The organism is Streptomyces sp. NPDC051133 (assembly GCF_040682635.1).
Taxonomy (GTDB): domain Bacteria; phylum Actinomycetota; class Actinomycetes; order Streptomycetales; family Streptomycetaceae; genus Streptomyces.
Genome location: NZ_JBFBBK010000028.1, coordinates 55,779 through 112,181 on the forward strand (window position 1 = coordinate 55,779; position 56,403 = coordinate 112,181).

53 protein-coding genes (2 of these 53 running past the window's edge) are annotated in these 56,403 nt (G+C 72.3%); 24 read left to right on the forward strand and 29 right to left on the reverse strand.

Features of this window, described 5'->3' with window-relative positions:
- The 8 genes from AB0N17_RS27045 to hemL all read right to left on the reverse strand — a co-directional run.
- Positions 1-368 carry the 5' portion of a hypothetical protein gene (locus tag AB0N17_RS27045; RefSeq protein WP_366014099.1) on the reverse strand. Its footprint begins 121 nt before the window's first position, so only the first 368 of its 489 coding nucleotides appear in the window; the start codon lies at positions 366-368; the stop codon falls past the left edge of the window.
- Positions 369-393: 25 nt separating this feature from the next.
- Positions 394-1,476, reverse strand: coding sequence for a c-type cytochrome biogenesis protein CcsB (ccsB, locus tag AB0N17_RS27050; RefSeq protein WP_366014100.1), 1,083 nt, complete (start codon positions 1,474-1,476; stop codon positions 394-396).
- The gene (locus AB0N17_RS27055) at positions 1,473-3,170 is read right to left on the reverse strand and encodes a cytochrome c biogenesis protein ResB (RefSeq protein ID WP_366014101.1); all 1,698 of its coding nucleotides are present in this window, start codon (positions 3,168-3,170) and stop codon (positions 1,473-1,475) included. The genes ccsB and AB0N17_RS27055 overlap by 4 nt, the downstream gene beginning before the upstream one ends.
- A gap of 3 nt (positions 3,171-3,173) precedes the next feature.
- Positions 3,174-3,941, reverse strand: coding sequence for a cytochrome c biogenesis protein CcdA (locus AB0N17_RS27060; RefSeq protein WP_366014102.1), 768 nt, complete (start codon positions 3,939-3,941; stop codon positions 3,174-3,176).
- A 1-nt stretch (position 3,942) separates the two neighbouring features.
- A complete protein-coding gene (locus tag AB0N17_RS27065) occupies positions 3,943-4,533 on the reverse strand; it encodes a TlpA disulfide reductase family protein (RefSeq protein ID WP_366014103.1) in 591 nt (196 codons plus the stop codon).
- Positions 4,534-4,648: 115 nt separating this feature from the next.
- A complete protein-coding gene (locus AB0N17_RS27070) occupies positions 4,649-5,935 on the reverse strand; it encodes a hypothetical protein (protein WP_366014104.1) in 1,287 nt (428 codons plus the stop codon).
- A gap of 185 nt (positions 5,936-6,120) precedes the next feature.
- Positions 6,121-6,780, reverse strand: a complete 660-nt coding sequence (locus AB0N17_RS27075) for a histidine phosphatase family protein (protein WP_366014172.1) — start codon at positions 6,778-6,780, stop codon at positions 6,121-6,123.
- Positions 6,781-6,839: 59 nt separating this feature from the next.
- The gene (gene hemL / locus AB0N17_RS27080; protein WP_366014105.1) at positions 6,840-8,165 is read right to left on the reverse strand and encodes a glutamate-1-semialdehyde 2,1-aminomutase; all 1,326 of its coding nucleotides are present in this window, start codon (positions 8,163-8,165) and stop codon (positions 6,840-6,842) included.
- 297 nt (positions 8,166-8,462) lie between these two features.
- Here hemL and AB0N17_RS27085 point away from each other — a divergent pair, with 297 nt between their 5' ends.
- Both AB0N17_RS27085 and AB0N17_RS27090 read left to right on the forward strand, forming a co-directional pair.
- On the forward strand, positions 8,463-9,077 hold the full coding sequence (locus AB0N17_RS27085; RefSeq protein ID WP_366014106.1) for a hypothetical protein: 615 nt from the start codon (positions 8,463-8,465) through the stop codon (positions 9,075-9,077).
- A gap of 157 nt (positions 9,078-9,234) precedes the next feature.
- Entirely contained in the window at positions 9,235-10,371 is a 1,137-nt protein-coding gene (locus tag AB0N17_RS27090) for an MFS transporter (RefSeq protein WP_366014173.1), read from the forward strand.
- A 39-nt stretch (positions 10,372-10,410) separates the two neighbouring features.
- Here the strand turns inward: AB0N17_RS27090 and AB0N17_RS27095 are convergent, their stop codons facing one another.
- From AB0N17_RS27095 to AB0N17_RS27105, 3 genes are read right to left on the reverse strand one after another with little or no spacing between them, the layout of a single operon-like run.
- Complete coding sequence (locus AB0N17_RS27095) at positions 10,411-11,265, reverse strand: phosphatase PAP2 family protein (protein WP_366014107.1); 855 nt, start codon at positions 11,263-11,265, stop codon at positions 10,411-10,413.
- Positions 11,262-12,080 carry a polyphosphate polymerase domain-containing protein gene (locus AB0N17_RS27100; protein WP_366014108.1) on the reverse strand — a complete coding sequence of 273 codons (819 nt, stop codon included), beginning with the start codon at positions 12,078-12,080 and terminating at the stop codon, positions 11,262-11,264. The genes AB0N17_RS27095 and AB0N17_RS27100 overlap by 4 nt, the downstream gene beginning before the upstream one ends.
- Positions 12,077-12,730, reverse strand: coding sequence for a DUF4956 domain-containing protein (locus AB0N17_RS27105; protein ID WP_366014109.1), 654 nt, complete (start codon positions 12,728-12,730; stop codon positions 12,077-12,079). Before AB0N17_RS27105 ends, AB0N17_RS27100 begins: the two co-directional genes overlap by 4 nt.
- Positions 12,731-12,883: 153 nt before the next feature.
- Here AB0N17_RS27105 and AB0N17_RS27110 point away from each other — a divergent pair, with 153 nt between their 5' ends.
- From AB0N17_RS27110 to AB0N17_RS27120, 3 genes are all read left to right on the forward strand, one after another.
- Complete coding sequence (locus AB0N17_RS27110; RefSeq protein WP_366014110.1) at positions 12,884-13,555, forward strand: response regulator transcription factor; 672 nt, start codon at positions 12,884-12,886, stop codon at positions 13,553-13,555.
- A complete protein-coding gene (locus tag AB0N17_RS27115) occupies positions 13,552-14,925 on the forward strand; it encodes an ATP-binding protein (protein ID WP_366014111.1) in 1,374 nt (457 codons plus the stop codon). Before AB0N17_RS27110 ends, AB0N17_RS27115 begins: the two co-directional genes overlap by 4 nt.
- A gap of 280 nt (positions 14,926-15,205) precedes the next feature.
- On the forward strand, positions 15,206-15,784 hold the full coding sequence (locus AB0N17_RS27120) for a fasciclin domain-containing protein (protein WP_366014112.1): 579 nt from the start codon (positions 15,206-15,208) through the stop codon (positions 15,782-15,784).
- A gap of 34 nt (positions 15,785-15,818) precedes the next feature.
- Here the strand turns inward: AB0N17_RS27120 and AB0N17_RS27125 are convergent, their stop codons facing one another.
- A complete protein-coding gene (locus AB0N17_RS27125; protein ID WP_366014113.1) occupies positions 15,819-16,058 on the reverse strand; it encodes a hypothetical protein in 240 nt (79 codons plus the stop codon).
- Between the two features lie 322 nt (positions 16,059-16,380).
- Here AB0N17_RS27125 and AB0N17_RS27130 point away from each other — a divergent pair, with 322 nt between their 5' ends.
- The 4 genes from AB0N17_RS27130 to fxsT are packed head-to-tail and all read left to right on the forward strand — an operon-like array spanning position 16,381 to position 24,937.
- On the forward strand, positions 16,381-17,385 hold the full coding sequence (locus AB0N17_RS27130; protein ID WP_366014114.1) for a trypsin-like peptidase domain-containing protein: 1,005 nt from the start codon (positions 16,381-16,383) through the stop codon (positions 17,383-17,385).
- Positions 17,382-18,962, forward strand: coding sequence for a hypothetical protein (locus AB0N17_RS27135; RefSeq protein WP_366014115.1), 1,581 nt, complete (start codon positions 17,382-17,384; stop codon positions 18,960-18,962). Before AB0N17_RS27130 ends, AB0N17_RS27135 begins: the two co-directional genes overlap by 4 nt.
- 6 nt (positions 18,963-18,968) lie before the next feature.
- Complete coding sequence (locus AB0N17_RS27140) at positions 18,969-20,240, forward strand: AAA family ATPase (protein WP_366014116.1); 1,272 nt, start codon at positions 18,969-18,971, stop codon at positions 20,238-20,240.
- Positions 20,237-24,937, forward strand: coding sequence for an FxSxx-COOH system tetratricopeptide repeat protein (gene fxsT / locus AB0N17_RS27145; protein WP_366014117.1), 4,701 nt, complete (start codon positions 20,237-20,239; stop codon positions 24,935-24,937). Before AB0N17_RS27140 ends, fxsT begins: the two co-directional genes overlap by 4 nt.
- Positions 24,938-24,952: 15 nt before the next feature.
- Here the strand turns inward: fxsT and AB0N17_RS27150 are convergent, their stop codons facing one another.
- Entirely contained in the window at positions 24,953-26,839 is a 1,887-nt protein-coding gene (locus AB0N17_RS27150; protein ID WP_366014118.1) for an HEXXH motif-containing putative peptide modification protein, read from the reverse strand.
- The gene (locus AB0N17_RS27155; RefSeq protein WP_366014119.1) at positions 26,836-27,051 is read right to left on the reverse strand and encodes a hypothetical protein; all 216 of its coding nucleotides are present in this window, start codon (positions 27,049-27,051) and stop codon (positions 26,836-26,838) included. Before AB0N17_RS27155 ends, AB0N17_RS27150 begins: the two co-directional genes overlap by 4 nt.
- 156 nt (positions 27,052-27,207) lie before the next feature.
- Between AB0N17_RS27155 and AB0N17_RS27160 the strand changes: the two genes are divergently transcribed.
- The gene (locus tag AB0N17_RS27160; protein WP_366014120.1) at positions 27,208-27,537 is read left to right on the forward strand and encodes a CU044_2847 family protein; all 330 of its coding nucleotides are present in this window, start codon (positions 27,208-27,210) and stop codon (positions 27,535-27,537) included.
- Positions 27,538-27,926: 389 nt separating this feature from the next.
- Here the strand turns inward: AB0N17_RS27160 and AB0N17_RS27165 are convergent, their stop codons facing one another.
- On the reverse strand, positions 27,927-28,709 hold the full coding sequence (locus tag AB0N17_RS27165) for an MBL fold metallo-hydrolase (RefSeq protein ID WP_366014121.1): 783 nt from the start codon (positions 28,707-28,709) through the stop codon (positions 27,927-27,929).
- 81 nt (positions 28,710-28,790) lie between these two features.
- Between AB0N17_RS27165 and AB0N17_RS27170 the strand changes: the two genes are divergently transcribed.
- From AB0N17_RS27170 to AB0N17_RS27180, 3 genes are all read left to right on the forward strand, one after another.
- Positions 28,791-29,441 carry an ABATE domain-containing protein gene (locus tag AB0N17_RS27170; protein ID WP_366014122.1) on the forward strand — a complete coding sequence of 217 codons (651 nt, stop codon included), beginning with the start codon at positions 28,791-28,793 and terminating at the stop codon, positions 29,439-29,441.
- Between the two features lie 200 nt (positions 29,442-29,641).
- Positions 29,642-29,923, forward strand: coding sequence for a hypothetical protein (locus tag AB0N17_RS27175; protein ID WP_366014124.1), 282 nt, complete (start codon positions 29,642-29,644; stop codon positions 29,921-29,923).
- A gap of 100 nt (positions 29,924-30,023) precedes the next feature.
- On the forward strand, positions 30,024-31,802 hold the full coding sequence (locus AB0N17_RS27180) for a phosphatidylglycerol lysyltransferase domain-containing protein (protein WP_366014125.1): 1,779 nt from the start codon (positions 30,024-30,026) through the stop codon (positions 31,800-31,802).
- Here the strand turns inward: AB0N17_RS27180 and AB0N17_RS27185 are convergent, their stop codons facing one another.
- The 5 genes from AB0N17_RS27185 to AB0N17_RS27205 form a co-directional block, all read right to left on the reverse strand.
- The gene (locus tag AB0N17_RS27185; protein ID WP_366014126.1) at positions 31,803-33,248 is read right to left on the reverse strand and encodes an ATP-binding protein; all 1,446 of its coding nucleotides are present in this window, start codon (positions 33,246-33,248) and stop codon (positions 31,803-31,805) included.
- Positions 33,249-33,959, reverse strand: coding sequence for a response regulator transcription factor (locus AB0N17_RS27190; RefSeq protein ID WP_366014174.1), 711 nt, complete (start codon positions 33,957-33,959; stop codon positions 33,249-33,251). It abuts the gene before it with no gap.
- Between the two features lie 129 nt (positions 33,960-34,088).
- Complete coding sequence (locus AB0N17_RS27195) at positions 34,089-34,685, reverse strand: FMN reductase (RefSeq protein ID WP_366014127.1); 597 nt, start codon at positions 34,683-34,685, stop codon at positions 34,089-34,091.
- On the reverse strand, positions 34,682-35,764 hold the full coding sequence (locus AB0N17_RS27200; protein ID WP_366014128.1) for an LLM class flavin-dependent oxidoreductase: 1,083 nt from the start codon (positions 35,762-35,764) through the stop codon (positions 34,682-34,684). Before AB0N17_RS27200 ends, AB0N17_RS27195 begins: the two co-directional genes overlap by 4 nt.
- Before the next feature lie 74 nt (positions 35,765-35,838).
- Positions 35,839-36,729, reverse strand: coding sequence for an NADP-dependent oxidoreductase (locus AB0N17_RS27205; protein WP_366014130.1), 891 nt, complete (start codon positions 36,727-36,729; stop codon positions 35,839-35,841).
- Between the two features lie 134 nt (positions 36,730-36,863).
- Between AB0N17_RS27205 and AB0N17_RS27210 the strand changes: the two genes are divergently transcribed.
- The 4 genes from AB0N17_RS27210 (at position 36,864) to AB0N17_RS27225 (ending at position 38,702) form a co-directional block, all read left to right on the forward strand.
- Positions 36,864-37,301: a helix-turn-helix domain-containing protein gene (locus AB0N17_RS27210; RefSeq protein WP_366014132.1), complete on the forward strand. Its 438-nt coding sequence runs from the start codon at positions 36,864-36,866 to the stop codon at positions 37,299-37,301.
- Positions 37,302-37,381: 80 nt separating this feature from the next.
- Positions 37,382-37,720, forward strand: coding sequence for a YnfA family protein (locus AB0N17_RS27215; protein WP_366014134.1), 339 nt, complete (start codon positions 37,382-37,384; stop codon positions 37,718-37,720).
- A 50-nt stretch (positions 37,721-37,770) separates the two neighbouring features.
- A complete protein-coding gene (locus AB0N17_RS27220) occupies positions 37,771-38,547 on the forward strand; it encodes an SDR family NAD(P)-dependent oxidoreductase (protein ID WP_366014135.1) in 777 nt (258 codons plus the stop codon).
- On the forward strand, positions 38,547-38,702 hold the full coding sequence (locus tag AB0N17_RS27225) for a hypothetical protein (protein WP_366014136.1): 156 nt from the start codon (positions 38,547-38,549) through the stop codon (positions 38,700-38,702). Before AB0N17_RS27220 ends, AB0N17_RS27225 begins: the two co-directional genes overlap by 1 nt.
- On the opposite strand, the gene AB0N17_RS27230 is transcribed toward AB0N17_RS27225, so the two are convergent.
- From AB0N17_RS27230 to AB0N17_RS27240, 3 genes are all read right to left on the reverse strand, one after another.
- Entirely contained in the window at positions 38,703-39,005 is a 303-nt protein-coding gene (locus tag AB0N17_RS27230; RefSeq protein WP_366014137.1) for a hypothetical protein, read from the reverse strand.
- Entirely contained in the window at positions 38,993-39,280 is a 288-nt protein-coding gene (locus AB0N17_RS27235; protein WP_366014138.1) for a hypothetical protein, read from the reverse strand. Before AB0N17_RS27235 ends, AB0N17_RS27230 begins: the two co-directional genes overlap by 13 nt.
- An 85-nt stretch (positions 39,281-39,365) precedes the next feature.
- Positions 39,366-40,559 (reverse strand): RtcB family protein, encoded by a 1,194-nt coding sequence (locus AB0N17_RS27240; RefSeq protein WP_366014139.1) that lies wholly within the window; start codon positions 40,557-40,559, stop codon positions 39,366-39,368.
- Between the two features lie 204 nt (positions 40,560-40,763).
- On the opposite strand from AB0N17_RS27240, the gene AB0N17_RS27245 reads away from it, so the two are divergent.
- The 3 genes from AB0N17_RS27245 (at position 40,764) to AB0N17_RS27255 (ending at position 44,237) form a co-directional block, all read left to right on the forward strand.
- Positions 40,764-41,630, forward strand: a complete 867-nt coding sequence (locus AB0N17_RS27245; RefSeq protein ID WP_366014140.1) for a DUF3558 domain-containing protein — start codon at positions 40,764-40,766, stop codon at positions 41,628-41,630.
- A 126-nt stretch (positions 41,631-41,756) separates the two neighbouring features.
- Positions 41,757-42,680: a DUF3558 domain-containing protein gene (locus AB0N17_RS27250; protein WP_366014141.1), complete on the forward strand. Its 924-nt coding sequence runs from the start codon at positions 41,757-41,759 to the stop codon at positions 42,678-42,680.
- 321 nt (positions 42,681-43,001) lie between these two features.
- Positions 43,002-44,237 (forward strand): DUF2637 domain-containing protein, encoded by a 1,236-nt coding sequence (locus AB0N17_RS27255; protein WP_366014142.1) that lies wholly within the window; start codon positions 43,002-43,004, stop codon positions 44,235-44,237.
- A 71-nt stretch (positions 44,238-44,308) separates the two neighbouring features.
- On the opposite strand, the gene lysS is transcribed toward AB0N17_RS27255, so the two are convergent.
- Positions 44,309-46,048, reverse strand: coding sequence for a lysine--tRNA ligase (gene lysS, locus AB0N17_RS27260; protein WP_366014144.1), 1,740 nt, complete (start codon positions 46,046-46,048; stop codon positions 44,309-44,311).
- Between the two features lie 128 nt (positions 46,049-46,176).
- Between lysS and argS the strand changes: the two genes are divergently transcribed.
- Positions 46,177-47,961 (forward strand): arginine--tRNA ligase, encoded by a 1,785-nt coding sequence (gene argS, locus AB0N17_RS27265; RefSeq protein WP_366014145.1) that lies wholly within the window; start codon positions 46,177-46,179, stop codon positions 47,959-47,961.
- 60 nt (positions 47,962-48,021) lie between these two features.
- Here argS and AB0N17_RS27270 read toward each other — a convergent pair whose 3' ends face one another.
- Positions 48,022-48,981, reverse strand: coding sequence for a YafY family protein (locus tag AB0N17_RS27270; protein ID WP_366014146.1), 960 nt, complete (start codon positions 48,979-48,981; stop codon positions 48,022-48,024).
- Positions 48,982-49,053: 72 nt separating this feature from the next.
- Between AB0N17_RS27270 and AB0N17_RS27275 the strand changes: the two genes are divergently transcribed.
- Positions 49,054-49,467, forward strand: coding sequence for a VOC family protein (locus tag AB0N17_RS27275; RefSeq protein ID WP_366014147.1), 414 nt, complete (start codon positions 49,054-49,056; stop codon positions 49,465-49,467).
- A 108-nt stretch (positions 49,468-49,575) separates the two neighbouring features.
- Here AB0N17_RS27275 and AB0N17_RS27280 read toward each other — a convergent pair whose 3' ends face one another.
- Positions 49,576-50,697, reverse strand: coding sequence for a hypothetical protein (locus tag AB0N17_RS27280; RefSeq protein ID WP_366014148.1), 1,122 nt, complete (start codon positions 50,695-50,697; stop codon positions 49,576-49,578).
- Between the two features lie 395 nt (positions 50,698-51,092).
- Here AB0N17_RS27280 and AB0N17_RS27285 point away from each other — a divergent pair, with 395 nt between their 5' ends.
- Positions 51,093-51,911 (forward strand): DUF4253 domain-containing protein, encoded by an 819-nt coding sequence (locus AB0N17_RS27285; RefSeq protein WP_366014149.1) that lies wholly within the window; start codon positions 51,093-51,095, stop codon positions 51,909-51,911.
- Positions 51,912-51,993: 82 nt separating this feature from the next.
- On the opposite strand, the gene AB0N17_RS27290 is transcribed toward AB0N17_RS27285, so the two are convergent.
- Together AB0N17_RS27290 and AB0N17_RS27295 are read right to left on the reverse strand one after the other, a co-directional pair.
- Entirely contained in the window at positions 51,994-53,196 is a 1,203-nt protein-coding gene (locus tag AB0N17_RS27290) for a PLP-dependent aminotransferase family protein (RefSeq protein WP_366014151.1), read from the reverse strand.
- An 83-nt stretch (positions 53,197-53,279) separates the two neighbouring features.
- Positions 53,280-54,614: a helix-turn-helix domain-containing protein gene (locus tag AB0N17_RS27295; RefSeq protein WP_366014152.1), complete on the reverse strand. Its 1,335-nt coding sequence runs from the start codon at positions 54,612-54,614 to the stop codon at positions 53,280-53,282.
- A gap of 184 nt (positions 54,615-54,798) precedes the next feature.
- Between AB0N17_RS27295 and AB0N17_RS27300 the strand changes: the two genes are divergently transcribed.
- Positions 54,799-55,518, forward strand: coding sequence for a DUF4232 domain-containing protein (locus AB0N17_RS27300; protein ID WP_366014154.1), 720 nt, complete (start codon positions 54,799-54,801; stop codon positions 55,516-55,518).
- Positions 55,519-55,540: 22 nt separating this feature from the next.
- Here AB0N17_RS27300 and hemB read toward each other — a convergent pair whose 3' ends face one another.
- Positions 55,541-56,403: the 3' portion of a porphobilinogen synthase gene (hemB, locus tag AB0N17_RS27305; RefSeq protein WP_366014155.1), read on the reverse strand. The gene runs 139 nt beyond the window's last position; the window shows 863 of its 1,002 coding nt (coding positions 140-1,002); its start codon lies off the right edge, out of view; it ends in the stop codon at positions 55,541-55,543.

Consider the following 56,403-nt stretch of genomic DNA (forward strand, 5'->3'; position numbering starts at 1 on the left):
AACCTGGTGCGCCAGCCCTGCTCCGACTCCGCCTCGCCCTGGAACTCGTGCGTGAACCGCAGCACGCTGCCGTCCTCGCCGTCCCGCTCCAGGTGGAACCGGATCCGGCCGCCGCCTTCGACCGTGTACTCCGCGACCCGGTCCACGTCCCACGCGGTGACCTGGCCGCTGCCCAGGTCACCGAGGGCGACCGCGCCGCCGAGCCGGGGCTCCAGTACGCCGACGGCGGTGCACCACACCCCGAGACCCTCGGGGGTGGCCACCGCCGGCCAGACGTCCTCCATGTGCCTCGGGACCCGCACCACGAAGTGGAGGATGTGCGTGTTCCCGTGGGTCTGACTGATGCCCTGTGCGATGGAACCGCTCATGACACCAGTGTGGGCGACCCCCGGCTCAGACGCCCGCGTAGGAGTGCTTGCCGGTGACGAAGATGTTGACGCCGTAGTAGTTGAACAGCCAGCAGCCGAACGCGATCATCGCCAGGTAGGCGGCCTTGCGGCCCTTCCAGCCGGCCGTCGCGCGCGCGTGCAGGTAGCAGGCGTAGGCGACCCAGGTGATGAAGGACCAGGTCTCCTTCGGGTCCCAGTTCCAGTAGCGGCCCCAGGCGTCGCCCGCCCAGATCGCGCCCGCGATGATCGTGAACGTCCACAGCGGGAAGACGGCCGCGTTGACCCGGTAGGCGAACTTGTCCAGGGAGGCCGAGGCGGGCAGCCGCTCCAGCACCGAGGTCGCGAAGGCACCGGGCTTGCCGCCGGTCTGCAGCTTGTTCTCGTACGAGTCCTTGAACAGGTACAGGATCGTGGCGACCGCGCCGACGTAGAACACCGCGCCGCAGAAGATCGCGGTGGAGACGTGGATGTACAGCCAGTACGAGTGCAGCGCGGGAACCAGCTGGTCGCTCGCGGTGTACAGGACGGTGACGGCGAGACCCAGGTCGAGGAGGACCGTGGTGATCAGGAACAGCCCGAGCCAGCGCACGTTCTTCCTCAGCGCCAGCAGCCCGAGGTACACGCCGACGGCCACCGTGGAGAAGGTGATGTTGAACTCGTACATGTTGCCCCACGGCGCCCGCTGCACGGAGGCCGCGCGGGCCACGACCCCGCACAACTCCACCAGGAAGGCGAGCACGGTGAGCGAGACGGCGATGCGGCCGTAGAGGTCGCCCTGGACGTCACCGCCGTGCGCGCCGGGGCCGTCCGGCACGTCCCGGGCGCCGGACGCCGACCGCACCACGACCTTCGGCCGCTCCAGCACGGCGGTGCCCCCGCCGGCCTGCTTGACGGTGACGGCCGGGCCCTTGGCGGCCCCGGCCTCCGCCGTGAGCGCGGCGGCCGTACGGGCCACCTTGCTGCGGCTGCCGAAGAGCCACTCCGCGATGTAGGCGAAGAAGGCCAGGGTGTAGACGGCCATCGACGAGTAGATCAGCGTGTTGCTGATGCTCGCCAGGTGTTCGTTGGTTGCGGCGGCGAGAGTCACTTCTCAGCCCCTTCGGCAGGTACGACGGGAGATTCGGTGGAGTCGTCGTCGGGTTCGGGTGCCCCCGGCGCCTGGTCGTAGAGGGTTCCGGCGAGCCGGCCCAGTTCCTCGGGCACCTTGGCGGACTCGCTGCGGCCGAGCCCGGCCATCTCGACCACCGTCACGCCGTCGGCACCGCGCACCGCCCGCACCCACACGCGGCGGCGCTGGATGAACAGGGACCCGGCGAGACCGAAGATCGCCGCGACGGCGCCGCCGAGCGCCCAGCCGCTGCCCGGCTCCTGGACGATCTCGAAACCGGCCCATTCCTTGATGTCCTTCTCGAAGGTGATGGACCCGGCGCCGTTCGGCAGCGTCAGGGTGTCGCCCGGCTGGAGCAGCTTCTTCAGCAGCTGGCCCTTGCTGTCCTTGAACGCCTTCATGTGCGTCTTGTCCAGCTGGTACACGTTCTGGCTGCTCGTGTCGACGCCGAGGTCGCCGTGGTAGGCGTTCACCGCGAGCAGCGGGTTCACCAGCGCCGGGAACTGCGAGAGCATCGTGCCGCTCTTCGGGTCGAAGGTCGGCACGAAGAAGGCCTGGAAGCCGAGCTGGTCCTTCTTGCCCTGCCCGTCGCGGTAGCCGTCCATCACCTTGATCACGCCGTTCGACGTCTCGTTGCCGTCGAGCGGGAGCAGCGGCACGGCGTCGTGGTAGACGACCGTGCCCTTGCCGTCGCGCACGGTGATGACGGGGGCGTAGCCGTGGCTGACGAGGTAGACCTTGGCGTCGTCGATCTTCAGCGGCTGGTTGACCTGGACGGTGGCCGCCCGCTGCTTGCCGTACGCGCCCTTGCTGTACTTGATCTTCGCCTCGAAGGTGCGCGGGGTGCCCTTGTTCGGGCCGTTGACCTCGTAGGTGGCCTTGAAGTCCTTGAGGTCGAAGCTGAACGGCACGAGGTCGTCGTTCTGGAACATGCTGCCGGACTTGAAGTCGTCGTACATGAGCAGCGTGTTGGAGAAGCCGTCGCCCTCGACCATCAGCTTGGTGCCGTCCGACTTGTACATCTGGCCGGAGGCGAAGGCGACGAGGAGCACGATCAGCGCGATGTGGAAGGCCAGGTTGCCGACCTCGCGCAGGTAGCCCTTCTCGGCGGCGACGGCGTCACCGGCGACGTGGGCGCGGAAGCGGCGCTTCTTCAGCAGGGCGAGCGCGGCCTCGCGGACCTCCTCCGGGCCGGCCGTGGTGCGCCAGGTGGTGTACGCGGGCAGCCGGGTCAGCCGCTTGGGCGCGCCCGGCGGCCGGCCGCGCAGCTGGCCGACGAACTGCCAGGTGCGCGGGACGATGCAGCCGATGAGGGAGACGAACAGCAGGATGTAGATCGCGGAGAACCACACCGAGCTGTACACGTGGAACAGGCCGAGCTTGTCGTAGACCGGCGCGAGCGTCTTGTGGGCCTTGCGGAACTCGTCGACCTTGTTGAGGTCGGCGCCGGTCTGCGGGATCAGCGAGCCGGGGATCGCGCCGAGCGAGAGCAGCAGGAGCAGCAGCAGCGCGACCCGCATCGAGGTCAGCTGCCGCCAGAACCAGCGGACCCAGCCGATCACGCCGAGGCCGGGGACGGAGGAGACCTCGTCCCGGGGCGCGGTGGACAGCTGGGAGCCGGCCGCGCCGAGATCCTCCTGGTCCTGGCTCTTGTCGGTTTCGGTCTTGCTCATCGGTCAGATCCCCACATCGAAGCCGCCGGACCAGGTCTGCATCTGCTGCACCAGACTGTCCCAGGCGCCGGTCAGCAGCAGCACACCGGTCACGATCATCATCGTCCCGCCGATGCGCATCACCCAGACGTAGTGGCGCTTCACCCAGGCGAAGGCGCCGAGCGCCTTGCGGAAGGCCACGGCGGCGAGCACGAAGGGCAGGCCGAGCCCGATGCAGTAGACGACCATCAGCAGGGCGCCGCGCGCGGCGCTGGACTCGCGCATGGCGAGCAGGTTCACCGACGACAGGGTCGGGCCCAGGCACGGGGTCCAGCCGATCCCGAACAGCGCTCCCACTATCGGTGCGCCCACCAGGCCGGTCGTCGGCCGCTTGTGGAAGCGGAACTCGCGCTGGGTGAACCAGGGCATCAGCCCCATGAAGAAGACACCCATGAGGATCATGAACACGCCGAGCACCTTGGACAGCGTGTCCTTGTATTCCTGCAGGGTCCAGCCGAAGGAGCCGAACAGCGCTCCGGTGGAGATGAACACGGCGCTGAAGCCGAGCACGAACAGGGAGGCCCCGGCCACCATCCGTCCGCGTCTGGCCTCGCCCAGGTCCGTGCCGGCGACCCCGGTGACGTAGGACAGGTAGCCGGGGACGAGCGGCAGGACGCAGGGCGAGAAGAAGGAGACGAGCCCGCCCATGAGGGCGATCGGCGCGGCCACGAGGAGGGCGCCGTGGAGCACGGTCTGGTTCTGGCCGACCGCCAGCGTCAGCATCGCGCTCACGTCACTTCTCCGCGACGACCGGCTTGAGCATCTTCAGCAGGCTGGTGTCGTCGAGCGCCTCCAGGGCCCGCGCGGCGACCTTCCCGTGCTTGTCGATGACGAGCGTGGAGGGGATCAGCTGCGGGTTGAGGGTGCCCTTCTCGAAGCGGAGCATCAGCTTGCCGGTCGGGTCGTACAGGCTCGGGTAGGCGATCCCGTGCTCCTTCTCGAAGGCGAGCGCCGGGGTGGTGCTGGTGTCCCGGGTGTTGATGCCGACGAACTGCACGCCCTTGCCCTGGTACTGCTTCGACACCTTGGAGAAGTACTGCGCCTCCTCGCGGCACGGCCCGCACCACGAGCCCCAGACGTTGACGACGACGACCTGGCCCTTGTAGTCGGCGACGTCCAGGGTCTTGCCGTCGATGGTCCTCCCGGACAGGTCCGGGGCCGCGGCGCGCTCGCCCGCGGGGGCGGTGTCGATGCCGTTGTGGCCGGTGACGAAGTTGGTGTTGCCACCGCCGCCGGAGGTGCCGCCCTTGCCGCACGCGGACAGGGACAGGGCCGCGACAGCGGCCACGGCGCTGAGCAGGACGGCGCGGCTACGGGTACTCATGTGAAAAGTTTCGCATGCCTGTTCCGGCGATCTCGCGCACCCCCCTGCCGGGCGGAAAACCGCATTTCAGGGCGTATTTACACGGGGCATTTCGGGCGATTCACCCCGGGCGGCCTCAGGTGGCGTTCGAGGAGGCGGACTTGGTGCCCCGCAGGAACTCCTTCCAGCCGCCGGCCGGCCGCTGCCCGACCTCCAGCGTGCGCAGCCTGGCGAGCACCTCGGGCTTCTGCACGTCCATCCAGTCCACGAACTGCCGGAAGGAGACGAGCCGCACATCGGCACCCTTCTCCTTCTCGCGCGCGATGTGCTTGAAGGCCTCCTCGACGGAGTCCATGTAGATGCCGCCGTTCCACTGCTCGAAGTGGTTGCCGACGAAGAACGGCGCCCGGTTTGTCTCGTATGCCCGCTGGAAGCCCGCTATGTACGCCTGCGCGGACTGCTTGCGCCAGCCCGGGTAGTTGTACGCGGGCGCCTTGGTGGAGTTCACGGACTGGTTGGCGAGCATGTTGTAGTCCATCGAGAGGACCTCGAAGGAGCGCCCGGGGAACGGTATCTGCTGCAGGGGCAGGTCCCAGATGCCGAGCCGCTTGACCGGCCACACCTGACGGCCGCCCGGCGAGGAGGCGTCGTAGCGCCAGCCCAGCTTCCGGGCGGTGGGCAGCAGCTGGTTCTGGCCGAGCAGACAGGGCGTACGGCCGCCGACCAGCTCCTTGTCGTAGTCGAAGGGCAGCGACGGCAGGTCGGTCCAGCCGGTGTTGGTCCGCCACTCCTTCACGAACTTCTTGGCCTGCTCGATCTCGCTGAGCCACTGCTGCGGCGTCCAGTTGGCCACCGTGCCGTGGCCGGCGCAGAAGTGGCCGTTGAAGTGGGTGCCGATCTCGTGGCCCTCGAGCCAGGCGCGGTGGACGTTGGTGAGCGTCGCCTTGACGTGCTCGTCGGTGAGGTAGCCGATGTCGGAGGCGCCGACGGGGTTGTTCGGCGGGGCGTAGAGCCGCTTCTTGGACTCGGGCAGCAGGTACAGCCCCGAGAGGAAGAAGGTCATGCTCGCGCCGTGCTGCTTGGCGAGGTCCAGGAAGCGCGGGAAGAGACCGTTGCCGACCTCGCCGGCGCCGTCCCAGGAGAAGATGACGAACTGCGGCGGGGTCTGCCCCGGTTCCAGCGGCTCGGGCCGGGCGGGCTGGTGCGGCTGCCTGCCGGTGAAGGAGGTGGAGCCGTCTCCGAGGGGACGGGCCGGCTGCTGCGTGCGGTTCTTGCCGTCCTTGCCGGTGCCGGAACCGTTCGCGTGCCCGGCGCCGTCCGAAGTCGTGTGACTGCCGCAGCCGGCGAGAGTGGCGGCGGCCGCCGCGCCCGCGCCGAGGCCGAGCATTCCCCGGCGGGAAAGGGTCCGGGAGACGGTGCGCATGGAAATCCCCGATTCATCGCGCCTGCTGGTGTCACCCAGTCAGAGGGCGCGACGATCGGGGAGGTTCCTCAGATTTGTATGGTTTTAGTAACGGGTACCGCAAAAGCGCGCTAAGTCACTTCAAACGGACCGTCAGCAACAGCAGGTGCAGGGGCGGTCGGGGACTTCAGGGCCCCTCGGGCCGTTCAGGCCCCGAACGCCTTCCCCTGGGCCGTGCCCTTGCCCTTCTGGGGCTTGGCACCGGCACGCAGGTGAGCCGGGACGAGATCGATGGCGGGCTCGCCGTATCCCACGGAGACGATCTTGTCACCCTGGTAGGTGAAGGTCGTCAGGGAGGCGAGGGTGCACTGCCGCTTGCGCGGGTCGTGCCACAGCCGCCGCCGCTCGACGTACGACCGCACGATCCAGATCGGCAGCTGATGGCTGACCAGCACCGCCTCGTGCCCGCGCGCCCGGTCCCTGGCCGCGTTCAGCGCGCCCATCATCCGCACGACCTGGTCGATGTACGGCTCGCCCCAGGACGGCTTGAACGGGTTGACGAGGTGCTTCCAGTTCTCGGGCCGCTGCAGCGCGCCGTCGCCGACACCGAAGGTCTTGCCCTGGAAGACGTTGTCGGCTTCGATCAGGCGCCCGTCGGTGTCCAGGTCCAGGCCGTGCGCCTTGGCGATCGGGGTGGCCGTCTCCTGCGCCCGCTCCAGCGGTGAGGCGCAGACGTAGGTGACGTCCCGCGAGGCGAGGTGCTCGGCGACCCGGTCGGCCATCTTCCGGCCCAGCTCGGACAGGTGGTAGCCGGGCAGCCGCCCGTACAGGATCCCGTCCGGGTTCTCGACCTCGCCGTGCCGCATGAGGTGGACGACGGTGACGTCGCCGTTCCCGCCGCTGCCGTTGCCCGTGATGTTGTCGCTCACGCGGTGGCCTCCGCAGCCGCCCGGGCCGCCGCCGGAAGGGCGTCGGCGATCGTCTGGATGGCCCGCTCGTCGTGGGCCGTGGACACGAACCAGGACTCGAAGGACGACGGCGGCAGGTAGACGCCGTTCGACAGCAGCGAGTGGAAGAACGCGGTGAAGCGGAAGGACTCCTGCCGCTTGGCGTCCTCGTAGTTCCGCACCTTCCGGTCGGTGAAGAACACGGAGAACATGTTGGAGGCGGTCTGCAGCCGGTGCGCCACGCCCTCCTTGCTCAGCGCCTCCGTGACGAGGGACTGGATCTGCCTCGACACGGCGTCGACGGTGTCGTACGCGGCGTCGTCGAGCAGCCGCAGCTGGGCGAGCCCGGCGGCGGTGGCGACCGGGTTCCCGGAGAGCGTGCCGGCCTGGTAGACGGGCCCGGCGGGAGCCAGGTACGCCATCACGTCGGCGCGCCCGCCGAAGGCCGCGGCGGGGAACCCGCCGCCCATGACCTTGCCGAACGTCATCAGGTCCGGGGTGACCCCGTCGACCCCGAACCATCCGGCTCGGCTGGTGCGGAACCCGGTCATCACCTCGTCGGAGATGTAGAGGGCGCCGTTCTTCCGGCAGGCGTCCTTCAGCCCCTGGTTGAAGCCGGGGTCCGGCGGGACGACGCCCATGTTGCCCGGCGAGGCCTCGGTGATCACGCACGCGATCTCACCGGGGTGCCGGTGGAAGGCCTCCTGCACGGCCTCCAGGTCGTTGTACGGCAGCACGATCGTGTCGCCGGCCTGCGCACCGGTGACCCCGGGCGTGTCGGGCAGCGCGAAGGTGGCGACCCCGGAGCCGGCGGCGGCGAGCAGCGCGTCCACGTGTCCGTGGTAGCAGCCGGCGAACTTGATCACCTTGGACCGCCCGGTGAACCCACGGGCGAGCCGGATCGCGGACATGGTCGCCTCGGTGCCGCTGCTGACGAGCCGCACCTGCTCCACGGGCTCGACGCGGGCGACGATCTCCTCGGCGAGCGCGACCTCGCCCTCACCGGGCGTGCCGAAGGACGTACCGCGCGCGACGGCCTCCTGCACGGCGGCGATGACCTCGGGGTGCGCGTGCCCGAGGATCATCGGACCCCAGGAACACACGAGGTCGACGTACTCCCGCCCGTCGGCGTCCGTGAGGTACGGCCCGCGGCCGGACACCATGAACCGGGGCGTGCCGCCGACGGCGCGGAAGGCGCGCACCGGCGAGTTCACACCACCGGGCGTGACGGCGGAGGCACGGTCGAAGAGCGCCTGGGAGGCGGGCGCGTCGTAGGGATAGGGCGTTTCGCTCAGGGCACTCATGGTGTGCGACTTCTCCGACTTCTCGGACTCCGGTTGCGTGGTGACCTCCTCAGGGTAGGCCGCCCCCCGGCCGGGCAGCGGCCCGCCTCAAGATCAAAGCGTTGTCATCCGCCATCTGCGAGACTGACACCTGATACACACAGCTCGTACGCACGTAATGATCAGGGGCCGGGCTGATCCCCGTGGACTGTTGTTCCACCGCACGTTTCGGCGGGCGGTCGTGGGGGAGGTCACTGACACGATGATCGGGTTGCGCGGCGGGGGCCACGCGTCCTAGAAAAGCAGTCGGGTGGAGATATGCATCGCGGTGGCGGACTGGGCGAGGGGACTGATGACCTGGGTCCTCGACGTGCCCGGCGGGGAAGGCACCGGCGCGACGCGGAGGAAACGACCGAAGCACGTCAGACACACGGTGGACCCGGTGAGTCCGAGCGGCACGACCGCGACCGGGCGGGGAGCAGGAATGGTGGTCGGGTGGGGGTGACATACAAATACTTCGGCGCGCCGGACGGAGCGACCGCGGCCCGCGTCCCCATCTCGATGCGCCCCGAGGAACTCGGCGGCGACGAACTGGGCATGAACGGCATGTTCACCAAGATCAAGCCGGAGACGATGGCGGCCATGGTCCTGACCGGCATCGAAGGCGTCCCCCTGCACAAGGTGCCGCCCCTGGAACTGGTCGTCCTGCACCCCGACTACGCGGTCGTCAAACTCCCCATGACGGTCGTCGACCCCCTGCGCGGCATCGGCGAGGAAGCGGTCGGCGCGGCGGCCTTCATCTGGTCGACGGTCCCGGACCGGGGCGGCCCGCGGGACGCGTTCAACGTGTACCAGCTGCTGCACGAGTGGCAGGACTTCTCGCATCGGCTGCATGAGGCGGGGCATCAGCCGTACTGCCTCGTCTGGCCCTGAGCCGAGGTCGAGGTGCCGGGGACGGGGAACAGTCACCGTAGCCGCCACGGATCCGGCGCCCCGACCTGACCGCGCGACGTGTTCGGCGCCCTGCACCAGGCCCGGAGGCGGAACAGTGAACACGGCACCGACGGAGCAGGCGGCACCGGCCCGCCACATGCGGCCGCTGTACGCCGCCGGGTTCACCACCGCATTCGGTGCACACGGGATCGCCGCCAACCTCGGCGGCCACGCCAAGGGCGCGGTCACCTCACTCCTCGTGCTCGGCGGTCTGCTCGCCCTGTACGACGGTGCCGAAGTACTGCTCAAGCCCGTCTTCGGCACCCTCGCCGACCGCATCGGCGCCCGCCCTGTGCTGCTCGGCGGGCTCGTCGCCTTCGCCGCCGCGTCCGCCCTGTACGCCGTCGCGGACAGCCCCGGCCGGCTGTGGGTGGCGCGGCTGGGTCAGGGCATGGCGGCCTCCGCGTTCTCGCCGTCGGCCTCCGCGCTGGTCGCCCGCCTCAACCCGGCGGCCGCGCACGGTCGGATCTTCGGCAGTTACGGCTTCTACAAGTCGATCGGCTACACCCTGGGCCCGCTGCTGGGCGGGGTGCTGGTGTGGGCCGGGGGCCTGCGGCTGCTGTTCACCGTCCTGGCCGTGCTCGGTGCGGCGGTCGCCGTGTGGGCCGTGGTCGCCGTCCCGGTCGTACCCCCGCTGCCCAAGGCCCGGCAGACGGTGCTGGATCTGGCCCGGCGGCTGGCCGATCCGGCGTTCCTCGCACCGACGTCGGCGCTGGCCGCGGCGGCCGCCGCCCTGTCGGTCGGGATCGGCTTCCTGCCGGTGTCCGGGCGGGCGGCCGGTCTGGGCACCGTGGCCACCGGCGCCGCCGTGTCCGTGCTGGCCGCCTGCGCCGCCGTCGTCCAGCCGAAGGCGGGACGGGCACTGGACCACGGGCGGCTCACGGCTCGTACGGGCATCGCGGCGGGGCTGCTGCTCGCCGCCGCCGGACTGGGGTGCGCCATGCTGCCCGGGCCGGCCGGCGTCGTCGTCGGCGCCGCCCTGATCGGTGCCGGGACCGGTCTGATCACCCCGCTCGGCTTCGCCACCCTGGCCTCGAACACTCCCGCCGAGCGGCTCGGCCAGACCATGGGTGCCGCCGAACTCGGCCGCGAACTCGGCGATGCGGGGGGCCCGCTGCTCGTCGCTGCGGTGGCCTCCCTCACCACCCTCACCCACGGTTACGCCGTCCTCGGCGCCATCCTCGCCCTCGGTCCGTTCCTCACCGTCGTACGGCGCCGTCCCGCCGCAGCATGAGATCCGCACGGCGGACGGCGCCGGGCCGGACGGCGTTCGTCAACGCCCGCTGACCGTGAGTTCGTAGTCGCCGATCAGGTCGCCGAGGAGGGTGCCGGCGGTGATGTCGCTGGTGACGTGACCGGCCATGTAGAGGCGGGAGTAGAGGACCTCGTCCTGCATCCAGTGGTAGTCCTCGGCCCGGTGCGGGGAGAGGGAGCCGAGGTAGGTGACGGCAGCGGCGGCCCGGGCGGCGTGGCTGGAGGGGTAGGAATACGGCCCCTTGGCGCCGGGCTTGACGTGCTTCTCCGGGCGCAGGGCGGGGTCGAGGACGTAGGGGGCCGGCTGCTCGTCCTTGGCGGCGACCTGGTCGCTGACGGCCTTGGCCATCTTCAGGGCGGCTTTGAGCTCCGCCTTCTCGGCCTTGCCCTGCTGAGCGGGGACCAGTTCACGCTGGTCGTGGAGGTAGAGCTTCCAGATGTCCTTCTTGCCGTGGAGTTCCAGCCAGGTGGCGGCCCTCTTCCCGGCCGCCGTGCGCGCCTTGGCGAGCTGCTGGTCCTGACGGAGTTCGGCCGTGCGCCGGGCCGCGGTGGGCGGGGCGGGTACCTGCCGGGCGGCCCAGGCGGCGAACGCCTTGTCGTCGCGGGTGGTGCCGTGCGCCTTCTTCCACTGGGCGAACAGAGCGTCGGCCTTCTTGCGCTCGCCGTCCACCTTCCCGCCGATCGCGGCGATCTCGGCGTCGGAGAAGAGCGTGGGCGGCGGACTCTGCCTGATCCTGTCCGTCGCGCCGGGCTTCTTCTTCGAGGAGGTGCCGGCCGTGACGAATTGCGGTCGCAGGGCGCCGACGGCGACGGCCGCGACGGCGAGCAGCGCGATCAGCGCGTAGGGCCATTTGACGCCGCGCAGGACGTTCATGCGGCTCGGGTCCTTTCGGGGAGCGGTACGGGCTTCGCTTCGGTGGTGAAGTGGGCGCGGGAGAATCGGCGTACGTCGTTGTCGGGCAGCCCCGGCCTGAGAAGGGACTGGCCGACGATGTACTTGCTGAGCGAGACGGGCCGGACGCCCATGCCGAGCAGCATCCGGTCGACGGGGGCGGGCTGGGCACCGCCCTTGGTCTCGATCAGGACGTGCCCGGGATCGAGCGTGGCGGTCCGGCCGTCGTGATGACAGCTGAGGACGCCGTCGAAGGTGATGCGGCTGCCGTGGTCGAGGTCGGCGAGGGCCGCGCGGACGTAGCGGACCTCGGCGGCGGCGGACAGTTCCCCGGCCGTGACGGGGACACGGGCCCGGTCCAGCACCTCGTCGACGAACGCGGCCGCATGTCCGGTCAGTTCGCCGTACTCGGCGGCCGCGACCTTCAGGGCGTGCTTCACCGTGGCGCCGCGGCCGTCCTTGGTCTTGACCTCCACCCGGCACAGACCGTCCTCCGCGTACAGGCGGGTGCGGACCTTCCACCGGCGGCGGCGCTGTTGGACGTGGGCCCGCCAAGCGCCCAGCTGCGCGGTGTCGAAGTAGGTGCTGAGATAGCTCGTCGTACGGCGCCCGCCGAGATCGAGAACATGGTGGCTTCCGGCGAGGCGGCCGATGAGACGGCGAGCCCGCTCGAGCGGAACCAGGTACTTGCGGTCGACCCGGTGCTGGAGCGCCGCGGCCGCGTCCACCTCGGTGAGCGTCGCACCGCGCAGCTCGTCGAGGCCCAGGCCGGCCGCGAGGCAGGAGGCGGGGGTCATGACACCGTCACCGGCTCACGTCGCTCGGCGTCCGCGTCGAGCGCGGGTTCCTGCGGCCCGGCGGGGAAGCGGGCGGAGACCCGGGTGGTCTCGCGGACGTAGTCGACCTCGTCCACGACCACGGACAGCGGCGCCCGGCCGAAGCGGAAGGCCACGTCCTCGGCGATCAGGGTGGGGTCCGGGTAGATCCGGTCGAGGGTGAGCTTCACCGTCCGGGCCGGAGGTTCGTACGCCCGCGGGTCGTCGACCACGAGCACCGCCACCAGGACCACGACGTCCAGCGCGACGACGAGCCACGTCTGGCGCTGCGGCAGGCCCGTGCACAGGGCTATGACGAGGGTGACGAAGGTGTAGGCGACGTCGCGAAGGGTGAAGGCCGCGCTGCGCAGGCGGACCAGGGAGAGGATGCCGAACAGGCCGAACCCGACACCGGCCGGGAACTTGCCGGCGCTGATCGTGCTCATCGCGGCGAACAGACCGATGTTCAGCGCGGCCAGCACCAGCGGCATCGCGGGTGCGCTGGGACGGCGGCGGTAGAGCCCGCCGACGAGGATCAGCAGGGCGATGACGTCGAGACCGCCGCGGGCCGTGAGGTCGGTGACCGCGATGTGGTGGGTGATGCCCTTGGCGGCGAGCATCAGTGCGTGCATGAGCTGTCCTTTCCGTCATGGCGCGTCGGACGGCGGACCGGTCGCGGACCGCGGGGCGCCGCGACCTGAAGGACGGTAGGGATGTCACATGAACAGACCATGAAGGCTTCCCGCCGGGCCGGCCGGGGCGGGCGAGCGGTTAACCTGCCCGGCATGCACTGCCTGGTCGTCGACGACGAGACCCGCCTGACCGATCTGGTCGTCCGCTACCTGACCGAGTCCGGACACACCGCCGAGGGCCGCTACGACGGGCCCTCCGGGCTGGCCGCCGCCCGCGACCCCCGGCTGGACGCCGTACTCCTCGACGTGATGCTGCCCGGCATGAACGGCGTGGAGGTGTGCCGGGCCCTGCGCGGCGAGGGCATCGACGTGCACGTGGTCCTGCTCACCGCACGCGGGGCCGTCAGCGAGCGCGTCGCCGGGCTGGACGCGGGAGCCGACGACTACGTGGTCAAGCCGTTCGCCATGGAGGAGCTGCTGGCCAGGTTGCGCGCGATATCCCGGCGCCGCCCCGACCCGGCCGGCCGGCTCCGGGTCGGGGACCTCGTCCTCGAACCCGAGCAGCAGCGGGCCTGGCGAGCGGACACCGAACTGGAACTGTCGCGGCGGGAGTTCGCCGTGCTGCGGGTGCTGATGGAGAACGCCGGCCGCGTGGTCTCGCGGCTGCGCCTGCTGGAGGAGGTGTGGGACGGCGAGACCGACCTGCGCAGCAACGCCATAGACGTGCATGTCTCCAAGGTGCGCGCCAAGGTCGACCGGGCTTTCGGCCGCACGACGATCACCACCCTGCGGGGGCGCGGCTACCGGCTGGAGACGGCTTCGTGAGCCTGCACGGCCGGCTGCTGCCGCGATTCAGGCGGTTGCCCGTGGTCACGCGACTGGTGCTGGCCGTGGCCCTCACCATGTCCCTGGTCCTCGCGGGAGCGGCGGGCTTCGTCTACTGGCGGGTGAAGACCGCCCTGGACCAGCAGCTCGATGCCGACCTGACCGCCTATCAGCGCGGCCTCGACCACGCCGTACGCCACGGGGCGCAGCTGCCACCCGGCCCCAGCGGGAGTCTGCGGCAGGTCCTCGACGCGCACGGCCGGGTGCTGGACTCCAGCGACGCCATCCGCCACCGGGCGCTGCTCACCGCGGCCGAACGGGACGCCGTCGCGCGGGGCGCCACGGTCCGGCGTGACGTCGGCTCCCTGCTGCCGATCACCCCGGGCACCCTGCGCCTGCAGGCCCATCGCGTCACAGCCGCCGGGCACCGGCGGACCGTGATCGCCGCCGTGCGGCGCGGCCACCGCGACGAAGCACTGCGCGAACTCCTCGCCCAGCTGGTCATCGCCTCCGGACTGACCCTGATCGCCGCCTCCTACGTCGGCTACCGCACCGCCCGCGGCGCCCTGCGCCCCGTCGAGCGCTACCGCGGTGGTGCCGCCACCCTCGCCGACGGCACGCAGAACCTGCGCCTGGACGTGCCGGCCGACCGTGACGACGAGATCACCCGTCTCGGGCACACCCTCAACCACATGCTCGACCGCCTTCAGGCAGCCGCCGAACGCGAGCGCCGGTTCGTCGCGGACGCCAGCCACGAGCTGCGCACCCCGCTCACGCTGATGCGCGCCGAACTCGACGTCGCCCTGCACCGCCCGCGCTCCGCCGGCGAACTCACCGAGACCCTGCGCTCCGTGGACGCCGAGGTCCAGCGCCTGATCGACCTCTCCAACGCGCTACTGGGCCTGGAGGAACTCGGCAGTGCCGGCCAGCTCACCCGGGCGCCCGCGGCCCTCGCGGATCTCCTCGACGCCGCCGTCACCCCTCATCGGCGTGCCGCGGAGCGGGCCGGGCGTGACCTGACCGTCGACACCCCCCACGTGACCGTCGACGTCGACGCGCGATGGCTGCGGCCGGCCGTGAGCAACCTCGTCGACAACGCCCTGCGGCACGGGCTGGGCGCCGTCCGCGTCGCGGCGACCGTGCACGAGGGCGCGCTGAGTGTGTGCGTCACGGACGAAGGTCCGGGCTTCTCACCCGATTTCCTGCCGCGGGCGTTCGACCGCTTCGCCCGCGCCGAGGCCAGCCGCACCAGCGACGGATCCGGACTGGGACTGGCCTTCGTGCACGCGGTGGCCACCGCTCACGGCGGCACCGCCCGAGCCGGCGAGGCGGGGACCGGAGCGGCCGTCACCCTCCGCCTGCCCTGCTGACCTCCAGACCGCCGCGTACGCACTCGGATCGGCCCTTCGCACCACCGGACCGGGCCAGGCCCGATCCCGTGACCGGGAATGCCGCAGGCGCCGCGCACGCGCCCCCGCGGCCCCGCTTCGAGATGCGGTCATCCGCACCTGCTGGATACGCTCGCTGAGTGGCCGGGTGACGATGGCCCGAGGCCGGGCGCAGCAGCCGCCCCACCCCGCCCAGCGGCAACGAAGACTTTCGCACCGCACACCTCTGCAGTGTGCACGCCTCCACGGGAGGAAGATTGCGATGAGGTCCACCCGCATCCGTACAGCAAAGGCCGCCGCGGCGGTTGTGGTCGCCGTCCCGCTCGCGCTGGGCGGTCTGGCGTCCCAGAGCCACGCACAGGACTCGTCTCCCAGCCCCTCGGGGACCTTCGGTTCCGGCTGTTCGGGGCTCGCCCAGAAGGCCGACACGGCCAAGGACAAGGTCGTCGAGGCCGCGTCCGCCTATCCGCAGCTCAGCCAGCTGGTCTCGGCCGTGGTCAGGGCCAGGCTGACCGACACGCTCGACGGGAAGCCCGACATCACCGTCTTCGCCCCCAACCAGCAGGCCTTCCAGAACGTGACCGCGTCGCAGCTCACTTCGCTGCTCGGCGATCAGGGGCAGTTGAAGAAGGTGCTGACCTACCACGTCGTGGACAAGCAGATCACCCCGGACCAGCTCTCCAACGGCTCCTTCACGACGGTGGAAGGCAGCAAGCTGACCACGTCGGGCTCGGGCACCGACTTCAAGGTCAACGGCAAGGCGAACATCGTCTGCGGCAACATCAAGGCCGCGAACGCCACCATCTACGTCGTCGACGCGGTGCTGCAGCCGCCGTCCTGACTCCGAGTCGGGGACGCCCTGGCCCGGCAGAGGGTCAGGGCGTCCCCGCCGTTCCGTCGCCCGGTTCGGCCCCGGGCCGGTCCCGGGTGCGGTCCGTCTCCGCACGCCGCTCGTCCGGTCGCCGGCGGGCCGGCTGGGCGAAAGCCCTGCACTCGGGATTCCGGCACGGCCCGGCGCCCCGTACCGGCACCCACACACCGAGCGTCTTGTGCCGCCGGACCGCCGCCTCCACGGGCTGCCCGCAGACGGGGCAGGCGCCTCGTTCACCGTCCATGCCCTCAGGCTAGGCGCGGCCGGGCATCCGCGCTTCCCGTGCCCGGGACGGCGGTGGCTCGCCGTACGCCCCGCCCCGGAGTCCCCCTCCCGGCGTGCTCCGGGGCGCGCGCCCCCTCGTGTCACCGCGCGCCGGGGGTCGCACCGATGATTCACGCGTGCCGCATCCGGTAAAGCTCCGGGATACGCGCAGCCCGTGCGCCAGGCGCATGCGCTTCGTACGCTGGGTCAACGGTGGAGCCGTCCGTCGACGGATCCATGCGGGGGAAGGGACGTGACAGGTGGGGAACGGGGACACGACGGAGGCGTCGGCATTAGGGAGGGTGCGCGTCCTGTCTGCGGGCGGGGTGCTCCGGGGCGCCGGCATTCTGGTGCGGCCCGGAACGGTGTTGACCTGCGCACACGTCGTGGCGTCGGCCATCGGTGCGGGCGAGGACGATCCGGCCCGGGCCCCGGCGCGGCCCGTTCTGGTGGACGTGCCGGGCCGGCCGGACCTGCCGGCCGGTGAGGCGACCGTCGTACCGGACGGCTGGTTTCCGGGCCCGCTCGCCGGCGGCTCCGGTGGCGACCTCGCCGTCCTGCGCACGGCATGGTCGCCGCCCGACGGGACGGCCGCGGCGCGGCTCGGGCCGTGCGGGGAGCCGGACCGGCGCGAGGTGGCCATGTACGGCCATCCCGCGGGTTCGCCCGACGGGCTGTGGTCCCGCGCACGGCTGGTGGGCCGCGGGGGGCCGCACCCGGACTGGGTCCAGCTGGAGGGGCTCGGCTCCACCGGGGTGCGGGTCAGCCATGGATTCAGCGGGGCCGGCGTGTGGGATCCGGCGGCCCGCCGGGTCGTCGGCATGCTCACCGCCGCGTACTCCGACCAGCAGGCCAAGGTGGCCTGGATGCTTCCCCTGGAGGCCGCGGCACGCATGTGGCCGGATCTGGCCCCCGCGCTGGGGACTTCGGCACACGGACCGGAGCCGGGAGCGCCGGCGGGAGGACCGCCGCAGCCGCCCCCGGCGGAGCCGTGGGCCGCGCTGCCCTCCGATCAGGAGCAGTTCGCCCTGGCCGACGCCCTGCTGAACGTCCCTCAGATCGAGGACGACGGCGCGGCCACGCTGCGCGGCCTGCTGCCGGCCCGCATCCGGCGCACCGTCCGCACCCATCCCCGGCCCCGGCTCCAGCTCTTCTTCGTCGTCCAGGCCTGCGTCGAGCACCCGCACGGCAGGCAGGCCCTGGTCGAGGCGCTGCGGCTGCTGGACGACGAGTCGCGGCCCGCCCGGTCCGCCCTCGAACTCCTCGACAGGCTGTGGCCGGCCGCCCCGGGGGGCGGGTCGTCGTGACGGTCTCCCCGGGGTCCTGGGGGCCGCCCAAAGTGCTGCTCGACGCGCTGGACGCCGTCCCGTGCTTCGAGGAGCCGGCGCTGCTGCACGAGTGCGCCCGCCAGGTGGGCCGGGCGCTCGGCACGCGGATCGCGCTGCCCGAGACCAGCCGCCGGCGGTTCGCGCTGCTGTCCCTGCTGCGCGCCGTCATGCCGTACCCGGAGGGCCTGCGGGTGCTGGGCGGGGTGGTCTCGATGCTGGAGGGGGAGACCCGCGACATGGCGCGGCTGCGCACCGCCATCGCCCTCGCCGAGGTGCCGCTCTTCCCGGCCGGCACCTGGGAGCGGCTGATGACCCTTCTCGGCGGCCTGGAGGTGCTCGACATCGCCGGGGTCTACCGCGAGGCCCTGGGCGACCGCCCCGATCCGATGCCCGCGCACTGCGGGGAGCCCTGGTCGGCGGTGCTGCACGCCGCGACCCTCAACGCCCGCCCCGGCGAGCCGCTGCCCTGCGTCCTGCTGGTCGAGCACCTCGCCCGCTACGCGAAGGGGCAACAGCAGCAGGACCTGCTCGACTGGGCGGGCAAGCAGCGCAGTTGCCCCCAGGCGTACCCGCTCGTCGCCGCCGCCGACAGCGGCACGGCCACCGCCCTGCCCGCGGCCGCCGGGGCGGAGACCGACCCCGCGCCCGGCCGTCCGGTGCAGGACTTCGGCCCGGTGCGCAGCCCCGCGCCGCCGGTGCCGCTGCCGGGCATCGACCGCAGCGGCGTCTGGGCGCCGTCCACCTGGCTGCTGATCCGGCTGCGTCCGCTGTTCTACTCCGAGCACGAGGGCGTACGGCAGTTGACGTACTGGTGCCAGAACGGCGGCGGCCCGGACCCCTACCCGGTGAAGGGCGGGGACCTGGAGGTCGACGTGTCCGAGCTGCCCGAGCGGGTGAAGTCGCTGGTGCAGGACGCCGAGACCGGGTGGGCCTATCTGTGCAAGGACGACCTCGCCCTGGAGTTCGTCCTGCCACGCGACCTGATGGACCTGCCGGTCGAGACGTGGGCGAAGGAGGGCTTCGGGAACGCGGACGCCACCCTCGGCAAGGACCACCCCGTCGTCCTGCGCAGTCTCGAAAGAGTGGAAGGCAGGGCGACGCATGGACGCTGGGCCAGACGCTGGGACGCGCTGAAGCCCGGTTGCCGGGGGCCGGTCCACTTGTTCCCGGACGCGCACGCCGACCGTCTGCTTTCGGAACCGCACCCGGTCATGGTCGTCCTGAGCGAACCGCCCGGCAGCCAGGAGAACGTGAGCTCAGGGGTGGACGAGCTGGATGCGTCGCTGCGGGCGGGCGTGCCGATCGTGATCTGGGACCGTCGTGGGGGCGTGGATCCAGTCTTTCGTAACGAATTGCTGGAACTGGCCTCGAGCAAGGGCATACACCGGTTACCTGACGAAGTCAGGTCGTTGCGCATAGCGGCCGGGGGCGGCGATCCTGACGGGGGTGGCTTCTCTACGCTCGGTCGCCACGCGGCATTGCTCTGGGACGACCCCGACCGCCTTCCGGGCGGACGGGGTGAGGCGGCGGATTCTTCCGCGCAGCGGGAAGGGTAGGACGAGATGCTTCCAGGGGACGGTGCGTCCGGGGGGACGCGTCCGGCCGGAGACTCGCCCGCGGGCGGCCCCACGGCCGCCGCGGACACGCACGGCCTCACGGTCGCCTCGGACCGGGACGGCGCCACGGCCGCCGCGGGCGCGAACGGCTCCGGCGGTGCGGGACGCAGTGCCTCGGACAACCGGTGGTGGATCTACCGGGGCACGGGGCAGCCCCTGTACGACACCAGCCTCGCCGACCTGCTGCCGCCCCCGCCGCCCTGGCGCCGCTTCACCGGTGGCCCGGTCGTGGCCCCGCCCCCCTCGGACGAGGAGGAGATCGAGCGCAGGCTCGGGCGGGTCGGGGTGTCGTCGGGCGGCTCCGAGCAGCTCAGACGAGAGGCCGACATGGTGAACGCGGCCCTGCTGCTGCGCCGGCCGCTGCTCGTCACGGGGCGTCCCGGGACCGGGAAGTCGTCGCTCGCCTACCGCATCAGCCGGGAGCTGAAGCTGGGCCGCGTGCTGCGCTGGCACATCACCAGCCGCACCACGCTGCGCGGAGGGCTGTACGAGTACGACGCGATCGGGCGGGTGCAGGACTCGGCGGCGTTACGCACCCTGCAGCAGACGGACCGTGCCGCAGCGCCCCCGGACGGCGCGGCCGGTGAGGAGCAGCTTCCCGGGGTCGGCGACTACCTCCAACTGGGTCCGCTCGGAACGGCGTTGCTGCCCTACGCGACCCCCAGGGTGCTGCTCGTCGACGAACTCGACAAGAGCGACCAGGATCTGGCGAACGACCTGCTCAGCGTGTTCGAGGAGGGGCAGTACCCGATCGCCGAGCTGGTGCGGGCCCGGCGGCTGCATCCCCGGGTGACCGTGATGACCGACGACCCGGGCGGGACGGCCGAGATCGTCGACGGCGTCGTCACGTGCCGGGCGTTCCCGGTCGTGGTGATCACCTCCAACGGGGAGCGGGAGTTCCCGCCGGCCTTCCTGCGCCGCTGCCTGCGGCTGCAGATGCCGGACCCCGACCGGCCGCTCCTCGTGGACATGGTCATGGCCCACCTGCGGGAGACGGCGGCCGGAGCGCCGGGCGCCGCGTGGGCCGACGGCCTGATCGACCGGTTCCTGCGCAACAGCCGGGAGCGGGGCGGCCTCGCGGTGGACCAGCTGCTCAACGCGGTGTTCCTGGCGACCTCGGGACGCTTCCCCGGTGACGACGAGGAAGCGCTGGAACACCTCGTGGACGCGCTGTGGCACCGGCTCGACGGAGCGGGGACGGAATCGAGGACCGGATGACCGCGGCGTCCTCCGCACCCCCTCCCCCGGCCGACCCGCCGGAGGGAGGGCGCGGCCGTGCCCCGGACCAGGACCTGCCGGCCTGGACGGAGCTGGCGGACGCCCTGTACCTGGCGGCGTACCAGGACGCCGCCGTACCCCTGTTCGACGTCCCGGGGCGGGCCGCCCTGCAGCGCGGCGAACGGCCCCGGCGGGCCGGACGCCGGCCCGAGGCGCGGCCACGGCCCACGGGACAGGACAGCGGCCGGCCGGAGGACCCGACGCCACCCGGGAGGCGGGACGGCGACACACCCGACGGGCACGGCGGCAGCCGCCCAAACGACCGGACGGCTCCCGAGGGACAGGACGGCGGCCACCCCGGCACCCCGTCCCCGCCCGACGGCCGGGACGACGGCCGGGCCGACGGCCGGCCCGACGACTCCGCGCCCGCGACAGGCCGGCAGACGGTCGAAGTCCTCCCCTCGCTCGGCATGCTCCCGGCGGAGAGAGCAATGGGGCCGGGCGCCCCCGGCTCCGGCGGCGAGGCGGAGCCGGAGCAGGCCGGCTGGCCGGCGTCGCCACGGCTGGCCGACGCCCTCGCGCTCGGCCGGTCGCTGCGCCCGCTGCGGCTGTTCCGCGACTCGCCCCACGAGGCCGAGCTGGACGAGGAGGCGACCGCCGAACAGACGGCGCTGGCGGGGGTGTGGACGCCGGTGTGCCGGTCGCTCCCGGAACGCCGGCTGGATCTGCTGCTGCTGGTGGACGAGAGCCCCTCGATGGCGCTGTGGTCGCACACCACGCGCCAGGTGGCCGAGCTGCTGGAGCAGACGGCGGCGTTCCGCACCGTACGGCTCGTCCGCTGGGACCTGGACGAAGCCACCTCGACGGGCCTGCGGGCGGCCGGGATCCAGTCGAGCGAGCGGCAGCTGCTGCTGGCGGTCACGGACGGCGGCCACGGCGCCTGGCGCACGGGGCGTGCCGCGGCGGCGCTGCACCGGCTGGCCCGGTTCTCGCCGGTCGCCGTACTGAGCCTGCTGCCGCAGCAGTTGTGGGACCTCACCCTGCCCACGGTCGTCCGCACCCGGTTACGGGCCCCGTCCCCCGCCGCGCCCAACCGTGCCTACGACGCCGACGGCAAGCACCCGCACACCGACCCCCTGGGCCTGCAGCCGCAGTCCGCCCCGGAGGCCGGCCGGGACGCGATCCCGGTGCCCGTCGTGGAGCTGCGGCCGACCTCGCTGGGCCGCTGGGCCCGCCTGGTGGCCGCGGCGGGCGGCGAGTGGCAGGCGCTGGCGGCCCTGTGGACCGCTCCCGGCCGGGACCTGCGCTCGGTGGCGGTCGGTCCGGTGGCCGAGGAACTGGCCGATCTCGTGGCCGAACCGGCGGCCGGTGAGACGGACGGCTCCGGCCGGGGCGAGTCGAGCGCGGTGCGGCGGGCCAAACGCGCCGCGGCCGTGGTGCGCCGCTTCCGGGCCACCGCCTCCCCCGCCGCCTACGTCCTCGCCCAGCGGCTCGCGGCGGCCCCGCTCAATCTCCCCGTGATGCGCCTGCTCCAACAGGCGCTGCCGGACGCGCAGTTCTGGAACCTCGCCGAGATCATGCTGCTGGGCCTGGTGCGCCGCAGCGACGACACGGCCGACGCCGAGGACGCCCACCGCGTGTCCTACGACTTCCAGGAGGGCGTACGGGAGGAACTGCTCGCCCTCGGCTCCCGGGCGGAGACCATCCGCGCCCTGCGCCAGGTCGAGCGCCATCTCGGCCCGCGGCTGGAAGCGCTGTGGGGCGAGGGCGGCGGCGCGCTCGTGGCGTCGGAGGGCGATGCCGTGGACCCGCCGATGACGGAACAGACCCGCCCCTTCGTGGCCCACCTGTACACGGCGCTGTGCGCGGTGTCGGGGCCCTACCTCGCGCGCGCCAACCATCTGGGCCGGCTGCTGCAGCGCACCGGCGCCCGGCAGCCCAGGCAGCTCGCCGCGGCCGGCGGGGGGACACCCGCTCCTGAACACAGGCGGCCATCAGGCTACACATCCCCTGAAAAGGGGTCAAAGTTGAATATTCCGCCCGGGAACGCGCTACATTACCCGCGCCCCGCGGCTTCACCCACGGCGCCGCCCCCCGCCGCCGTCCCACCCACCCCGCCCGCCCCCTCCCCCGCGCCAGTGCCTGCGCGCCCACGACAAGGAGGCACCCCCGTGTCTGCCGGTCTGCCCGTTGCCACGGGTCCGCGAAGCCCGCACGACCCGCCCCGCATCTGGGGGAACGTCCCGCAACGGAACCGGAACTTCACGGGCCGGGAATCGTTGCTCGAACGGCTCCAGGAACGGCTGCGCGGCGGCGTCACCGCGGTCCTGCCGGAGGCCCTGCACGGCATGGGCGGTGTGGGCAAGTCCCAGATCGCCATCGAGTACGTCTACCGGCACAGCCGCGAGTACCGGCTCATCTGGTGGATCCCGTCCGAGCAGGAGAACCAGATCGTCCAGTCGCTCATCGAGCTGGGCGACCAGATGGGCCTGCAGGCGGGCTCGGAGATGAGCGCCGTACCGGCCGTCCTGGACGCCCTGCGCCGGGGTGAGCCGTACAGCGACTGGCTGCTGGTGTTCGACAACGCGGAGAACCCGCGGGAGGTGCGCAAGTACTTCCCCGTCGACGGGCCGGGACGCATCGTGGTGACCTCGCGCAACTCCCAGTGGGCCACCGACGTCCGCTCCCTGGAGGTGGACGTCTTCGCCCGCGAGGAGAGCGTCGCCCTGCTGCGCCGCCGCAGCCAGCACCTCCCGGACGACTCCGTCGACCACCTCGCCGCCGCGCTCGGCGACCTGCCCCTGGCGGTCGAGCAGGCCGCGGTCTGGCTGGCCGAGACGGGCATGCCGGTGCAGCAGTACCTCGAGGTGTATGAGCGCAACTTCACCGAACTCATGCAGTCCGACCCGCCCGGCGACTACAACCACTCGGTGGCCGCCGCCTGGAACGTGTCGCTGGGCAGACTGCGGGAGACCCGCCCCGACGCCCTCCAGCTGCTGCAGGTCTGCGCGTTCTTCGCCCCCGAGCCCATCGAATGGGACCTGTTCTCGGCGGTGCGCGGCATCTCGGTGCCGCAGGAACTGCAGGGCGCGCTGGACGACCCGGTGAAACTCGGCCGAGCGGTGCGCGAGATCGGCCGGTACGCCCTGGCCCGCATCGACCACCGCCAGAACACGGTGCAGATGCACCGACTGGTGCAGCGCGTACTGATCGAGCAGATGAACCCGCAGGAACGGGCGGTGATGCGGCACGCGGCGCATCAGCTGCTGTCCCACGCCGACCCCCGCAACCCGCGGCGGGCCGCGTACTGGCAGCGCTACTCCTCCCTGCTGAGCCATCTGCGGGCCTCCAACGCGGTGGAGTGCGAGGACCCCTGGGTCCGCCGGCTCGTCCTGAACCAGGTGCAGTTCCTGCGCGCCCGTGGCCAGCACGCCGAAGCCCTGGAACTGGGCGAACGCGCGGCGGCCATCTGGCGTGAGCGCCTGGGCGAGGACCACGAGGAGGTCCTCGCCATCGACCAGCAGATCGCCGAGGGACTGCGCGAGCAGGGAGTCGACCTCCCGCGCGCCTACACCCTGCAGTCCGGGCTGGTCGAGCGGTTCCGCAGGGTCCTCGGCGAGGCACACGAGGACACCCTGCGGGCCCAGAGCTTCATGGCCATCCACCACCGCAACCGCGGCCACTTCGAAGAGGCCCGGGAGACCGACCAGCGGGTCTACGAGACCAGCCTGCGGGAGTTCGGCAGGGACGACCCGGCCACCCTCCTCGCCGCGCACAACTACGCGGTCAGCCTGCGTCTGGCGGGTGCCACGGAGACGGCCCGGGAACTGGACTACGACACCTGGCAGCGCAGGATCGAGGTGCTCGGCGAGGACAACCTCTCCACGCTGGCCACACGGGAGGCCTACCTGCTCGACCTGCAGGAGGTCGGCCGGTACGAGGAAGCACTCGAAGGCTACGAAGTGCTCGCCGAGGAGGTCACCGACAGGCTCGGCGAGCAGCACCCCTTCACGGCGCTGGTGAACCGCAACCGCTGCGTCACCCGGCGCAAGATGGGCGACCACGAGGGCGCCTACGCCCTGTCCCGCCGCTACCTCGACGTGATCGCCGACGTCCTCGGCAAGGACAGCCGGCACTATCTGCTGATGGCGGTCAGCCACGCCAACGACCTGCGGCAGGTCGGCAAACTCCAGGAGTCCCGCACGCTGAGCCAGCAGGTGCTGGACCAGCACCGCACCCGGTACGGCCGGGAACACCCGCACAGCTACGCCATCGCCATGAACCTCGCGGTGACCCTGCGCCTGCTGGGCCTGCCCGAGGCCGCGCTGGAACTGGACCAGGAATCGGTCGAGGGCCTGACCCGCACCCTGGACCCGGAACACCCCCGCGCGCTGCTGGCCCGTATGAACCTGGCCAGCGACCACTTCGCCCTCGGCCGGCCCCAGGAGGCGCACGCCCTCGACGAGGCCGTGGACGAGGAGTCGGAGCGGCTGCGCGAGAACCACCCGGCCAACCTGGCCGTCCGGCTCAATCTGAGCTACGACCTGAAGGCGCTGCGCAGGACCGAGGAGAGCGAGCGGCTGTACGCCGAGGCGCTGGAGCGGTACCGGACCCTGCTGGGCCCGTCGCACCCGGCGACGCTCGACGCCGAGAAGGGGCTCCGGGCCAACGCCGACATCGACCTGCTGACGCTGTAGCCGGCCGGAGCCCCCTCACCGCGGGCGGGGGCCGGCCGCCGCCAGCCAGGCGGCGAGGTCGAGCGGGGCGGGCCGGCCGCCCCCCGCGGCCGCCACGGCCCGGCGGACACCGGCCACCACCTCGGGACGGTCCAGCAGCAGGGCGGCTCCCGCCCCTCGGGCGTGCTCGGGCAGCGCCAGCACCGCGCCGAGCCACGCCTCGGGCTCCTCGGGCTCCCGCGCGCCCCACTCCGCGTAGCGGCGGGCCGCCGCCTCGGCGTCTCCCGCGACCGCGGCGCACCCGGCGCGCAGCGCGAGGTCCCCCCGCTCCTCCTCCCGCACGCGCCGGCGAGCGAAGGGGCCCGGAGCCGTCAGGTGGAACCGGGCCAGCGGTCCGAACAGGTCGAGGCGGATCAGATCGGGACGCGGACGCACCCCCGAGGGGGGCAGGGCGGTCGCCGGCCTCCCGGCCGTCCACGCCGCGGCCAGCCGCTCGGCCGCGGGCCCGGGTATCTCCAGGTGCCGCGCCCGCCACAGGGCGCGCCGCAGCGCGCAGTAGTGCCGGGCCAGGGCGCCCGGGCCCGCCGCCACGTCGTCGTCCTGCCAGGCCGCGACGAGGTGCGCGATCTCGTCGACGAAGAGCCGGCCCGCCTCGGTCAGGGCGTCGTCGGTCGCCAGCGCGGCGACCGCCTCCCGCACCTGCTCCCGCAGGACCGCGAACTCGAAGTCGGCGCGCTCCCGTTCCGTCCCCGTCACGTGCCCGCGGTGCGTCCGCCAGAACCGCCCGACCCCCGCGAACGCGAACACGCCGTGCAGCAGCCCCCGCACGGGCCGGGGGTCAGCACGCCACGGCGCGTAGTAGAGCCGCCAGTCCTTCGCGTCGTCGGCCCCGTCCTCGGCGGGCTGGACCAGGTGCACCAGACTCAGCAGCGCGTTGAGCTGCTGGTGGCGGGTCTCGTGGACGAGGACGGCCGCCGCCTGGGTCTCGTCGTACGGCAGCGACAGCGTGACCGCGCCGAAGGCGTCCAGCGAGGAGGCGCTGGCCACCACACCGCCCTCCGCCGTGCGCAGCGACTCCGGAACGAGCATCCGGACGAGCGCACGCAGCGCGGCGGCGTCCGCCGGGGCCTCCCGCTCCAGCAGGGTGTACGCGCCGGCGATACGGCTCTCCCACCGCCGTAATCGGCCCTCGCCCGTCCGCCCGGGAGCGCTCGGGTAACGGGCGAAGTCCCGGTAGGGGCTGACCGTGTCCAGCCACGGCCCCGCTCCCCGCCCGTCGTCGGCACCGGACGCGAGGCCACGCACCGCCCGCAGCGGACGCCACCCCGGCGCCGGCGCCGGCAGGAGACGGGACAGCGGCACCTGCCCGGACTCCCCCCGCACGACGGCCCCCTCCCCGTCGACCCGGACCTCCGCCTCGCTCCACCGGCGGCGCGCCACCGGGCCCGCCATCCCCGCGCCGGGCAGCCAGACCATGCCGCGGTGGGCGGGCACCCGGAGCGCGCAGGGCAGCCCGGAGCGCAGGGCGGCCGCCGCGGCCAGCGCCTGGAACTGGCCCAGCTCCGCCCACAGCGGGGCCGTGGACGGCGTCCCGGCGGCGGGTCCGCCCAGGCGCCTGAGCAGCCGCAGCGCCCAGGCCATGACGGTGGGGTCGGCGAGCACGGACTCCACCGCCCCGGCGTCCCGCTCCTGGGCCGCGCACAGCAGCTCCCAGGCGAGCCGGCCCGAGGGGACGCCGCCGGGACGCCGGGTGCGCCCGGCGGCCTCGTCGACGTGGTCCAGCAAGGCGCGCAGCACCAGCAGGAGTTGACTGCGCTGAGCGGAACGCAGCAGACGGAGGTCGGTCTCGCTCGCGTCGCCCGCCGCCATGGCCCGGAGCGATTCCAGAGGCACCCGGTGGACGTCCAGCCGACGAGCGGTCACCGCCCGCACTGATCCGGGCGCCGGCCGCGTGCGTATCTCATCTCGTCGCTGTCACTCTCGCCCATCAGCGTCCCGGAAGCCGCCGTCGCCTTGGCATCGACCTGACTCAACGCGCGTCGCAGCGCGGGATCGTCACTCGAGTACAGCTCCGCCAGAGAGATCCCGGACAGATCGAGCAGGTCGGAACAGAAGTCCTTCGCAGACTCTGCCATACCGTGGTTCCCCCTGACGTGGTGGTTCGGCGGCTCGGGGTGCGCTTCCATGGTGGCTGCAATGGCTCGCCAGTGGAAGACGGCCGCAGGTCATAGAGCGTGCGGCCGGTCCTGGCTCGGAACAGGCGCCCGAGCAGGCGTCAGGAGGGGGACGACGTGACGCGGTTGCTGCGGTTCCCGTCGCGGGACGGCGACGGTTTCCTGGTCGTGGAGGTGGCGGAGGACGAACCGGGGGTCGTCGAGGTCTCCCGCCTGGGCAACGCGGTGGCCGACGCCACCGCCTCCTTCGAGGAGGGAGTCGACCGCATCCGGAACGCGGCCGCGTCCGCGCTGCGCCGGCTGCGGGACATGCCCAGCCCGCCGGGCGAGGTCAGCCTGGAGTTCGGGATGCGGCTGAACGCCGAACTCGGCGCCGTCATCGCCAAGTCGGAGGGCGAGGCCCACCTGAAGGTGACGATGACCTGGCGCGCGGACGACACGAGCTGACCGGCTCAGGCCGACGGGGCTCGTCGCGGTGGACGCCGGGCGCGCCGGTGGTGGCCGATTCGCGCTCCGGGCTCCAGCGGGGCCGGCGGGCTCCGGTGCCGTACGGCGGTGTCCGGCGCCGTACGGGTGGTGCCGGACGGGAACTCCGCGGCGGCCCGCTACACGGCCCGTTCGCAGACCGTTCCGCCGGTGCCCCGGTGCGTGGGTTCGCCGTGCCCGCGAGCAGGCGCAGGCCCGCGTCGGTAGGGGAGCCGGGCTCGGCCGTGCAGGCGATGAGGCGCTGGCCCCGATGACCGGTACGGCGCGGTACACCTGCGGCGCCGACCCGCCTGAACGGCAGCCGGGGGGGCGCGCGAGGCGGACGACGGACCCGGTGCGGGCCGGGCCCGTCAGTCCAGTTGCAGGAGGTCCGCCAGGCCCTCCTTCTCGAAGGCGCGCACCAGGTCCTCGCGGGTCTCCGTGAAGTGGGCCCAGCTGTCGCAGTGGGCCGGGACCACGCGGCGGGCGCCGAGGAGGCGGGCGGCGGTCGCCGCTCCGGTGCCGTCGAGGACGAGGAGGGCGTCGTCGAGGGCGGGCATCCGGGGAGCGCCGGCGAAGAGGACGGCGGTGTCGACGGGGCCGTACCGGTCGGAGATCTCCTGGACCAGCTCCAGGGAGGCGTTGTCGCCGCTGACGTAGAGGCTCGGCAGGTCGGCGGAGGTCAGCAGGAAGCCGGTGACCTCGCCGACGATCGGCTCGGAGCCCTCGGGGCCGTGCAGGGCGGGCGCGGCGGTCACAGTGACGGTGCCGCCGTCGGGGCGGGGCAGCTCGACGGACTGCCAGGGGGTGAGCGGCTCGGTGGTGCCGCCGAGGCGGTCCGCGGCGGCGGGGGTGGTGAGGGTGCGCGGGGTGGCGGCGAGCAGGGCCCGGCCGGAGTGGTCGAGGTTGTCGGCGTGCTGGTCGTGGGAGAGCAGGACGACGTCCACGGGGCCGAGTTCGGCGGGGGTCGTGAGGGGCGGGGCGGTCTTGACCAGGGTCCGGGCGCCGGGCGAGGGGTAGGCGCCGGGGCCGTCGAAGGTCGGATCGGTGAGGAAGCGGAGTCCGCCGTACTCGACGAGGACGGTGGGACCGCCGAGGACACGGACGGGGACGCGCTCGGCGGGTTCGGCGGGGTCGGCGGGAGATATGGCCACGGCAGTCTCACCTCACGGATAGGAGGAAGTTCATCCGTGAGACACGCTAGTCCTTTCTCACGGATCAGCGCAAGGCGTACCATGAGACACGTGACAGAGAGCCGTACGACGGAGAGCGACCGGACCCCCCTGCCCCCCGCGCCCGGCGCCGACCGGTACCCCGCACTCGACCTCGTCAACAGCGTGCTCTCGCTGCCCGGCGGACAGCGCGTCGACCTGCTGGACACCCCCGGCGCGGCCCAGCGCTGGCTGGTGGCGCACACCCTCGCCCCGGCCGACGCGGACCTGCGGGAGACGTGCGCCACCCGGCTGCGCTCCCTGCGCGAGCAGATCCGCGCGCTCCTCGCCTCCCGGGCCGACGGCCGCCCCGCCCCCGCCGACGCCCTGGACGCCGTCAACGCGGCGCTCACCCGCGCCCCCGCCGCCTCCCTGCTGCACTGGGCCCCCGGCCAGGGGCTGTACCGGGCCGCCGCCCACCCGACCACCCAGATCGTCGAGCACGCCCTGGCCGCCCTGGCCGCCGACGCCGCCGACCTGCTCACCGGGCCCGACGCCGACCGCCTCACCGCCTGCGGCTCCGCCCCGTGCAACCGTTATCTGCTGCGTCACGGCCGCCGGCACTGGTGCTCCACCCGCTGCGGCGACCGCGCCCGGGCGGCCCGCGCCTACGCCCGCCGCACCACGACCGCCGGCAACGAGAGCGACAACGAGACCGGTGCCGGCACCGGCTGAACGGCATCGACGACGGCAGGGAACCGCGCGCGAGGTCCGACGCGTCAACAAGGCACTCCCGGGGCATCCGCGCGGGAGTGACACCCGACACATATGTCCGCCGCGCCGCCCGGCGGGCCGCACGACATGGACGCCGTCGGACCCTACGTAATGTAGGTTCCCAACCGGCAACGGCCACTCGTCTGTTCATCGGGGGACGCATGCAGGACACGGAAACGGCACCCAGCGGGACGGCCGACGTCTGCGCACGCAGCCTCGCGCCGACGCTGGCCCTGCTGGTCGTCAGCCTCGTCATCGCCGCCGTCGGCGTCTACGAGCTGTGCGGATTCGGGCTGCACAGCCTCGACCGCCGCCCCCACCTGTTCAGCGACGGCCTCGCGACCGGCGGGGTCATCGTCGCCGCGGTGGCGGCCGGCGCGGCCGTGGGCAACCTGGCGTGGACGCTGGCGGCGGCCCGGCGCGGCGCGGGCCGCTCGGGATGAGACCCTGTGCTGCGGCTGTGCGGATCCCCGCACCCGCGCTACCCTACGAGCTGTAGGGTCAGTGTTGCCCCGTCCCCCTCCCCCAAGGTGACCAGTCACCATGCCAGCTCGACAGTCGACTCTGAGCTCCCCGCAGGTCCCGGCCCAGCGCAACCCCCGGCGCGTCATCCCGCTCCCGCCGGGCGGCGACGACCGGTTGCGCAAGCGCGCCGCCGCGGCCACCGTCTGGTACCTGCGCCTGCTGGCCGTCCTCAACATCGTCGCGGTGATCTCGCTGCCCTTCCGCGAGGAGGTGCACGAGCACAACGCGGGCGAGTTCTTCACCCCCTACCTGGCCACCGCCGGTCTGGTCTCGGCCGCGCTCGCCCTGTTCCTCGCGGTGGTGATGCGCCGCCGCAAGCGCGCCGCCTGGGTCTTCAACCTCCTCCTGGCAGGCCCCCTGTTCTGCCTCTACGTCCTCGCGCTGACCCGCGACCCGTTCCGCGACCACGTCTTCAACTGGGTCTCCGCCGGCCTCACCGGCCTGTTCGTCGCCGCCCTGCTGATCGGCCGCCGCGAGTTCGACGCCATCGGCGACCGCTCCAACCCGCGCCTGGCCCTCGTCGCCGGCGCCGGGGGCAACCTGGTCGCCGGCACCCTCGGCACCCTCCTCGTGCACGCCACCAACAAGCTGCCCGGCGCCTCCCTCAAGCAGGAGATCGCCTACACGCTGCTGCGGGGCGTCAGCGTCGGCCCGCTCGCCGACCGCGTGGACGCCGTGCACGCCCCCCGCTGGGCCGACATCATCGTCAACATCCTGATGGCCGCGGCCTTCCTGCTGACCCTCTACGCCTGCTTCCGTGCCCCGCGCGGACAGAGCCTGCTGGGCGCCGAGGACGAGAGCCGGCTGCGCGCCCTGCTGGACCGGCACGGCGACCGCGACTCCCTCGGCTACTTCGCGCTCCGCCGCGACAAGGCCGCCATCTTCTCCCCGAGCGGCAAGGCCGCCGTCACCTACCGCGTCGTCGGCGGGGTCAGCCTCGCCTCCGGCGACCCGATCGGCGACCCCGAGGCGTGGCCCGGCGCCATCGACGCCTGGCTCGCCGAGGCCCGCCGCCACGCCTGGACCCCCGCGGTGATGGGCGCGAGCGAGGAGGCCGGCACGGTTTACGCCCGGCACGGCCTGGACGCCCTGGAACTCGGCGACGAGGCCATCGTCGACCTCGCCGACTTCACCCTCGAGGGCCGCGCCATGCGGGTCGTCCGCCAGGCCCACAACCGGGTCAAGCGGGCCGGCTACACCGTCCGCATCCGCCGCCACGAGGACATCCCCGAGGAGGAGATGGCCCACCTCGTCGACCGCGCCGACCACTGGCGCGACGGCGCCACCGAACGCGGCTTCTCCATGGCGCTCGGCCGCCTCGGCGACCCGGCCGACGGCCGCTGCGTGATGCTGGAGTGCCGCGACGCGAACGACGAACCGCGCGCCCTGCTCAGCTTCGTCCCCTGGGGCGAGCACGGCCTCTCCCTGGACCTGATGCGCCGCGACCGCGCCTGCGAGAACGGCCTGATGGAGTACATGGTCGTGGAGCTCCTCGTGCAGGCCGAGGAGCTGGGCATCCAGCGGGTCTCCCTGAACTTCGCGATGTTCCGCTCGGTGTTCGAGCGCGGCTCCCGGCTCGGCGCCGGACCCGTGCTCCGCGTCTGGCGCTCCACCCTCACCTTCTTCTCCCGGTGGTGGCAGATCGAGTCCCTGTACCGTGCCAACGCCAAGTACCGCCCGGTGTGGGAGCCCCGGTTCCTGCTGTTCGCCAAGAGCAGCGACATTCCGCGGATCGGCCTGGCCAGCGCCCAGGCGGAGGGCTTCCTCACCCTGCCGCGGCTGGGCGGCCGGTCCTGATCAGCCGCCGCCCCGCGCGCTGGTGCCCGCCACGATCCCGCCGCCCACGGTGAACCCGATGACCGCCCCGCCGCCCTCGCGCCGGAAGGCGAACGGTGCGCCGCCGTGGGCCATGGCCACCTCGCGCACGATGGACAGCCCGAGGCCCGAGCCCGGCAGGGACCGGGCGTCGGCGGCCCGGTAGAAGCGGTCGAAGATACGGATCAGATCGCCCTCGGCGATCCCGGGCCCCCGGTCCAGCACCTCCACCCGTACCGTGCCCGCCCGGTCCGGCCCGGTGATGTCGAGCTCGATCGGCGCCTGTCCGTCCCGGTCGAACTTGGCGGCGTTCTCCACCAGGTTGGACATGGCCCGCTGGAGCATCCCGGGACGCCCCTCGGTCGTCGTGTCACCGCTCACGCGCAGCACGATCTCGCGCCCGGTACGGCGTTTGGCGAGCCCCACGACGTCCTCGCCGATGTCGGCGAGGTCCACGCGCTGCGGCGGCTCGCTGTCGGACTGCCCGGCGGCGAGGTCGACCAGCTCGTTGACCAGGTCGGTCAGCTCCCGGGCCTCCTGGCCGAGGTCGGCGACCAGCTCCTCGCGGGTCGCGGGCGGAAGTTCGTCGATCCGCCGCAGCAGGGAGATGTTCGTACGCAGCGACGTCAGCGGCGTCCGCAGCTCGTGCCCCGCGTCCTGCACCAGCCTGCGCTGGTCCTCCTCCGACTGGGCGAGCCGGCCCAGCATCCGGTCGAAGGCGCGGCCGAGCCGGCCCACCTCGTCCAGACCCGCCACCGGCACCTCGATCCCCAGCTGCCGGGTCCGGGCCACGTTCTCCGCGGCCGAGGTGAGGATCACCAGCCGGCGCGTGATCCGCCGGGCCAGCCACCACCCGAACAGACCGGCCGCCACCACGACCGCGGCCATCAGGATCAGCGTCCGCTGCTGCAGCGTGCGCAGCAGGTCCTCGGTGTCGCTGAACTCCTGCGCCACCTGCACCGCGCCCCGCCCGTCACCGAGGGAGACGGTGGCGATGCGGAACAGGTCCTCGCCCACCCGGACGTCCTTGTACTCGACCGCCCTCCCGGCCGTCCGCGCCAGCGCCATGGCCCGGTCGCGGGCGGTCACGGGCAGCACCGGGCTGCCGTGGTCCATGATCTGGCCCTGTGCGCCCAGCACCTGCACATCGGTCCGTGCGGGCCGCACCAGGTCGTGCCCCGGCCGCGAGGAGGAGAAGTCCTCCGGGACCATCTCGTGCTGCCGTACCTCGTCCCGCACGTCCTGCACGACCTGCGCGAACACCGACTGCTCGTCGACCCGGACCAGCCGGGCGGCGGAGCCGTACGACAGGATGCCGACGAGGATCGTGACGGCGGCGGTGACGGCCGCGAAGGACACCGCGAAGGTGGTGCGCAGGGAGACCAGCTTGGGCCGGCCCGGGGCCAGCAGCCGCCGCAGACGGCCCACCTAGTCCTCCCGGAGCACGTAACCCACGCCCCGCACGGTGTGGATCAGCTGAGGAGAGCCGGGCTCGTCGAGCTTGCGGCGCAGGTAGCCGACGTAGACGGCGAGGTTCTTGGAGCCGGGGCCGAAGTCGTAGCCCCAGATCCGGTCGTAGATCGTGGAGTGGTCCAGCACGATCCCGGCGTTGCGCACGAGCAGTTCCAGCAGCTCGAACTCGGTCCGGGTCAGTTCCAGCTCGCGCCCGCCGCGCCAGGCCCGGCGGGCCTGCAGGTCCATGCGGATGCCGGCGGCCTCCACCTGCCGGTCGGAGATCTGGGCCTCGCCCCGGCCGGCCTCCCCGGCGCCGCCCGCGGGCACCGGGCTGGTGCGGCGCAGCAGCGCGCGCAGCCGGGCGAAGACCTCTTCCACGTCGAACGGCTTGACCACGTAGTCGTCGGCGCCCGCGTCCAGGCCGGCGATCCGGTCGGCGGTCTCCACCAGGGCGGTGAGCATGAGGACCGGGGTGCGGTTGCCCTCGGCGCGCAGCACCCGGCAGACCTGGAGCCCGTCGATGCCCGGCATCATCACGTCGAGGACGAGGACGTCCGGCGGGGTCTTGTGGGCCTGCGCCAGCGCTTCCACACCGTCGGCGACCGCCGTCACCTCGTACCCTTCCAGGGTCAGGGCACGCTCCAGGGCATGGCGGATGGCACGGTCGTCTTCAGCGAGCAGCACAGTCTGGGGCACGCACCCAGTCTGCCAAGGCCACGGGGGCTTCGGCCGGGGCGGGCGGGCCTACGATCACCCTTTTTACCCGCCTCTCACCGTCACGGGGGCAACCCGGCTCGGGGGCCCACCGTCCTCTCACCCTGCCCGTGCTCCGAGCCGTGCGAGCTGTTCCTCGAACGGCACGACGTGCAGCCTCGCCGGGGTGTCCGCCCGGACCGCCGACAGCCCGGTCATGAGGGCGGCCAGCTCCTGTGCCGCCCGCTCGATCCGCCCCGGGAGCCCTTCCTCGCCCCAGTCCTCCGACGCGGCGTACACCCCGGTCGGCACGACCACGGCCCGCAGGTAGGCGAACAGCGGACGCAGGGCGTGCTCCAGCACCAGCGAGTGCCGGGCCGTACCGCCGGTGGCCGCGATCAGCACCGGCTTGCCGGCCAGCGCGTCCTTCTCCAGCACGTCGAAGAACGACTTGAACAGCCCGCTGTACGACGCGCTGAACACCGGCGTGACGACGATCAGGCCGTCGGCCCCCGTCACCGCCTCCTGGGCGGCGGCGAGGTGCTCGCCGGCGAAACCGTTGGTGAAGTTGTGCGCGATCTCCACCGCGAGGTCCCGCAGCTCCACCACCTCGATGTCCACCGGTGTCCGCCGGTCCACCGCGGCGGCCAGCCGGTCGGCCAGCAGCCGGGTGGAGGACGGGACGCTCAGCCCCGCCGAGACGACGACGAGCTTCATACCGTCACCTCCTGGGACGCCTTGAGGGAGGCGTGCGTGGGCGCCTCGGGCACGTTCGCCGGACGGCCGTTCGCGAACTCCTTGCGCAGCACGGGCACGACCTCCTCGCCGAGCAGGTCGAGCTGCTCCAGCACGGTCTTCAGCGGCAGCCCCGCGTGGTCCATCAGGAACAGCTGACGCTGGTAGTCGCCGACGTTCTCCCGGAAGGACAGCGTCCGGTCGATCACCTGCTGCGGGGAGCCGACGGTCAGCGGGGTCTGGGCGGTGAAGTCCTCCAGGGAGGGCCCGTGGCCGTAGACCGGCGCGTTGTCGAAGTACGGGCGGAACTCGCGCACGGCGTCCTGCGAGTTCTTCCGCATGAACACCTGGCCGCCCAGGCCGACGATCGCCTGCTCGGGCGTGCCGTGCCCGTAGTGGGCGTACCGGGCCCGGTACAGCTCGACCATCCGCTTGGTGTGGTCGGCGGGCCAGAAGATGTTGTTGTGGAAGAAGCCGTCTCCGTAGTAGGCCGCCTGCTCGGCGATCTCCGGCGAGCGGATGGAGCCGTGCCAGACGAACGGCGGGACGCCGTCCAGCGGGCGCGGGGTGGAGGTGAAGCCCTGCAGCGGGGTGCGGAACTTCCCCTCCCAGTCCACGACGTCCTCGCGCCACAGCCGGCGCAGCAGGGCGTAGTTCTCGATGGCGAGGTTGATGCCCTGCCGGATGTCCTGCCCGAACCAGGGGTAGACCGGCCCGGTGTTGCCGCGGCCCATCATCAGGTCCACCCGCCCGTCGGCCAGGTGCTGGAGCATCGCGAAGTCCTCCGCGATCTTCACCGGGTCGTTGGTGGTGATCAGGGTGGTGGACGTGGAGAGGATCAGCTTCTGCGTCCGCGCGGCGATGTAGCCGAGCATCGTGGTCGGGGACGACGGCACGAACGGCGGGTTGTGGTGCTCGCCGGTCGCGAAGACGTCCAGGCCGACCTCCTCCGCCTTCAGCGCGATGGCGACCATGGCCTTGATCCGCTCGCGCTCGGTCGGAGTACGCCCCGTGGTCGGGTCCGGCGTGACGTCGCCGACCGTGAAGATCCCGAACTGCATGGCCGCTCATCCTCCATATGGTTGACCATTCAACTATATCCGTCGAACGGTCCGCCGGCCCGGGCTATTCCCGGCTACGGCACCAGCACCAGACGGCCCCGCACCCCGCCCTCCGCCAGCCGGGCGTGCGCCTTCGCGGCCTCCTCCAGGGCGTACGTCCCGGCCACCCGCAGCGTCAGCACCCCCTCGTCCACCAGCCGGACCAGCTCCGCCAGCTGCGCCGCGTCCGGCCGCACCGACACGGAGGCGGTCCGCACCCCGCGCACCGACCCCGGCTGCCCACCGGGCCGTACCCCCATGAACGCGCCGCCGTCCCGCACCCACTCCAGCGCCGGCTCCCCGAGCACCGCCGCGTCCAGCACCGCGTCCACCCCGCCCGGCTCGACCCCTCCGGCCGTGAAGCGCGCGGCCCCCAGCGACCGCACCAGCTCCTCGTCATCCGCGCGGGCCTGCCCCACGACCTCGATCCCGCGCCGCGCGGCGAGCTGCACCGCGAACCCGCCGACCGCGCCCGCCGCCCCCGTCACCAGCAGCGACGCACCCGGCGCCAGCTCCAGCTGGTCCAGTGCCTGCAACGCCGTCAGCCCGTTCAGCGGCAGGGTGCCCGCGCGCACCGCGTCCACCGAGACCGGCGCCTTCGCCACCGCGTCCGCGTCCACGACGACGTACTCGGCGTGCGCGCCCAGCGGCTCGGTCACCCCCGGCACCAGCGCCACCACCGCGTCACCGGCCTCCCAGACCACGGACGCCCCGGCCGCGTCCACCGTCCCGGCCACGTCCCAGCCCAGCCCCAGCGTCCCGCCGGGCCCGCCGAAGAAGCCGGCCCGCACGGCCACGTCCACCGGGTTCAGCGCGCCGGCCGCGACCTTGATCCGCACCTGCCCCGCCCCCGGCTCGGGCACCGCCACGTCCGCGACCTCCACGGCCTCCGGCCCACCGAACGTCCGCACCACCACAGCACGCATGTCAACTCTCCTGATCCACAAGGTATTTGATGCCCTCCGCGGCGATTTCCTGCCCGCAGCACCAACCCTAGGAGAGGTACTATCCATCGGTAAGTAGTTACCTGTGAGTGCGTAGGTGACCCGAAGGAGAGCCCATGGCGACCATGACCGCGGCCCAGCGCCGCGAACAGGCACGGATCGAGTACGACGCCTTCCTCCGCAGCTGCCCGAGCCACCAGCTGCTCGGCCGCCTCAGCGACAAGTGGGTCGGCCTCGTCATCGCCGCCCTGTCCACCGGATCCCTGCGCTACAGCGACCTCGGCCGCAGGATCCCGGGCGTCAGCCCCAAGATGCTCACCCAGACCCTGCGCGCCCTCGAACGGGACGGCATCATCAGCCGCGCGGTCACCCCGTCCGTGCCCGTCCGCGTCGACTACGCGCTCACCCCGCTCGGCGTCGGCCTCGCCACCCTGCTCACCGCCGTGAAGGACTGGGCGGAGACCCACTTCGACGAGGTCCGCACGGCCCGCGAACGCTACGACGCGGAGAACACGGAAGACGCGGAGGGCGCGTCAGGCACCCGAGACGCGTAAGGCGCCCGAGACGCGTAAGGCACGGAAGGCACCTGAGACGCGGGAAACCCGGGCCGGTACCCGCGTGCGAAGCTGCGTCCATGCCGATCCTCCGCTCCGCCGCCCTGTTCGTCGTCGCCGCTCTCCTCGAGATCGGCGGCGCCTGGCTGGTCTGGCAGTGCGTACGAGAACACCGCGGCTGGCTGTGGGCGGCGGGCGGAGTCCTCGCCCTGGGCGCGTACGGCTTCGTCGCCACCTTCCAGCCGGACGCCCACTTCGGCCGCATCCTCGCCGCCTACGGCGGGATCTTCGTCGCCGGCTCGATCCTCTGGGGCATGGTCGCCGACGGCTACCGCCCCGACCGCTGGGACGTCACCGGGGCGCTCATCTGCCTCGCAGGAATGGCCGTGATCATGTGGGCGCCGAGGAACGGCGGCTGAGACTCACCTAGGCTGGACGAAGCCGCAAACCTTCCTCCCAGGAGCAGCCCATGGCCCCCGCCGTCCCGTCCGCCGCCTCCCGCATCGCCGTCGTCACGGGCGCGAGCAGCGGCATCGGCGCCGCCACGGCCCGGCAGCTCGCCGCCGCCGGCTACCGGGTCGTCCTCACGGCCCGCCGCAAGGACCGCATCGAGGCGCTGGCCGAGGAACTCACCACGGCGGGCCACGCGGCGACGGCGTACCAGCTGGACGTGACGGACCGCGCGGCCGTCGACGAGTTCGCCACCGCCTTCAAGACCATCGGCGTCCTGGTCAACAACGCGGGCGGCGCCCTCGGCGCCGACCCGGTGGCCACCGGCGACCCGGCGGACTGGCGCAGCATGTACGAGACCAACGTCATCGGCACCCTGAACGTCACCCAGGCACTGCTGCCCAAGCTGGAGGCGAGCGGGGACGGCGTGGTCGTGGTCGTCTCCTCCACCGCCGGCCACGGCACCTACGAGGGCGGCGCGGGCTACGTCGCTGCCAAGCACGGAGCCCACGTCCTCGCCGAGACGCTGCGCCTGGAGATCGTCGGCCGGCCCGTCCGCGTCATCGAGGTCGCCCCCGGCCTGGTCAAGACCGACGAGTTCGCCCTGACCCGCTTCGGCGGCGACGAGACGAAGGCCGCCAAGGTCTACGAGGGCGTGGCCGAGCCCCTCACCGCGGACGACGTGGCCGAGACGATCGCCTGGGCGGTCACCCGCCCCAGCCACGTCAACGTCGACCTCCTGGTCCTGCGCCCCCGCGCCCAGGCGTCCAACACCAAACTCCACCGGGAGCCCTGATGGCGCAGGACGGCGCGGCCGACTCCCTGGAACGACGCCGCCTGGCCCAGGAGACCAAGGACGAGCGCAAGGTCTGGTGGTTCCTGGGCTACTTCCTCTTCGGGATCCACTTCGTGGCGTTCGTCATGATCTACGCGGTACGCCACGCGAAGTGATCAGCGGGACCGGCAGGACGGGTCGTCGACGATGACGGCGTTCGCGGGGACGATCTTCACATCGTCCTCGTCCTCGGACTGCACGAACTTGGTCGTCGCATAGCCCCGCTTCCCCTCCCCCACACACTTGGTGGCGAGGTTCCCGAACCCGTCGGGGAAGTTGTAGACCTCGGCGGGCGAGTCCTCCCCGGCCCGTCCGGCCACCGGGGCGTCGGCCTTCCCGCGCTCCTCGTAGTGCTGCCGGGAACACCCGCCGACCAGCAGCACGACACCCACGGCCACCGCGGCGCTCAGCCGGCGCACGCCTTGTCCTCCACGATCTGCACGTTGGACGGCCCGCTGGCGTTGGTCGTCACATACGCCCGGAACCCGTGCCCGACACACTTGGTGGCGAGGTTCCCGAACCCGTCCGGCATGTTGAAGACCTCGGCGGGCGTGTTGTCCCCGGCCTTCCCCCTGACCGGCGCGTCCCCCTTCCCCCGCTCGTCGTCGTACTTCTGCGAACACCCCGCCGCCAGACTCCCGACGACGACCACCCCGACGGCCCACACCCCGAACCGCATACGCCTGCGCTCCATCAAGTGCCCCCCTCCGTCACCGCTTCGACGACCGGAAGGACACCCGGGAGACCCGTTCCAGTTCCGGTCGTCCACGAGCCGCAGGTCAGCCCTTCACGCAGACGACCTGCTTCAGCTTCGCCACGACCTGCACCAGGTCCTTCTGCTGGTCGATGACCTGGTCGATCGACTTGTACGCGCCCGGGATCTCGTCCACGACACCGGAGTCCTTGCGGCACTCCACGCCTCGCGTCTGATCCTCCAGGTCCTTCGTCGAGAACCGACGCTTGGCCGCGTTCCGGCTCATGCGCCGACCCGCTCCGTGCGACGCCGAGTTGAAGGCCATCTCGTTACCGAGGCCCTTCACGATGTACGACCCCGTGCCCATCGAGCCCGGGATGATGCCGTACTCACCCGAGCCGGCCCGGATCGCGCCCTTGCGGGTCACGAGCAGGTCCATGCCCTCGTAGCGCTCCTCCGCCACGTAGTTGTGATGGCAGGAGATCTCCGGCTCGAAGGCCGGCTTCGCCTTCTTGAACTCCTTGCGGATCACGTCCTTCAGGAGTGCCATCATCAGTGTGCGGTTGTACGTGGCGTACTCCTGCGCCCAGAACAGGTCGTCGCGGTAGGCCGCCATCTGAGGTGTGTCCGACACGAAGACGGCGAGGTCGCGGTCGACCAGGCCCTGGTTGTGCGGGAGCTTCTGGGCCACGCCGATGTGGTGCTCGGCGAGTTCCTTGCCGATGTTGCGGGAACCGGAGTGAAGCATGAGCCACACGGAACCGGTCGAATCCGTGCAGATCTCGATGAAATGATTACCCCCGCCGAGCGTGCCCATCTGCTTCCAGGCCCGCTCCTGGCGGAACCTGACCGCTTCGGCCACCCCGTCGAACCGCCCCCAGAAGTCGTCCCACCCGGACGTCGCCAGCCCATGGAAGTCCCCGGGCTCGACCGGGTCCTCGTGCATCCCGCGCCCCACCGGAATCGCCTGCTCGATCTTCGACCGCAGCCGCGAGAGGTCACCGGGGAGATCGTTGGCGGTCAGTGACGTCTTCACCGCCGACATCCCGCACCCGATGTCCACGCCCACCGCGGCCGGGCACACCGCGCCCTGCATCGCGATGACCGAGCCGACCGTCGCGCCCTTGCCGTAGTGGACGTCCGGCATGACCGCGAGGCCCTTGATCCACGGCAGGGTCGCCACGTTCTGGAGCTGGCGCAGGGCCACGTCCTCGACCGTCGCGGGGTCCGTCCACATGCGGATCGGAACCTTCGCGCCCGGCATCTCCACGTACGACATAGCGTCCTCATTCCCCCGAAAACATGACAGAAGTCTTAGATAGCAAAACCGGCGCCAAGGTCGGCAAAGGGGACAACGGACCGGCGTTCACGGCAGTGCGTGCGATACACATTGTCTCCAGGGGGCGCCCCCGCGCGGCAAGCGAATAACCAGCGGGGACACCGGCCCATCGAGCGAGCGCACACCGTCGAGAGGAGCCTGACCGTGCAGCGGAAGGCGTACGTAACCGGCACCGCCGCCCTCCTCGTGGCGCTGCTGGCCGGCTGCACGAGCGGCTCCGGGGACGACAGCCCGGCGGACAACGCCAACCCGGGCGACACCGGCACGGCCACCGTCGCCGCGCAGCCCGGCAAGTACCGCACCCTCCCCGAACCCTGCGGCGCGGTCGGTCACGACGACCTCGACTCGCTCCTGCCCGGGATCAAGCAGATCACCGACCCGGACCAGCGCGACAAGGCCTACCAGGGCGAGGCGGCGCTCACCTACGACACGGAACGCAAGGTCGGCTGCCACTGGAAGGTGGAGTCCGCCGACGCCACCGACCGGCTCTCGGTCGACTTCGAGCGCGTGGTGTCGTACGACAACGCGGTCAGTGACGACGACCAGGCGCGGAAGCTGTTCGAGGGGAAGGAGACGGCCGCCGATCTGCCCGAGCCGGCCGGCACCGCGACGCCCGGCGGGTCCGCGACCCCGACGCCCACCCCGTCGGGGTCCGCCACCGGTTCCCCGTCCGGCTCGCCGAGCGACGGGGCGTCCCCCTCGGACGGGGCGTCGTCGCCGGGCGGGGCGTCCCCGGGCGGGGCCTCGTCCGCCGACGGCACGCCGAATGATCTTCAGCCGCGCGCGCTCTCCGACCTCGGTGACGAGGCGTACATCGACGATCAGCTGAGCACGTCCGGTTCGACGGCCGAGCAGCGGACGGTGACTGTGGTGTTCCGCACGTCCAACGTCGTCGTCACCCTGGAGTACGAGGAGCAGCCGATGGCCACCGGAACGGTCCCGGACAGCAAGGAAATGCAGGACAGGGCCCGGAATCTGGCCTCGCAACTGGACGACGCGCTCAACGGATGACGGTCTCCCCGGCCCCATCCACCCCGTCCGGCAAAGCACTCGAAGAGAAACCGCACAGCTCCTTCACCGCGTACGGTGGCCCCGCAGGAACCCGCACGAACACCGAGCGTCACGAGTGAAGGAACCATGCGACGAGCAGTCCAGCGAGACGACCGTGCCCAGCAAGCGAAGCGCAGCCGGCGCCTGAGCCGCGTTCTGATCTGCGCGGCAGCCGTTCCCGCGGTGCTGATCACCGCGGCCTGCTCCTCGGACTCGGGCGACTCCAAGAGCAAGGGCACCGACAGCGGTCAGCAGCAGTCGGCGAGCAGTGGCACGCCGTCCGCGAGTGCGTCCCCGACCGTGCAGGCGGCCGCGTACCGGAAGCTTCCGGACTCGTGCGCGGTGCTGACGAAGAAGACGCTGGGCGATCTGGTGCCCAAGGGTGTCTCGTCGGCCAAGAAGGGCGGCTCGGACGACCCGTCGTCGCGTTCTTCCTGCTCGTGGAACAGCCTGGACAACAACGGTGTCAAGGGTTCGCAGTTCCGCTGGCTGAACGTCTCCCTGCTGCGCTTCGACTCGGACGCCTCGCGCGGCACGGGTGAGGCGCAGGCGCACGCGTACTTCGTCCGGCAGGTCAAGGACGCCCAGGCGGTGGACGGCGCGAAGAACGCGTCGTCGCAGCCGGTGTCCGGGGTGGGCGCCGAGGCGACGACCGTGCGGTACGACCTGAAGAAGAAGGAAGGCCTGTTCAAGCAGCAGACGGTGGTCGCGCGGGTCGAGAACGTGGTCGTCACGCTCGACTACAACGGCGCCGGCCTGGCCGGTGAGAAGACTCCGGACGCCGGTGACCTCGCGAAGGCGGCGGAGAAGGCCGTGAAGGAGGCGGTGGCGTCGGTGTCGTCCGCCAACGGCCAGGGCTCGGGGTCGGGTTCGTCGTCGTCCTCTGCCTCGCCCTCGAAGTCGGCGTCCCCGTCGAAGTCGGCGTCGAAGTCGGCGTCGCCGTCCAAGTCCCCGTCGAAGTCCGCTTCTGCGAGCGCGTCCCCGTCGAAGTCGGCGGCGCAGAAGGGCTGACGGGTCTCCGGGCGCGGCCGGGCCCCTCCGGCCGGACCGCGCCCGTGCTCGGGGGGCGTACGGAGATCACCATGTCGTGCGCAGGGCCGGGGCGAACGCGTCCCCATGGGCGACCGCATCGCCGTCACAGCAGGCCGGCGGCGCTGTCCGGGCGGGATCCCGCGCTCTCCGACACCGCCTCTCCGCACTGTCTCCCCACCCTCTCCCGGCCGGAACGGCCGACCGCTGCCACGTTCGCCGTACACGTGTGCCACTCTGTTGCGCGCAACAACAGGCAAGGGGAGGGGAGAACGAGTGGCCGCGCCACTGCAGCTGACTCGGATGCACCGCATACTCATCGGCGTGGTCGTGACCGGCGCCCTGATCATCGCCGGCATCGGCTTCGCCGGCTCGTACGCGGCCGTCCGGGCGCTGGCCTTGAAGAAGGGCTTCGGGAACTTCTCCTACGTGTTCCCGGTGGGCATCGACGCAGGTATCTGTGTCCTGCTGTCCCTGGATCTGCTGCTGACCTGGATCCGCATCCCGTTCCCGCTGCTGCGCCAGACGGCCTGGCTGCTGACGGCCGCGACCATCGCCTTCAACGGCGCCGCCGCCTGGCCGGACCCGCTGGGCGTGGGCATGCACGCGGTGATCCCGGTCCTGTTCGTGGTCGCGGTCGAGGCCGCCCGCCACGCCATCGGCCGCATCGCCGACATCACGGCCGACAAGCACATGGAGGGCGTCCGGCTCACCCGCTGGCTGCTCTCCCCGGTGCCGACGTTCCTCCTCTGGCGCCGCATGAAGCTGTGGGAGCTGCGCTCCTACGACCAGGTCATCAAGCTGGAGCAGGAACGTCTCGTCTACCAGGCGAGGCTCCGTTCCCGCTTCGGCCGGGCCTGGCGCCGCAAGGCCCCGGTGGAGTCCCTGATGCCGCTGCGGCTGGCGCGGTACGGCGTACCGCTGGCGGAGACGGCCCCGGCGGGCCTGGCGGCGGCGGGCATCGAGCCGAGCGTGGTCCCCGCCGTGGCCGCGGGCGGTCGCGCCGCCGTTCCGGCACGCACGGGCGCGGCACCGCAGAGCGAGCGGCGCCCCCAGCTGCCCGGCCAGCCCGCCGGGCAGCCGGACCACGCCCCCGTGGACGAGCAGAGCCCCTGGTTCCAGGCCCCGCGGGAGATCGAGTACCACGGCGGCTACGACCCCGCCTACGACCCGATGATGCAAGAACCTCAGTACGCCCCCGAGGAGGAGTACGGGGAGTGGTACGAGGACCAGCCGCCCGAGCAGTTCCAGCAGCCCTCCCCCGAGGAGACCGGCAGCTTCCCCATCCCGGTGGGCCCGAACCGCACCCGCGAACTCGGCGAGGGCGGCGGTGTCCCCGAACCGGAGCCGACGGAGGACGACTACTACCAGGTCTTCCGCAAGTCGATCGACGGCAGCTACCCCACGGCCGCCCAGCTGAGGGACGACGTGGAGGCGACCTTCGGCGTGGCACTCCCCCAGCGGGACGCCGAACACATGGTCAAGGCCTTCACCGACCGCCACTCCCGGGAACTCCAGGAAGAACCGCACATCGCCTGACGGCACGCAAGGCATGAGCGCAAGGCATGAGAAAGGGGCCCTTCGCGAAGGGCCCCTTTTTCCGTTACCGCTTACTCCCCCAGCAGCGCCCGCACCCGCTCCTGGCCCACGGCCAGCAGCAGCGTGGGCAGCCGGGGACCTGTGTCCCGCCCGACCAGCAGGTGGTACAGCAGCGCGAAGAAGGTCCGCTGGGCCGTCTTGATCTCCGGCGGCAGCTCCTTCGGCGTGGCGTCGGCCGGGAACCCGGCCTGCACCTTCGGCACGCCGTAGACGAGGTGGGTCAGCCCGTCCAGCGACCAGTGCTCGGCGAGCCCGTCGAGCAGCAGCCGTACCGACTGCTGGGACGCCTCGTCGAGCGACTTCAGCAGCTCGGCGTCGGGCTCGTCGCGCACGATGGTCCGCTGGTCGGCGGGGACGTGCGTGTTGATCCACGCCTCGGCCCGGTCGTAGCGCGGCCGGGCCTCCTCCAGGGAGGCCAGCGGCTGCTCCGGGTCCAGTTCGGAGAGGATCCGCAGCGCCTGGTCCTCGTGCCCTGCGGTGATGTCGGCGACGGAGGCGAGCGTGCGGTACGGCAGCGGGCGCGGCGTCTTCGGCAGCTCGGCGGCGGCCGTACCGACGGCGCGGGTGTGCGCCGCCACGTCCGCCGGCAGGGCGGAGCCGTCGGCGACCTTCCCGGCGAGCTTGTCCCACTCGTCGTACAGCCGCTGGATCTCCTGGTCGAAGGCGATCTTGAAGGACTGGTTGGGCCGGCGGCGGGCGTAGAGCCAGCGCAGGATCTGCGGCTCCATGATCTTCAGCGCGTCCGCCGGGGTCGGCACCCCGCCGCGCGAGGAGGACATCTTCGCCATGCCGCTGATCCCCACGAACGCGTACATGGGCCCGATGGGCTGCTTCCCGCCGAAGATCCCGACGATCTGGCCGCCCACCTGGAACGACGAACCCGGCGAGGAGTGGTCGACACCGCTCGGCTCGAAGATCACGCCCTCGTACGCCCAGCGCATCGGCCAGTCGACCTTCCAGACCAGCTTGCCGCGGTTGAACTCGCTCAGCCGGACGGTCTCGGCGAAGCCGCACGCGGTGCACGTGTACGCCAGCTCGGTGCTGTCGTCGTCGTAGGAGGTGACGGTCGTCAGGTCCTTCTCGCAGTTGCCGCAGTACGGCTTGTACGGGAAGTACCCGGCGGAGCCGGAGCTGCCGTCGTCCTCGGACGCGGCGCCCGAGCCCTCCTCGGCCTCCAGCTCGGCCTCGTCGACGGCCTTCTGCTGCTGCTTCTTCGGAGCCTTCTTCGTGCGGTACTGCGCGAGGATCGCGTCGATGTCACCGCGGTGCTTCATGGCGTGCAGGATCTGCTCGCGGTAGACACCGGAGGTGTACTGCGCGGTCTGGCTGATCCCGTCGAACTCGACGCCCAGCTCGGCCAGCGAGGCGACCATCGCGGCCTTGAAGTGCTCGGCCCAGTTCGGGTACGACGACCCGCGCGGCGCCGGGACCGAGGTCAGCGGCTTGCCGATGTGCTCCGCCCACGACCCGTCGATCCCCTCGATGCCCGCCGGAACCTTCCGGTAGCGGTCGTAGTCGTCCCAGGAGATCAGGTGCCGCACCTGGTACCCGCGGCGGCGGACCTCGTCGGCGACCAGGTGCGGGGTCATGACCTCACGGAGATTGCCCAGGTGAATGGGCCCGGAGGGAGAGAGTCCGGAAGCGACGACGACGGGTTTGCCGGGGGCTCGGCGCTCCGACTCCTCGATGACCTCATCCGCGAAACGGGAGACCCAGTCGGTGGTCTCGGTGCTCTGAGCCACGATCGGCACGTCCTTCTTTCTGAACGGGGTGACACTCCATTCTCACAGACCGGCTCGCGCCCGCGAAAACGGCTTTACCTCCCATGGGATACTGGCTGGGACTATCCATCCCCACGAGGAGAACGGCACCCATTCCTATGGCCTCGGTCACGTCCCTCAGCGACAACGTCCAGCAGCACCTCGCGTCCGCCCTCTCGGCCACCCTGCCGGAGGCCGCCGGCGCGGACCCGCTGCTGCGACGAAGCGACCGGGCCGACTTCCAGGCCAACGGCATCCTGGCGCTCGCGAAGAAGGCGAAGGCCAATCCCCGGGAGCTGGCGACGCAGGTCGTCTCCCAGGTGGTCACCGGCGACGAGCTGATCAAGGACGTCGAGGTCTCGGGTCCCGGTTTCCTCAACATCACGATCGCGGACGGGGCGATCACCGGGAACCTGGCCGCCCGGTACGCGGACGAGACGGGCCGCCTCGGCGTGCCGACCGCCGCGCAGCCGGGCACGACGGTGATCGACTACGCGCAGCCGAACGTGGCGAAGGAGATGCACGTCGGCCACCTGCGGTCGGCGGTGATCGGCGACTCGGCCGTCCAGCTCCTCGAGTTCACCGGCGAGAACGTGATCCGCCGTCACCACATCGGCGACTGGGGCACCCAGTTCGGCATGCTCATCCAGTACCTGGACGAGCACCCGCACGAGCTGGACCACAAGGCGTCGGCCGAGGGCACCGCCGCTTCGGGCGAGGAGGCGATGTCGAACCTCGACCGCCTCTACAAGGCCGCGCGGAAGTTCTTCGACTCCGATGAGGAGTTCAAGACCAGGGCCCGCCGCAGGGTGGTCGACCTCCAGGCCGGCGACCCGCAGACGCTCGCCATGTGGCAGAAGTTCGTGGACGAGTCGAAGATCTACTTCTTCTCCGTCTTCGAGAAGCTGGACATGGAGGTCCGCGACCCCGACATCGTCGGCGAGTCGGGGTACAACGACATGCTGGCGGAGACCTGCCGCCTCCTGGAGGAGTCGGGCGTCGCGGTCCGCTCCGAGGGCGCCCTCTGCGTCTTCTTCGACGACATCAAGGGCCCGGACGGCAATCCGGTCCCGCTGATCGTGCAGAAGTCGGACGGCGGCTACGGCTACGCGGCCACCGACCTCTCCGCGATCCGCGACCGCGTCTTCAACCTGAAGGCGAGCACCCTGCTGTACGTGGTGGACGCCCGCCAGGCCCTGCACTTCAAGATGGTCTTCGAGACCGCGCGCCGGGCCGGCTGGCTGAACGACGACGTCAAGGCGCACCAGCTGGCCTTCGGCACGGTGCTGGGCAAGGACGGCAAGCCGTTCAAGACGCGTGCGGGGGAGACGGTCAAGCTCCAGGACCTCCTGGACGAGGCCGTCGACCGGGCCACGGCCGTCGTCCGCGAGAAGGCCGAAAAGGTCGGTCTGACGGAGCAGGAGATCGTCGAGAACGGCCGTTACGTCGGCATCGGCGCGGTGAAGTACGCGGACCTGTCCACCTCCGCGGTCCGGGACTACAAGTTCGACCTGGACCAGATGGTCTCCCTCAACGGCGACACGTCCGTGTACCTCCAGTACGCGTACGCCCGGATCCAGTCCATCCTGCGCAAGGCGGGCGAGGCACGCCCGGCCGCCCACCCGGAGCTGGAACTGGCCCCCGCGGAGCGCGCTCTCGGCCTGCACCTGGACCGGTTCGCGGAGACGGTCCTGGAGGCCGCGGAGGGCTACGAGCCGCACAAGCTGGCCGCGTACCTGTACCAGCTGGCGTCGCTGCTCACGTCCTTCTACGACCAGTGCCCGGTCCTGAAGGCCGACACCCCGGAGCAGGTGGAGAACCGCCTGTTCCTGGTCGACCTCACCGCCCGCACCCTGCACCAGGGCATGGCCCTGCTGGGCATCCGGACGCCCGAGAAGCTCTGACGAAGGCTCCGGCCACGAGAGCGCGGCTCGGGGTGGGCGCCGGCCGCCACGGCATCGCCTCTACCCCTGGGCCGCGTTCTCCTCGGCAAGTTCCCGGGCCCGCCGCACCAGAGCCTCCCGTACGGCATCCGGGGCGAGGACCCGCAGCGGCGTCCCCAGACCGATGAGATAGCGGGCGAGGCCGTCCGGATCGGGGCCGCCGACATCGACCAGGGTCGCGTCCGGCCCGTCCGGGCGATGGGTGCCGACCGTCGGCGGGACGATCCGTAGCGCCGCCTCCAGCGGGACGGACAGGCGGACGGTCGCGGACAGCGGATAGGGCCCGTTCGCGATGTTCCGGGAGACCAGCCACGCCGGATCCGGCGGGTCGACGAACTCCACCGGCCGTCCGGTGGGTTGGAGCCGGTCGACCCGGTCGGCGCGGAACGTCCGCCACTGGCCCCGCCCCACGTCCCGCGCGACGAAGTACCAGCGCCGCCCGGCGTGCACGAGACGGTACGGCTCGACGTCCCGCACGGTGGCCCGCCCCTCCCCGTCGGTGTACGACAACCGGGCACGCTCCCTGCGCCGGCAGACCGCGGCCAGCTCCAGCAGCACACCCGGCCTGATCTGGGGTCCCTCACCGCCCGGGAGCCGTACGAAGGCGTCGTCCAGCTCACCGAGCCGGTCCGCGACCCGCCGGGGCAGCACCTGCCGCAGCTTCAACAACGCCGACAGCGCCGCCTGATCGCCGCCCAGCGCATCACCCAGCGCCGCCTCCCGCAGCCCGATCGCCACGGCGAGCGCCTCCTCGTCGTCGAGGATCAACGGCGGCACCCGGGAGCCCGCACGGAGCCGGTAACCGCCCCAGGGCCCCGCATCGGAGTCGACGGAGTAACCGATCTCCCGCAGCCGCGCGACGTCCCGCCGAACCGTACGGTCGGTCACCTCCATCCGCTCGGCCAGCTCGGCGCAGGTCCAGGAGGGCCGGGAGGACAACAGGGACAGCAACCGCAGCAGCCGGGCGGACGAGCTGATCACGCCCGGCAGTCTGCCACAGGCCGGGACACGACCAGGACCGGAACTGTCCGGGTCACGTCCTAACGTCCTCCCATGACCACAGACAACAGCAACGGCGGCAACAGCGGCACCACCGCCTCCGCACCCGAGTTCCGCTACGCCGCGGTGACGTTCGACTGCCCGGACCCGTCGGAGATGGCCGACTTCTACGGCAAGTTGCTCGGCATGGCGGCCGTGTACTCCACCGACGACTTCGTCCTGCTCGGCAAGGAGGGCGCGACCCCGCTCGGCTTCAACCGCCTCACCGACTACCGCCCGCCCACCTGGCCGGACCCCACCCAGGAGAAGCAGGCGCACATCGAACTGGGCGTGGACGACCTGGACACCGCCGAGAAACACCTGCTGGAACTGGGCGCCACCAAGCCGGAGTTCCAGCCGGGCGAGCCCCGCTGGAGGATCCTCCTCGACCCAGCGGGCCACCCGTTCTGCATCACGACGCTGGTGTAGCGCTCTGCAGGGGCGGGGCGTTGAAAGGCCGGCGTCGGGGCGCCGGAGACCCTGCCCGGGGGCGCTGGAAAGTCGCCGTCGGACCGGGTCGCCGGAGACGCCACAACATCACCGGCTCCCCGCCTCAGCCCCCTCCCCCTCGCGCCGGCTCCCGCCCCGGCGGCGCCGTCTGTTGCGAGGCGTTCGCTGGGGCCAGAGCAGCACGTATGCCGCCGAGCCGATTCCGAAGGCGAGGCGGATGAAGCCCTGGGCGGAGTCCGACGGGACCAGGAGCGCGCTGCCGTAGAGGGAGATCAACGCGATCCAGCTCACCCACGGCACCAGGCGGCGTTGGCCGATCGAGTCCCAGATCAGGGTGCCCAGGAGGACGGAGGCGTTGTAGTACGTGTACACGCTCGGGTCCAGCAGGATGCGTGCGTCGGCGGCGAGGAAGACCACCGCCGGCCAGCGGTGACGGCGTACCGCGAGGGTGCCCAGGACGGTACCGAGGGCCATCTGGGCGGGCCGGTCCCACCAGGGGGTCGCGGGGTCGTGCACCCCGAACCAGCGCAGTGAGGAGGCCGGTTGGTTGGGGATGGTGAAGCGGGCCGCGGCCAGGGTGTCCAGATGGGTGAGGTAGAAGGGGAGCCAGGCGATCGCCACCAGGCCGACGGCCCACGCCGCCGAGCGGAGCCGCGACGGGCGGGGCAACGCCAGCAGCAGGGGCAGGAAGCCCACCGCCCAGGGCTTGGAGTCGACCGCAAGGGCCAGGAAGACGCCCACCGCCGTGGCCTGGCCACGGACCAGCGCGCGGACGGCGAGGGTGGTGAAGAACAGGGCCAGGACGTCGTCGAGGTGGGCGAAGCGGACCGAGACCTCGACCCACATGGGGATGAACGCGGCCCCGGCGATCAGGACGCGCTGCTGGAGGCGTTTGTGGTTGAGGCCGGTGCCGCGGTTGTGGTCGGCGGCGGCTCTGCCGATCAGGACCAGCATGTACAGGCCCAGGCCGGACATGAAGGCGTCGGCCAGTTTCTCGCCGACGTCGGCGGAGAAGGGGGCGAACAGGCCCGCGACCAGAAAACTGACGGGGCCTATCTGAAGCTCGGGGTGGTTGGCGTAGAGGGCCAGGCCGCCGCCGGGAATCTCGCTGAACAGGAGCTGCTGACCGGTTCTCAGGTAGTGCCAGGAGATGGCGGCGTGGCGTTCGGCCACGACGAACCAGACGGCCGTCCACAGACTGAGCAGCACGATGTGCCACCGCACCGGGTACCGCCCGGACCGACCCGCCCGTCCGGACCGCCCGGACTCCTCGGACCGCCCGGACTCCTCGTGCTGACCAGACGGCTCGGACCCACCGGACTCCTCGGACCGGCCGGACCGATCGGTCCCCCCGAACCGATCGATCCCGTCCGCCCCGGACCGGCCGAACGAGCCGGACCGATCGATCCCCCCGAACCGATCGAACCCGCCCGTCCCGCCGGTCCCGCTCATCCCGTCCTTCCCGCCAGCCACGAGAGCACCACGGCGTAGCCGCACCGCAGCAGCACTCCAGCACCAGCTATGAAGAGGGTCTGCGGTCGCCTCAGGTTCATCGGGGAGGGCCGTCAACGGCGTTGTCAGTGGGTCCGTTTACAGTCACCGGCATGGCGACTCTTCCCAACCCGCTGCCCAGGCTGGCCACCGATCCGAGTGGGCGTTCCCTGGGGCTGCAACTGCCGCCCGGCAGGCTGTTCGACCTGGCCCACGACGGCCCGTGGCACGAGCCTCTGCTGTGGTACGCGGAGAAGCCGGCCGCGCCCGGTACCTGGAAGGCCCTGGGTGCCCGGGCGTCCCGGGTCGGTCTGTTGCCGGTGCTCCTGGACCTGGGCGGTTCGCCGGACAGCCCGCAGGACTGGGTGTTCCTGCCCGGCGAGACCTCGTACCCGGGGGATCACGACGCCGAGGACGTTCTGGCGGAGTACTGGGAGGCGGAGACCGAGGACGGTGAAGTCGTCGAGGAGACGGAGCCGTTCGGGGACGAGTGGCCCGGTCTCGCGCCGGCCGGCGCCCTGTCCGCCGACCCGGACACCCGTGCCGCCCAGATCGCCGACGCGCTGGCCGGCGACCCGGACGGGGAGGTCGAGGAGCCGCACCTCGCCCTGGTCCCGGCCCGCCGGTCCGCGGACATCCCGGCGGCGCTGGGCTGGACCGGCGCGGTGAACTACGAGGGGGACGCGGCCCGGCTCTGCGCGGTGCTGCGCTCGTGGGAGGACCGCTTCGGCATACGGGTCGTGGCCCTCGGCCTCGACACCCTCGTCGTGTCCGTCGCGGCCCCGCCGGCCACCCGGGAGGACGCCGAGGCGGTGGCCGCGGAGCACTTCGCGTTCTGCCCCGACACCGTCCTCCAGAGCGACCAGGACACCCTCAGCGCCTACGCCAAGGACCTCGTCGGATCCACGGCCTGGACCTTCTGGTGGGACTGAAAGCCGCTGCGACACGCTGAGGGGCCGCTGCGGCGCGCGGCAGGCGGGACCCGGGCCGGACGGGGGACGGCGTACGCGCGCCTCAGCCGCTGAGTCCCCGGCCCAGTCTGCGCAGCCCCTCCGCGATCTCCTCCGGCGTCTGTGTGACGAAGCAGAGCCGGAGGGTGGAGCGGTCGGGTTCGCCCGCGTAGAAAGGTGCGCCGGGGACGTAGGCGACGTTCTGTTCGACGGCGCGCGGCAGCAGGGCGAGGGTGTCGTACGACTCCGGCAGGCGGGCCCAGAGGAACATGCCGCCCTCGGGCCGGTTCCACACGGAGCCGGCCGGCAGGGCGTCCGGCAGTCCGGCCAGCATGGCGTCGCGGCGTGCGCCGTACACCGCCCGCACCCGCGCCACGTGTGCGTCCAGGACGTCCAGGTAGCGGGCGGCGGCGAGTTGGTTGAGGGTCGGGGTGTGCAGGTCGGCGGCCTGCTTGGCGACCGCGCAGGCGCGCCGCAGTTCCGCCGGCGCCCGCAGCCAGCCCAGGCGCAGGCCGGGGGCCATCACCTTGGAGAAGGAGCCGAGGAGGACCGTGCGGTCCTCGGCGCCGGGGCAGGAGGCGATCCAGGGGACGGGCCGGCCGTCGTAGCGGAGTTCGCCGTACGGGTCGTCCTCGACGATCCACAGTCCGCCGCGCGCGGCGACGGCGGCGATCTCCTCACGGCGCGGCGCGGGCATGGTGCGGCCGGTGGGGTTCTGGAAGGTGGGGACGAGGTAGAGCAGCTTGGGCCGTTCGCGCCGGACCGCCGCCTCCAGGGCCGCCGGGTCCACGCCGTCCGCGTCGCCGGGCACGGGCACCACGCGTGCGCCCGCGAGCCCGAACACCTGAAGTGCGGCGAGGTAGCAGGGGCTTTCGACGAGGACCGTGTCGCCGGGTTCGAGCAGGGCCGTCGCCAGCAGGGACAGGGCCTGCTGGGAGCCGGTGGTGACGAGGAGGTCGTCGGGGTCGGTGGGCAGACCCTGAGCGGTGACCCTGGCCGCGATCCCCGCCCGGAGCACCGGTTCGCCCTCGGTGGTGGAGTACTGGAGCGCCTGTGCCGCGGACTGCGCCAGCACCGCGTGGAACGCGGCGGCTATGCCCTCGCGGTCGAAGAGTTCCGGTGCGGGCAGCCCACCCGCGAAGTTGATCATCTCGGGGCGTGCGGTGACCGCGAGGATGTCCCTGACGGGCGACCCGCCCACCGACCGGGCGCGGGCGGCGAGGGGCGGAACGGGCGCGCGGGGCGGAGCGGGCTCGGCGACGGTCATGGCACGGCTCTCCTTCGGCTCGGGGAGTCGTCAGGCTAGAGAAGTGCGTGCCGTCTACACCGGTGATTCCGCGATCCGGACGCTCAGCCGGCGTCCGTCCCCGACGCGGGCTGCCACTTCTCACCGCCCAGCGGAAAGGCGTACGCGGGTCGTCCGTTGTTGCCGCTGGTGCGGAACGGGCGGCCGTTGTCGTCGATCCGCAGCGTGCCGTGGCGCGTTCCGCTGGACCACGCCAGCTCCAGGTACCAGCTGACGTCGTACGCGGAGGCGTCGGCCGTGATGTGGAACTCCTCGGGGTCCGACCGGCTCACCTTGAACGGGAATCCGGGCTGCCCGGACTCCGGTACGGCCTGGGGGCGCAGGGCGTCCAGGGCGAGGGTGAAGGACCGGGGCCGCATGCCGCCGCCGCAGCCGACGCCGGGGTAGCCCATGGCGTAGTCGTTCCACGCGAGCGGCGCGCGCCGGCCCGCCATGCGCACGGACAGCTGCTCCAGCACGACGGTGGCCGATCCGGTGCCCTGCACGGTGAACGTGACGTACTGCTTCCCCGCCGACACCGCCTTGTGCACGGCCACGTAGGCGGGCGCGTCCTGCTCCAGCGGGGGCGGGGAGACGTCGGCCGGGGGGCGGTCGATGAGGTAGTGCTGGGAGCAGGGGTCGGGCCAGGCGTAGGGGTGGGTGGTGATCGCGAGCGGCGGGGCGGTGGAGGTGACGGTGTCGCCGCGGTCGGGGGTGCGAGCGGTGTGCGGCGCGCTCGGCCCGTCCCCGGGTCGGGCGACGGCGGCCGGGGAGGAGGAGTGGGACGGGCCGGCCGGGCGGGCGGGGTCCGTCGGGTGCGTGGCGTCGGGCGCCGGTACCCGGTCTCCCGGTGCGTCCGTTCGGGCGGCCGTGGCCGGGCCGGCGGCGCTGCCCTCGCCGCTCCTGTCGCTCCCGTCGCCCGTGGACAGGTGTACGGCGGCCGCCGCCGTGCCGAGGAGCGCGGTGACGGTGAGGGCGGCGAGGAGGAGGGTGCGAACGCGGCGCCGGGGACGAGGAAAGGGACGGCGGTCCGGCACCGGCGCCTGCGCGGGCGTCGGCATGACCGGCTCACCGGGGGCCGGCGCGGCCGCGTCGTCGGCCGCCTCGTCGGCCGCCGACGACGCGGAAGCCGCCCCCGCTTCCTTCCGTCCCCTGACCGCGTCCGCCAGCACCCACCTCCGGTGGAGTTCCACGAGTTCCCCGGGCGTCGCCCGGCACAGGCGGGCCAGCCGTTCCACCGGGGCGTAGTCGGTGGGTACGGCGTCCCCGTTGCAGTAGCGGTGGAGCGTCGACGTACTCATGTGGAGCCGTTTGGCGAGCGTGCCGTAGCTGTGCCCGGAGCGGTCCTTCAACTCCCGCAGGAATTCCGCGAATCCGCTTCCCCTGGTGGTGTCCGCCACCGTTCCTCCATCCCCCGCGTCCCAACCCGGCGTTCCAGGGATGAGGCGTATTCCCTGGTCAGCGCCTGTGTGGGCGTTCCAGCGTCCCGGATCGTCCGCTGGTCGTGGCGGACGGGACGCCCTGCCCCGCAGGCTGTTGGTCATCCAAGCACGCCAAGGGGCCCAGCCCGAAAGAGGACTTGCCATGCGTTTGCGCCACATCCGTCTGTACGCCGCGGCCGGAACCGCCCTGACCGCTCTGGCCCTCACGGCGTGCGCGGGCAACGGAACCGGCACGAAGGACGAGGGCGCCGCCCGGCCGGGACCCGCGGCGACGGCCACGGGCCCGGGCGCCAGGACGACCGCGCCCGGCGCCTCCGCCACGCCCACCGCGCCCGGCGCCCCGGGCGCGGCGAGTACCACGGGCGCCCCCGACGCCACCACCGTCTCGGCCCGCACCTCCGCCGCCAAGCCGCGCAGCGATGCTCCCGGCGCCGCGATCCGCCCCTGCAACGGCTCCACCACCGAGGTGACCGCCATGCCGGTGTCCCGCCCGCTCAACCATCTGCTGCTCACCGCGACGAACACGAGCGGCAAGAGCTGCGACCTGATGTACTGGCCGACGCCGCGTTTCGACGACGCGCAGTGGGCGCCGCAGGTGATCAAGGACAGTCAGCCGCAGGCCGTGGTGACCCTGGCGCCGGGCGAGTCCGGGTACGCGGGCGTGCGGCTGTCGGCCGCGGACGGCAGCGGCGAGCACGGCGCCACGGCCCACCGGTTGGAGGTGTTCTTCCTCGGCCGTACGACGGACACCGACGCCGGCCCCTCCGCGCATCCGTCGCTGCCCGCGAAGGGCGTGTACTACGACTCCACGCTGGCGATGACGTACTGGCAGCGGGAGAAGTCGGACGCGCTCACCTGGTAGCCGGGCGGAACGCGTCCGCGTCTCAGTCGAATCGCCTCATCTTCTGGGCCGCCTCGGTCGCCCAGTAGGTGAGGATGTTCCGCGCTCCGGCCCGCTTGATGCCGGTCAGGGTCTCGAAGATGGCGCGGTCCCGCTCCAGCCAGCCCTTCTCGGCGGCGGCCTCGATCATCGCGTACTCGCCGGAGATCTGGTAGGCGGCGACGGGCACGTCCACGGCGTCCGCGACGCGGGCGAGGATGTCCAGGTACGGTCCGGCCGGCTTGACCATGACCATGTCGGCGCCCTCGGCGAGGTCCAGCTCCAGCTCGCGCAGGGACTCGCGCCAGTTGGCGGGGTCCTGCTGATAGGTCTTGCGGTCGCCCTGCAGCGAGGAGGCGACGGCCTCGCGGAAGGGGCCGTAGAAGGCGGAGGAGTACTTGGCGGTGTAGGCGAGGATCGCCACGTCCTCGCGGCCGATCTGGTCCAGCGCGTCCCGGATGACGCCGATCTGGCCGTCCATCATCCCGCTGGGCCCGACGACATGGGCGCCGGCGTCGGCCTGCACCTGGGCCATCTCGGCGTACCGCTCCAGGGTGGCGTCGTTGTCGACCCGGCCCTCGGCGTCCAGCACCCCGCAGTGCCCGTGGTCGGTGAACTCGTCCAGGCACAGGTCCGACATGACGAGCAGGTCGTCGCCGACCTCGGCCCGCACATCGCGCAGCGCGACCTGGAGGATCCCGTCGGGGTCGGTGCCGACCGTGCCCTGGGCGTCCTTCTTGGACTCCTCCGGCACGCCGAAGAGCATGATCCCGGAGACCCCCGCCTGCACCGCCTCCAGCGCGGCCTTCTTCAGGCTGTCGCGGCTGTGCTGGACGACACCGGGCATCGCGGCGATCGGCACGGGCT

Bases quoted from the DNA above. Each gene is read 5' to 3' on its own strand.
- AB0N17_RS27105 (WP_366014109.1), bottom strand. From the start codon at position 12,730: ATGCACGCACTGATGCTCGCCGCCAAGGGCATCACCCACCACATCGCG.
- AB0N17_RS27200 (WP_366014128.1), bottom strand. From the start codon at position 35,764: ATGCAGTTCGGGATCTTCACGGTCGGCGACGTCACGCCGGACCCGACC.
- argS (WP_366014145.1), top strand. From the start codon at position 46,177: ATGGCCTCGGTCACGTCCCTCAGCGACAACGTCCAGCAGCACCTCGCG.
- AB0N17_RS27220 (WP_366014135.1), top strand. From the start codon at position 37,771: ATGGCCCCCGCCGTCCCGTCCGCCGCCTCCCGCATCGCCGTCGTCACG.
- AB0N17_RS27210 (WP_366014132.1), top strand. From the start codon at position 36,864: ATGGCGACCATGACCGCGGCCCAGCGCCGCGAACAGGCACGGATCGAG.
- AB0N17_RS27250 (WP_366014141.1), top strand. From the start codon at position 41,757: ATGCGACGAGCAGTCCAGCGAGACGACCGTGCCCAGCAAGCGAAGCGC.
- AB0N17_RS27095 (WP_366014107.1), bottom strand. From the start codon at position 11,265: ATGAACGTCCTGCGCGGCGTCAAATGGCCCTACGCGCTGATCGCGCTG.
- AB0N17_RS27110 (WP_366014110.1), top strand. From the start codon at position 12,884: ATGCACTGCCTGGTCGTCGACGACGAGACCCGCCTGACCGATCTGGTC.
- AB0N17_RS27100 (WP_366014108.1), bottom strand. From the start codon at position 12,080: ATGACCCCCGCCTCCTGCCTCGCGGCCGGCCTGGGCCTCGACGAGCTG.
- AB0N17_RS27075 (WP_366014172.1), bottom strand. From the start codon at position 6,780: ATGCGGCACGGCGAGGTCGAGAACCCGGACGGGATCCTGTACGGGCGG.
- AB0N17_RS27275 (WP_366014147.1), top strand. From the start codon at position 49,054: ATGACCACAGACAACAGCAACGGCGGCAACAGCGGCACCACCGCCTCC.
- AB0N17_RS27175 (WP_366014124.1), top strand. From the start codon at position 29,642: ATGCAGGACACGGAAACGGCACCCAGCGGGACGGCCGACGTCTGCGCA.
- AB0N17_RS27120 (WP_366014112.1), top strand. From the start codon at position 15,206: ATGAGGTCCACCCGCATCCGTACAGCAAAGGCCGCCGCGGCGGTTGTG.
- AB0N17_RS27285 (WP_366014149.1), top strand. From the start codon at position 51,093: ATGGCGACTCTTCCCAACCCGCTGCCCAGGCTGGCCACCGATCCGAGT.
- AB0N17_RS27235 (WP_366014138.1), bottom strand. From the start codon at position 39,280: ATGGAGCGCAGGCGTATGCGGTTCGGGGTGTGGGCCGTCGGGGTGGTC.
- AB0N17_RS27140 (WP_366014116.1), top strand. From the start codon at position 18,969: ATGCTTCCAGGGGACGGTGCGTCCGGGGGGACGCGTCCGGCCGGAGAC.
- AB0N17_RS27070 (WP_366014104.1), bottom strand. From the start codon at position 5,935: ATGCGCACCGTCTCCCGGACCCTTTCCCGCCGGGGAATGCTCGGCCTC.
- AB0N17_RS27065 (WP_366014103.1), bottom strand. From the start codon at position 4,533: ATGAGTACCCGTAGCCGCGCCGTCCTGCTCAGCGCCGTGGCCGCTGTC.
- AB0N17_RS27170 (WP_366014122.1), top strand. From the start codon at position 28,791: ATGAGACACGTGACAGAGAGCCGTACGACGGAGAGCGACCGGACCCCC.
- AB0N17_RS27225 (WP_366014136.1), top strand. From the start codon at position 38,547: ATGGCGCAGGACGGCGCGGCCGACTCCCTGGAACGACGCCGCCTGGCC.
- AB0N17_RS27300 (WP_366014154.1), top strand. From the start codon at position 54,799: ATGCGTTTGCGCCACATCCGTCTGTACGCCGCGGCCGGAACCGCCCTG.
- AB0N17_RS27085 (WP_366014106.1), top strand. From the start codon at position 8,463: ATGCATCGCGGTGGCGGACTGGGCGAGGGGACTGATGACCTGGGTCCT.
- AB0N17_RS27090 (WP_366014173.1), top strand. From the start codon at position 9,235: ATGCGGCCGCTGTACGCCGCCGGGTTCACCACCGCATTCGGTGCACAC.
- AB0N17_RS27125 (WP_366014113.1), bottom strand. From the start codon at position 16,058: ATGGACGGTGAACGAGGCGCCTGCCCCGTCTGCGGGCAGCCCGTGGAG.
- AB0N17_RS27205 (WP_366014130.1), bottom strand. From the start codon at position 36,729: ATGCGTGCTGTGGTGGTGCGGACGTTCGGTGGGCCGGAGGCCGTGGAG.
- AB0N17_RS27180 (WP_366014125.1), top strand. From the start codon at position 30,024: ATGCCAGCTCGACAGTCGACTCTGAGCTCCCCGCAGGTCCCGGCCCAG.
- AB0N17_RS27155 (WP_366014119.1), bottom strand. From the start codon at position 27,051: ATGGCAGAGTCTGCGAAGGACTTCTGTTCCGACCTGCTCGATCTGTCC.
- AB0N17_RS27055 (WP_366014101.1), bottom strand. From the start codon at position 3,170: ATGAGCAAGACCGAAACCGACAAGAGCCAGGACCAGGAGGATCTCGGC.
- AB0N17_RS27240 (WP_366014139.1), bottom strand. From the start codon at position 40,559: ATGTCGTACGTGGAGATGCCGGGCGCGAAGGTTCCGATCCGCATGTGG.
- AB0N17_RS27195 (WP_366014127.1), bottom strand. From the start codon at position 34,685: ATGAAGCTCGTCGTCGTCTCGGCGGGGCTGAGCGTCCCGTCCTCCACC.
- AB0N17_RS27255 (WP_366014142.1), top strand. From the start codon at position 43,002: ATGCACCGCATACTCATCGGCGTGGTCGTGACCGGCGCCCTGATCATC.
- AB0N17_RS27290 (WP_366014151.1), bottom strand. From the start codon at position 53,196: ATGACCGTCGCCGAGCCCGCTCCGCCCCGCGCGCCCGTTCCGCCCCTC.
- AB0N17_RS27215 (WP_366014134.1), top strand. From the start codon at position 37,382: ATGCCGATCCTCCGCTCCGCCGCCCTGTTCGTCGTCGCCGCTCTCCTC.
- hemL (WP_366014105.1), bottom strand. From the start codon at position 8,165: ATGAGTGCCCTGAGCGAAACGCCCTATCCCTACGACGCGCCCGCCTCC.
- fxsT (WP_366014117.1), top strand. From the start codon at position 20,237: ATGACCGCGGCGTCCTCCGCACCCCCTCCCCCGGCCGACCCGCCGGAG.